Source organism: Paractinoplanes tereljensis (assembly GCF_016862435.1).
GTDB classification, from domain to species: domain Bacteria; phylum Actinomycetota; class Actinomycetes; order Mycobacteriales; family Micromonosporaceae; genus Actinoplanes; species Actinoplanes tereljensis.
The window spans coordinates 169,137-218,785 of the sequence record NZ_BOMY01000031.1 but is presented as its reverse complement, the minus strand read 5'-3'; the positions used below and the strand labels follow the sequence as shown (position 1 = coordinate 218,785).

The window sequence follows — 49,649 nt, the reverse complement described above, 5'->3', positions numbered from 1 at the left end:
CCTGCCGTAACGGCGGGGCGGAGGACGGCGGGGCATCGGTGGACATGAGCACCTCATGGGGATGAGCCGGCAACTGTGACGTTGGTCGCCCGAGCCCCGCTATTGGTTCCCGCGCACCCGAACGAGCGCCGCGCATGTCATCCCTAGGAGCAGACCCCACGCCACGGTGAAGCCACCGGTGGCGTCGCGAAGCAGTCCCAGCAGCGGCGGGACGAGCACGATCGCGACCTGGTTGCCCATCATGGCCAGGCCGAGCGCGAACCCGGTCCGCCCCGGGGCGACCTCGGCGACCATCGCCACCCAGGGCCCGTACCACCCGATGCCGAAGAACCCGAGCCAGACGAACGCGATACTCGCCGCCACCGCCGACCCACCCAGCGGCGTCATCACCACCAGCAGCCCGGCGGCAACGGCAAGCATGCTGACCCGCACGACGTCATGGCGCCGGGCCGGAGCCCGGTCGCTCCAGGCGGCGAGCAGAATCCGCCCGGCGACCCCGGCACCCTGGGCAGCCACCAAAATCGCGGTGGCCCGCCCGGCCGACATGCCGGCGGCGTCATGCAGATGAAGAACAGTCAAAAGCCCAATCCCACACTGTACGGAGATCAGCCCCACGCCATACCGCAACGCCCGCCGCATCCCTGGCTCCCGCAGCAGCGCCCGCCGCGACCCGACCGCCCGCTCAGCCCCAGCACCCGAGCCGGCAGCCAGGGCAGCCCCGCCGCCCGATTCGGCAACCGAGACGGCGTCAGCGCCCGGCCCGGCACCGACGCGCAGGGCAGAGGTCCAGGTGGCGCCGGCGCGCGAGCCGGTGGCCGACGCAGCGCCGGTGGGCAACGCGGGCGGGCGACGATAAAGGGTCAGGAAGGCGGCTGCGCCGAGCAGTGCGATGAGCCCGCCGGTGAGCGGCGTGGCGCGCCAGCCGAACGCGGTGGCGATCGCAGGCAGCGTCGCGGAGGCCAGCGCGGCACCCAGCGGCAGACCGGCCTGGCGGATGCCCATCGCGGTGCCGCGCCGCGAGGCGTCGAACCAGGACGCCACCGATTTGCTGCCGCCCGGCTGCACGGTGCTGTAGCCGGCGCCGACGACCAGCAGGACGGCGAGCAACGCCGCGTACCCGGGTGCGAACGCCCCGGCGACCAGCGCCCCGCCCACCACGGCCGCGCCCGCGGTGACCACCCAGCGCTCATCGAAGCGGTCGAGCAACTCCCCCGCGACCAGCAATCCGATCAACGGCACGAATTGTCCGGCCGAGACGAGAAGGCCAAGCTGGGCGGCAGAAATTCCAAGATCAGACCGCAGCTGTACGCCGAGAGCACCGACCCCCTGCACGAAGAACCCAGCCGCCGCCTGGGTAAAGGTGGCCACGGCCAGGATGACCCAGCGATATTTCATTGAGCCAAGCCTGCTGTAATGGTCTTATGCATCTCAACCCTTACGGCGAGGATGCCGTGAACCTGGCCGCCGACCTGGTGAACCGACCCCCGGCCGACCCCGCCGAGCTGGCCGCACGATGCCGCGAGGCCGGCCTGATCCTGGAAACCCCGGTCACCGAGACAGACCTCACCCGAACCAGGAGCGTCCTAGGCAACTGGGAAACAATCGTCGACGCCCGCGACGACCACGAGCGAGCCACGCTGCTCAACCGGATGCTCGCCGAGGCCGCCGCCTACCCCCGGCTGACCGACCACACCGGCGGCTGGCACCTGCACTACCGCGACCCCGACCAGTCCCCGAGCGCGGTGCTGACGTCGCTGATCGCGGTAGGCACCGCACTGCACCTGGCCGGCCGAGGCATGCACCGCCTGCGCCGCTGCGCAGTCCCCGAGTGCGGCCTGGTAGTCGCCGACACGTCCCGCACCGGCCGCCGGCGCTACTGCTCAACCCGCTGCGCCAACCGAGACGCCGTCCGCCGCCACCGCGCCCGCCAGCCCGCTCGTCTGGCTGTCTGACCGCCTGGCCGGCATCTGACGGAAGCTGCCTGACGGGCACGTCACAAAGCATGCCCATTGAGAAAACTTGCACTGCGAGCAATCATTGGGTCATGGCGAAAGTGTGCACGCGGCATCGGCGGTGGCTTCGGGCTGTCGCGGTGGTGGCGGTGGTGGCGCTGCTGGTCACCGAGCTGGTGCTGGGGTGGTCATCGCTGGCCGGCGCCCTTCGCCAGCTGCGCACGCCGCATCTGGGCTGGCTTGCCCTCGCGGTCTTCGCCGAGGTCGCCTCGATGAGTGCCTACGCCCGCATGCAGCGGCGGCTTCTGCGGTCGGCCGGGGTTCGGGCCCCCTACCTCGAGAACATGCGCCTGGCGCTCGCGGCCCATTCACTCAACGAGACCCTGCCCGGCGGACCGGCGTTCTCCACCCGGCTCAACTATCAGCAGATGCGCCGGTTCGGGGCCAGCCCGGCCATCGCGTCCTGGGTGATCGCGCTCAGCGGGATTCTCTCCGGCGTCGCGCTCGCGGTGGTCACCGTGGGCAGCGCGATCGCGGCGGGCGGGGCCACCCACTGGCAGAACCTGGTCGCCCTGGTGGTCGCGGCCGTGCTGCTCACCCTCGGCGTACGCCGGATCGCCCAACGCCCGGAGATGGCCGAGCAGCTGGCCCGGCTCCCGCTGGCCTGGTTCAACCGGCTGCGCCGCCGGCCGGCCCATCACGGCCACGACCGGGTCCGCGGCTTCCTCGAACAGCTGCGCGCCGCCCGGCTCAGCCCCGGCCACGGTGTCGCGGCCGCCGCCTTCGCCCTGCTCAACTGGCTGCTCGACGCGGTCTGCCTGTGGCTGTGCTTCCGAGCGATCGGCGAGCCCCCGGCCGGACTGACCGCCGTGTTGCTGGCGTTCTGCGCCGCCATGGCGGCCGGCACCATCACGATCGTCCCGGGCGGCCTGGGCATCATCGACAGCGCCCTGATCCTCGGACTGATGGCAGGCGGAGTGAGCGGCGCAGCCGCCCTGGCCACGGTGGTGCTCTACCGGTTGATCAGCTTCGGCTTCATCATCGGCGTCGGCTGGCTCTCCTGGCTGCGAATCCGCCGCTCGGCGGCCCTGACCCCAGAGGCGCCGGCCGCCCTGACCACGAAGGCATCGGTCACGGCCGGTCCGGCTGCGGCAACGCCGCGGCCGACCAGGGTTCGCATCGCGGATGCCGAACCCCGCACGGAAGCCGAGCCCCGCGCGCACGAGATCGCGAACGCCTAACGTGCAGAAACACCAACGTTAGGCAGACGAACGTTAGGCAGACGAACGTTAGGCAGACGAACGTTAGAAACACCAACGTTAGAAGCTTCAACGTTAGGCAGGCGAACGTTGGACCGTTATCTCGTCGTGTCGTGATCGGGGTTAGTCGCGGATGGCATCGGGAAACAGGGGTTAGTTGATCTAGGCCCTGGGGAGGACCGATGACCGCGGTGGTCGAGAACGATGACCTGCAACAGCGACGAATTCGGGTTCGGCAGCGGGAGCTGCTGCTGGCGCTGGAGCAGTGGGGGCCGGCCTACCGGAACGTGGCGGGTGACTCGCTGCGCTACGTCTTTGAGATCGCGGCCGCCACCGAGGAGGAGCAGGCGTGGCTCCGGCAGCAGAAAGTGCCGGCCGGCGCGCGCAGCTCCGACGACGTGCGTGAGCTGGGCCGGCAGGCCAACGCCGACGCCAGCGCGGCCTTCCTCGCCGGCGACTACGCGCGGGCCCGCGACCTGATCGATGACGCCCGGGTCTACGGCGCGCTCCCGGACGGCGAGTGGGCGCGGCTGCACCAGTTCATCGACTCCAAGGTCTGAATCAAGGGGGATCAATTGCCTGCTGCTCGTCGGTTCGCGGTGTTGTCGTCGTCCACCACACCGGCAAACCCGCGGGTGCTGTTCCGGCAGGCGGTCGTGCTGGGTGGCAGCGTCGCGGGGCTGATGGCCGCCCGGGTGCTCAGCGACCACGCCGAGCAGGTGCTGATCATCGAGCGGGACGACCTTGCCGCGCTCGACCTGCCGGACGAGCGGGCGGCGGCCGAGGCCGCGCCCCGGCCGGGCGTTCCGCAGGGCAGCCAGGTGCACGCGCTGCTCCCGTCCGGTATCAATCAGCTGCAACGCTGGTTCCCGGGTTCCTCGCGGAGGCCCACGCGGCCGGCGCGATCAACCCGCCGCCCGGCACGAACCGGTTCTATCTCGACGGCGAGCTCCGCGACGAACCTCCGGCCGACCCGGACGAAAAAGCGCTGATCTCCAGCCGGCCGTTCCTGGAGGCGCTGATCCGCCGCCGTGTGATGGGCCGGGCCAATGTCCGTACGATCCAGGGCCGGGCCGAAGGCCTTGTCCTCAACAGCAAAGAAGTCGTCGGGGTGCGGCACGACGGCGTCGAGGCCACCACCGCTGAGCAGGTCGGCGAGGTCGCCACCTATCACCAGGCGGACAGCCGGCGTCGCGATGGCCGACCTGGCCCTCCCGCACGTCGACGGCCCCTACCCGGCGGGGTACCGGGCGATCCGGTGGGCCAGCGGCCTGATCTTCAAGGCGTCGATGCGCGACCACCGCGTCAATCACCGGGTCGGCCAGGTCACCACCCTGCTCGCGCATCCGAGCGCGCTGGCCGAACCCCGGTTCCTGATGCGGGCCCTGGCTATCGGCGCGCGAGCCGCCTGAACACCGGCATGGTGTCCAGCGTCGTGGTGACCTGCGCGGTGCTGCCCCCGGCATAGGTAACCCCGGTGAAGTAGTCCTGCCAGGTGTTGCCGGGCGGGAACCACACCGTGGTGGTGGCGGTCGTGCCCGGCGTGGTGACCGGGGCGACCAGGAAGTCGGGGCCGTAGAGGTATTCGGCGCCGGCCGTCGCGTACGCCTCCTGCTCGCCGGGGTAGGCCAGATACAACGGCCGGACGATCGGCGTACCCGTGCGGGTGGCCTCGGTGGCAGCGGCGTAGGTGTAGGTCTGCAGCTGTTGGCGCAGCTGCAGGAATTTGGTGGCGGAGGCCTTGGCCGCCGCGCCGTACTGCCAGGGCAGCCGGTCGCTGTGGTTGGAGTGCAGCCGGTCGATCGGCTGGAACGTGCCGAGCTGCACCCACCGGGCGTAGAGGTCGTCCGGCAGCTTGGTGCTGCCCGGCTCGGTGCCGGGTTCCTGCAGGCCGCCGGTGTGCCCGCCGATGTCGTGGCTGATCGCGGCCAGCCCGGTGGCGACCGATTCGCCGCCGGTGTAACCGACCTCGAACTGCAGCGTCGCCCAGTTGGAGATGGTGTCGCCGGTGAAGTGAAGCGTGCTTCGCTTGTCGGCCCACGGGCCGGTGGGCACGGCGGTCGGCCCGCTGTAGCCGCCGGCCTGCAGCGATCCGTACGCCCGGGAGAAGGCGAAACCGGTCTCCTCGGCGTACTTCTGGTTGATCAGGGAATCCGGGGTGACGTCGGCCCTGGACGAGCGGGAGCCGTCGCAGCACCAGTCCAGCCACCAGAAGTCCAGACCCTTCGGGGCCATCGACCGGTGCAGCTGGAGGTAGGCGGCGAGCTGATCGGGATCGGACCAGTCGAAGACGTAGCAGTCCGGGCCGCCGTTGCAGCCGACCCGCTGCAGCTTGCCCTTGGCGGTCGCCTGAGCCTGCGCGAACTTGGGGTCGGAACCGAGGATGCTCGGGTGGATGTTAAGCCCGGTTCGCACTCCCTGCGCGTGCAGCCAATCGACGAAGCCCTGTGGGTCGGGGATTCGCGACGGGTCGATCGACCAGCCGTTCCACCGGTCCGGGGCCTTGAAGTCGGTGTCCACCACCAGCACGTCCATCGGCACGCCCTCGGCCTTGGCCCGGGTCACGATCGCCTGGAACTCGGCGGCGGTGCGGTCGTAGTACTCGGAGTACCAGACGCCGTACGCCCATTTCGGCAGCAGCTTGGTCGGGCCGGTCAGGGTGGAGAGATCCTGCAGGGCACGGGGGTAGTTCTGGCCGTACCCGAAGACGTACGCGTCCTGATGCCCGGCCGCGACCGAGTCGTCGAGCAGCGACCACCCATCCTGGTACAGCAGGCCGGGCGCGGTCAGCGCGCCGCCGTCGACCCCGTCCAGGCCACGGCGATAGCCGCCGAGCGGCGCGTGCGGGGCCAGCAGCGGGGAGTTCGCCGCGGTGACCGCGATCGTGTCGACGTTGACGTGGCAGCTGTCGGCGGCCGGGCAGCCCAGCGTCACCGTGTTGCTGCCGGCCGCCAGGGTGACCGGCACCGAGACCGTGCGCCAGTAGTCCCAGCCGCTCGTCGGCGTAAGGGTCGCGGCGACCCCGTTGACCGTGATCGACCGGGACTGGATCGGCTGCGCCCCGGCCTTGCCGTTGGCGTAGCGCAGCTGCACCCGGTAACTGCCGGCCCGCGGCACCCCGGTGACGGTGTAGGAAGCCCCGGCCGCGGTCTGCTCGAGGCCGGCGAGGAAACCGCTGCCGGCATAGCCGTTGTGGTCGTGGGCGCTCTTCGCGCCGCCGGTCAGGGCGCCGGTGTCCGCCTCGCAGATGGTGCCGAACGGGCACGGCTGCGGCGCCGGCGGCACCGGCACGGGGTAGGCGTCGCCGGTCCGGCCGACGGCCAGGCTGTCGATGTTCACGTTGCCGGAGTCGGTCGCGCCGCGACCGACGCTGATCAGATGTTTGCCCGCGGCAAGATCCAACCCGGCGTTTGCCACGGCCCAGGTGTCCCAGCTTCCGGTCGGAGGCAGGCTGAGGGTACGGGCGGGAGCACCGTCCACCGAGACGGTGAGGGTGCGGGTGACGTTCTGGCCGTCGCCCCCGGTGCTGTTGGCGTAGCGCACGCCCAGCTGATAGGCCCCGGCGGCGGGGGCGGTGACCGTGAAGCCAAGTGAATCGCCGGTCGCCTGGAACCCGGCCGCGAACCCGGCCCCGGTGTAGCCGCTGTGATCGGACGCGATGCCGGGCCCGCTGACGGCGAGCGACTCGGCCTCGCACAGGACACCGATCGCGCAGTCCGGAACGGTGTGCCCGGTCCACGGCGCGGCCTGCACGACTTGCTGGCCGGTCTTCAGCCGTACGGTCAGATTGTCGGTGGAGAAAGACCCCGAACCCACCCGGTAGCGAAGCGTCAGCGAGCCGGTATCGATGGTCAGCCAGCCCTGCGCGGTGCTGGTGGTGTAGGGCGTGGCGGCGAATTTGTCCCGGCCGACCACGTTGAAGGTGGCGGCGTCGGTGAAGGTGCCGCCCGGCGCGTACTCGGTGCGGATCAGCATCGGCGAGAGCACCTGGAAGCGGGCGTCCCCGGAGATGACGGCCGCGCTCTTCCGATGGCTGTGGGCCTGGGCGGACGGCGACGGCGCGATGATCAGAATGACACTCGCCACACCAGCGGCGGCCCGGCGGTACCAACTGTGTTCGCGCATGGTGCACCCCTCGCCCGGATGAATCCCGACATCCGCTGGTGACAACGCTGTCGTCCGACCGAAACAAATGTCAATGCATCGATCAAGGACATGCCCGAACGCGCATGCCCTGGTGGGGTGCTCCCGCCGGTCCGACGGGCGCGACGCGAGCGGGCCGTTTATCCTGCAACCCGCAGGCACGGCGTTCTTTGAAGGAGAGCTCGGGCAATGGGTGAGGGCGAACGTCGGCCGGCCGAGGTGTTCGCGGGCGGCGGTGACGTCGGGCTCGACCTCGCCGCCGTGAGCTGGGACGAGACGCCGCTGGGCGCGCCGGACGGCTGGCCGCAGAGCCTCCGGACCGCGGTCAGCATCCTGCTGTCGTCACGTTTCCCGATGTGGATGGCGTGGGGGCCGGATCTCACGTTCTTCTGCAACGACGCCTACCGGCGCGACACGCTCGGCGAGAAGTACCCGTGGGCGCTGGGCCGGCCGGCCAGCGACGTGTGGGCCGAGATCTGGGGCGACATCGGCCCGCGGATCGCGACGGTGCTGTCCAGCGGGGCCGCGACCTGGGACGAAGCGCTGCTGCTGTTCGTCGAGCGGTCCGGCTACCGGGAGGAGAGTTACCACACGTTCTCCTACAGCCCGCTGCGCGACGACGACGGCGCGCTGGTCGGGATGCTGTGCGTGGTCAGCGAGGAGACCGAGCGGATCATCGGCGAACGCCGGATGGCGACGCTGCGCGACCTCGGCTCCGACCCCAGCGCGGTCCGCGCCGAGCAGGAGATGCTGACCTTCGCCAGCGCCCAGCTCGCCCGCAACCGGCGCGACCTGCCGTTCACGCTGACCTACCTGTTCGACGGCCCCGACGTGCGGCTGGCCGCATCCACCGGCTTCGAGGGCGGGCCTCCCCCGTTGCCGGCGTGGCCGGTCGCCGACCTCGCCGACAGCCCGGTGGTGCCGCTCGACGGGGACCTGCCCGCCGGGGACTGGGACGAGCCGCCCACCCAGGCGCTGCTGGTGCCGCTGCTGCAACAGGGCGGCACGCCGTACGGGTTCATAGTGGCCGGCCTCAACCGGTACCGCGTGCTCGACGAGGGCTACCGCGGTTTCGTCGAACTGGCCGCCGGGCACCTCGCGGCCGGCATCACGAGCGCCCGCAACTACGAGGCGCTGACCGAGCTCGACCGGGCCAAGACGGCGTTCTTCTCCAACATCAGCCACGAGTTCCGTACGCCGCTGACCCTGATCATGGGTCCGGTCGAGGATCTGCTCGCCCGGACCCCGGACGAGACGGTCCGCGCCGAGCTGGACGTCATCCACCGCAACGGGCTGCGGCTGGGCAAGCTGGTCAACACCCTGCTCGACTTCTCCCGGATCGAAGCCGGCCGGATGCAGGCCCACTACGAGCCGGTCGACCTGCCCGCCGCCACCAGCGACCTGGCCAGCGTGTTCCGCTCCGCCGTCGAGCGGGCCGGCCTCACCTTCGAGGTCGACTGCCCGCCCATGGACCAGCCGGTCTACCTGGACCGCGGCATGTGGGAGAAGGTGATCCTCAACCTGCTCAGCAACGCGCTGAAGTTCACCTTCGCCGGTGGCGTGCGGATCGCCGTGCACCCGGCCGGCGACCGGGCGGTGGTCACCGTGGCCGACACCGGCATCGGGGTGGCCGCCGACGAGATGCCCCGCCTGTTCGAACGGTTCCACCGGATCGAGAACGCCCGGTCCCGTTCCAACGAGGGCAGCGGCATCGGCCTGGCCCTGGTCAAGGAACTCGTCGAGCTGCACGGCGGCACCATCGAGGCGACCAGCGCGATCGGCACCGGCACCACCTTCACCATCCGGCTGCCGTTCGGCGCCGAGCACCTGCCGGCCGACGCGGTGGCCACCGCGGGCAGCGCCGTCACGGTCTCGGACACTGCCTCGCCGTACGTCCAGGAGGCCTTGCGCTGGCTCCCTTCTTCTGTTGATGTGGCGCCCACCCAGCAGGGCGGCGCCCGGGTTCTGGTCGCCGACGACAACGCGGACATGCGGGACTACCTCGTCCGGCTGCTGCAATCGGCCGGGCACGAGGTGCAGGCGGTCGCCGACGGGCAGGAAGCCCTGGACGAGGCCCGCAGGCAGCTCCCCGACCTGATCGTCAGCGACGTCATGATGCCCCGGATGGACGGCCTCGAGCTGGTCGCGGCGCTGCGCGGCGACCCGCGCACGGCCGGCACGCCGGTGCTGCTGCTCTCGGCCCGGGCCGGCCAGGAGGCCTCCATCGAAGGCCTGGAAGCCGGCGCCGACGACTACCTGGTCAAGCCGTTCTCCTCGGCCGAGCTGCTGGCCCGGGTGCGGGCCAACGTGGCCCTCGCGCGGCTGCGCAACCACCACGCGCGGTGGCGCACCGCGCTTGTCGACTCGCTGCAGGAGGCGTTCTTCGTCTGCGACGACGACGGCGCGGTCATCGAGATCAACTCGACCTTCACCGACATCCTGGGGTACGGGCCGGAAGGTCTCCCGTACGCTCCGGTGCATCCCTGGTGGCCGGACCGGGACGGTGACCCTGAGGGATATCAGCAGGTCAACGCGGCGTTCGCGATGATTCTCGACAAGGCTCGCGGCTCCTACACGATCCCGGTGGCGCACCGCGACGGGCACCGGCTGTGGGTGGCTGCCGCGTTCAGCCGGGTCGAGGACCCGGAAACCGGGCGGCGGGTCATCGTCGGCACGTTCCGCGACGTCACCGCCGAGCACTACGCCGTGCAGCGGGACAGCGCCCTGGCCGCGCTGAGTGTGCGGCTCTCCCAGGCCGACAGCCAGGCCGCCGCCCTGGACGGGGTGCTGTCCTCACTGAGGGGGCTGTGGCAGGCCACCGAGGTGTACGCGGCCGTGTTCACCGAGGCCGGCCCGCCCGCGCTGACCACCACCGACCCGCGCGTCCGCTGGGAGAACCTGGCCGAACCGAGCCGCCAGGCCATCGCCAAGCTGCGCACCGAGCCCCTGCTCACCCCGGTCGCCGAGCAGTCCGGCGGGGCCGGCATCGCGCTGGAACACCCCGACGGCACCATGGTGCTGCGGGTCGAGCTGGCCGAGAACCGGCCGTTCACCGAGCAGGACCAGACCCTGCTGGCGCTGCTGGCCGGGCACCTCGGCCAGGGTCTGCACCGCATTCACCAGATCGACCAGCAGCGGGAGACCGCACTGGCGCTGCAACGCGCCATCCTCGGCCCGGCTCAGCTGCCGACCGGCTTCGCGGTCCGCTACGCCCCCGCCACCCGGCCGTTGAAGGTCGGCGGCGACTGGTACGACACGGTCCCGCTGGACGACGGCCGGATCGGCATCGTCGTCGGCGACTGCGTCGGGCACGGCCTGCAGGCGGCCACCGTGATGGGCCAGCTCCGCAGCGCCTGCCGGGCCCTGCTGCTGCAGAACACCGACCCGGCGCAGACCCTCACCGCCCTGGACCGCTTCGCGGCGCAGCTGCCCGGCGCCATGTGCGCCACCGTCTTCGTCGGCGTCCTCGACCCGGCCGGCGGCGGGCTCGCCTACTCCAGCGCCGGGCATCCGCCCGCCGTGGTCATCCACCCCGACGGCACCAGCGACCTGCTCGACCAGGGCCGGTCCCGCCCGCTCGGGGTCCCGCTGGCCGGTGAGCGCCCCGAGGCGCACTACCTGGTGCCGGCCCGGGCCACGCTGCTGCTCTACACCGACGGCCTGGTCGAACGCCGCAAGCATCCACTGACCGACGGCATCGACCGGGTCACCGCCACGGTCCAGGAGGGACGCGCGGCCGCGATCGAGGACCTGGCCGCCGAACTGATGGCGAGCATGGCCCCCTCCGGCGGATACGACGACGACGTGGCCCTGCTGCTGTACCGCCATCCCGGCCCGCTGGAACTCGACTTTCCCGCCGAACCCGGCCGGCTCTCCCCGGTGCGGTCGGCTCTGCGCGGCTGGCTGGCCCGCTGCGGCATCGACCCCACCACGACCCAGAACATCCTGGTGGCCGCGGGCGAGGCCTGCGCCAACGCCATCGAGCACGGGCACCGGCACACGGCCGGCGAGCAGATCCGCCTGCGCGCCGCCGCCACCGCCGACGAGCTGCACCTGACCATCACCGACCGCGGCCGCTGGAAGACACCACAGCCGGCCGCCAACCCACATCGGGGACGAGGCCTCAAGCTGATGAGAGCCTTGATGACCGAGGTAACCGTGACCACCGGCACGGCCGGCACCGTCGTCGCCCTGCAGGCAAGGATCCCGCGATGAGCACCGCACTGACCTTCACCACCGGCCGCCACACGGACGGCGCGGTAGTCCTGGCCGCCACCGGCGAAATCGACATGAGCAACGCCGACGCCTTCGCCGCCGCCCTGACCGGCGCCCGCAAGCAGGCCGCCCAGGCCCCCATCATCGTCGACCTGACCGCCGTGGAGTACCTGGACAGCGCCGGCCTGGCCGCCCTGTTCCCGCACATCGAACAGGTGACCCTGCTGGCCTCCCCCTTGCTGGCCCCGGTCCTGACGGTGGCCGGCTTAGCCGACCTGACCACCGTCCGCGACGCGCAGTAGCGCCTCGGATTTGGTGGTTCAACTCCTCAAAATTTGGTAATCGCGGTCCGGAACCGACTGCTTCCCTTCGAATTGCACCGTGGGAATGGACTTCCTACGGAGACTTCGGCGCCCTGCCTCGGTCCAGCTCTGCAAGCGACCGGCGCAAGGCTTCCGCGTTAGCCGGGCTGCGAAGGAGGTACTCGGTCTCCTTCATCGACTCGTACTCGGCCAATGGCACGATGACGACCGGGTGGCGTCCCGAGCGAGTCACTACCAGTTCCTCGGCGTCGTCGATCACGCTGTCGAGCTCGGCGGCAAGATTCTGCCGCAACTGAGTCAAGCTCACCGTCCGCATGCCTACCCCCAGAGACGTCCAGAAAAGCTGTACCTCATCGAATCGGCTCTGCGCTACCTGAGGCTCGGGCAATTGCGGCGGTTCTTCCGGCCGTGCATCGGGCGGGTGAGCGCGCGGAGTCCCTGGATGGTCTCCACGCGCTACGTCCCGGGGCGACGCCGATCAAACGTGAGGAAGGTAGGTTCGGCTACTGGCCCAGTAGTTCCAGGGTGTCTATTACTCGGTTGGAGAAGCCCCACTCGTTGTCGTACCAGGCGACTACCTTGATGTGGCGGCCGTCCACCCGGGTCAGGGCCGAGTCGAAGATTGACGACGCCGGGTTTCCGACTATGTCGGCGGAGACCAGGGCATCTTCCGAATATTCGAGGATGCCGGACAGGGGGCCGTCGGCGGCCACTCGGTACGCCGTGAGGACCTCGTCTCGGGTTACCTCTCGGGTGACCGTGGTGTTCAGCTCCACGATCGAGCCCACCGGGACCGGGACCCGGATCGAGTCGCCGGTCAGTTTGCCGTCCAGGCGCGGGAGGACCTTGCCGATCGCCTTGGCCGCGCCGGTCGTGGTCGGGACGATGTTCACCGCGGCCGCACGGGCCCGGCGGGGGTCTCGGTGCGGGCCGTCCTGGAGGTTCTGCTCCTGGGTGTACGCGTGCACCGTGGTCATGAAGCCGTGTTCGATGCCGGCCAGCTCGTCCAGGACCGCGGCCAGCGGGGCCAGGGCGTTCGTCGTACAGGACGCGTTCGAGATGATCGTGTGGGTGGCCGGGTCGTACGCGTCGTTGTTCACGCCGTACGCGATGGTCACGTCGGCGCCGTCGGAAGGCGCGCCCACCAGGACCTTCTTCGCGCCCGCCGTCAGGTGGGCGCGGGCCGCGGTGGCGGCCGTGAAACGGCCGGTGGCCTCCAGCACCACGTCGACGCCCAGCTCCGCCCAGGGCAGCTGGGCCGGATCCCGTTCGGCCAGCACCTTGATCCGGCGGCCGTCGACGACCAGCTCGTCGCCGTCTACCGTGACCGGGCGGCCCAGTCGGCCGGAGGTGGAGTCGAAGGCGAGCAGCCGGGCCAGGGCCGTGGGCTCGGTGAGGTCGTTGACGGCGACGACGTCGAGTTTGCTGTCCCGCTCCAGCAGAGCGCGCAGCACGTTGCGGCCGATGCGGCCGAATCCGTTGATGGCGATGCGTGTCATGTCTTCAGCCTCACGAAAACCAGCCGTAACAGACAGCGGCGGGCGCGCCATGGTTCGCAAGGATCACGCCAGGCGGAACGTACGCCGGTATTCGCTCGGGGTGGTGCCCAGCACCCGGCGGAAGTGCATCCGCAGGTTGGCGCCGGTGCCCAGGCCGACGTCGGCGGCGATCTGCTCGATCCCGCGGCCGGAGAGTTCGAGCAGCTCGCGGGCCATGTCGATGCGGGCCCGCAGCACCCATTCCATCGGGGTGTCGCCGGTGTCCTCGGCGAAGCGCCGGGAGAACGTGCGCGGGGACACCGCCGCGTGCCGGGCCAGCATCTCCAGGGTGAGCGGCTTGCCGAGGCGGTGCAGGGCCCACTCGCGGGTGGCGGCGAACCGTTCGCCGAGCGGTTCGGGGACGCTGTGCGGAACGTACTGGGCCTGGCCGCCGCTGCGGAACGGCGCCGCGACCAGCCGCCGGGCCGCGTGGTTGGCGCCGGCCACGCCGAGGTCGCCGCGCAGGATATGCAGGCACAGGTCGAGGCCGGAGGCAGCGCCGGCCGAGGTGAGCACGCTGCCCTCGTCGACGAACAGGACGTTCTCGTCGACCCGCACCGACGGGTGTTTCGCGGCCAGGGCCCGGGTGTAGTGCCAGTGCGTGGTCGCCCGGCGTCCGTCGAGCAGCCCGGTGGCGGCCAGCGCGAACGCGCCGGTGGAGATGGCGGCCAGCCGCGCGCCGCGGGCGTGCGCGGCCAGCAGCGCGTCGACCACGGCTGGAGGCGGGTCGTCCCGGTCGGGGAACCGGTAGCCGGGGATGAAGACGATGTCGGCCCAGGCGAGCACGTCGAGGCCGTCGGCGACGTGGTACGACAGGCCGTCGCCGCCGGTCACCAGGCCGGGCGCGGGACCGCACACCCGTACCTCGTAGGGCATGCTCGCCCGGGTGGTGAAAACCTGCGCGGGGATGCCGACGTCGAGCGGTTTCGCCCCTTCCAGGACGAGTACGGCGATGCGGTGCAGTCGATCGGCGGCCACGCCTCCATCATGTCCGAGGGATCAACCAGCCGGCGTGCCGCAGCCGGTGCAGAACATCGCCGTACGTGGTGCCCTGGGTCCAGTCGACCTGCCGGGTGCGGTCGTTGAGCTGCACCGGATGCCGACTCGGTTGCCGGGCGGTTGCCGGCCGGTGCGGCGATGATGGCGGGGTGTGGACCCTCTCCGGCTTCTCCGACGAGATCTCCCCCGACTTCACCGAACAGTGCGCGGTCGCTTCCGGCCTCGGCCTGAAGTTCATCGAGGTGCGCAGCGCCTGGGACGTCAACATCCTCGATCTCTCCCCGGCCCAACTGAACCAGATCAAAAAGACCCTCTCCGCGTACGCCGTGCAGGTCTCGTCGATCGGCTCGCCGATCGGGAAGATCGGCATCGGCGACGACTTCCCGCCGCACCTGGACCGGATGAAGCACGCCGCCGAGGTCGCCCACCGGCTCGGCGCCCGGTACATCCGGATCTTCTCGTTCTTCCTCCCCCGCGGCGACGACCCGGCCCACCATCGCGCCGCGGTGCTCGACCGGATGCGGGCGCTCGTGCGGGTGGCCGAGGAGGCCGGCCTGATCCTGCTGCATGAGAACGAGAAACAGATCTACGGCGACGTTCCCGGCCGCTGTCTCGACCTGGTCCGCTCGATCGGCTCGCCCGCGCTGCGGCTGGCCTGGGATCCGGCCAACTTCGTGCAGGTCGGCGTGCGGCCGTTCACCGACGGCTACGCGATGCTGCGCCCGCACCTGGAATACGTGCAGATCAAGGACGCGCTCGCCGCCGACGGCACGGTGGTGCCGGCCGGGCAGGGCGACGGTGAGGTCGCCGAGACCGTCCGGGCCCTGCGCCGCGACGGCTTCGACGGCTTCTTCTCCCTCGAACCCCATCTGGCCGCCGGGCACGCCACCGGCGGCTTCTCCGGGCCGGCGCTGTTCCGAACCGCCTGGCAGGCCTTCACCGGCCTGCTCGAGACCGAGGGGATCGAGTACGCGTGACCAGCTTCGCCATCGTCGGCGCCGGCGTGATCGGCGCGCACCACGCCGCGATTCTGAGCCGGTTGGCCTCGCTGACCGCGATCGTCGACGTCGACACCGCCCGGGCCGAGCAGCTGGCGTCGGCCCACGGCGCCCGGCCGTACCCCACGCTCGCCGCGGCTCTCGGCGCCGCGCCGATCGACGCGGTGGTGGTCTGCACCCCGACCGGCCGGCACGGCCCGGTGGCCATCGAGGCCCTGCGGGCCGGGAAGCACGTCGTCCTGGAGAAGCCGGCCGAGATCACCGTCGAGCGCACCGACGAGATCATCCGGGCCCAGCGGGACGCCGGCACCCTCGTCACGGTGATCTCCCAGCACCGGTTCGACCCGGCCACCGAGCGGGTCCTCGAGGCGATCGGCCGGGGCGAGTTCGGGCGGGTCACCTCGGGCATCGCGTCGGTCGACTGGTGGCGCGCGCAGAGCTACTACGACTCGGGGGACTGGCGTGGCACCTGGGCCCTGGACGGCGGCGGCGCGCTGATGAACCAGGGCGTGCACACCGTCGACCTGCTGATCGCCGCGCTCGGCCGGCCGGTCGAGGTGTTCGCCTGGACCGGCACCCTCGCGCACGAGCGGATCGAGGTGGAGGACGTGGCCGCCGGGCTGGTCCGGTTCGACTCCGGTGCCCTCGGCGTCCTGCACGCCACCACCTCGGCCTATCCGGGCCTGAGCGCCCGGTTGCAGGTGCACGGCGACCGGGGCTCGGCGGTGATCGACAACGACGAGCTGACCTACTTCGGCGACGCGGCGGTGACCGCCACCGGTGCGAACACCGCGAGCCAGGACCCGGGCCGGCTGTCCGGCGCGCACCACCGGCAGTACCTGAATTTTCTCGGCGCCCTGGCCGGCACCGAGCCGCTGCGGGTCGACCTCGCGACGAACCGGCTGGCGATCTCGGTGATCACCGGCGCCTACCGGTCGGCCCGCACCGGCCGCCCGGTCTCCCTGGCAGGATCGGCGGCATGAGCAGCAGGCTTGGTGGTCCCGACCGCGTCCTCTCCCCCGCCGAGGTCACCGAGTTCGTCGTCGACCAGCTCGGGCGGATCGACTTCGACGGGCGCAGCGTCTGCGTGCTGGTCCCGGACGCCACCCGGGTGTGCCCGCTGCCGCTGCTGGTCGGCGCCGTGCACCGGGCGCTGCACGGCCGGGTGTCGAAGCTGACCGTGCTGATCGCGCTCGGCACGCACGGCGCGATGAGCGACGCGGCCCTCGCCGAGCACGTCGGTGTCTTTCCCGGCGTCGAGGTGCGCAACCACGAGTGGTGGGAACCGTCGACGTTCGCCAACCTCGGCACGATCCCCAGCTCCCGGATCGAGGAACTCTCCGGCGGGCGGATGACCGGCGACGTCGAGGTGCTGCTCAACCGGGCGGTCGTCGAGCACGACATCGCGCTGGTGGTCGGGCCGGTGCTGCCGCACGAGGTGGTCGGCATGTCCGGCGGCAACAAGTACTTCTTCCCCGGGGTGGCCGGCCAGAAGATCATCGACGTGTCGCACTGGCTCGGCGCCCTGATCACCTCGGCCGAGATCATCGGCACCACCTCACTGACGCCGGTGCGGGCCCTGATCAACGACGGCGCCGCGCTGATACCGGCCGACACGTACGCCCTCTGCGTGGTCACCGCCGAGGGCACCGACGGCGACCTGCACTCGGTGTCGTTCGGCGACTGCATCTCGTCCTGGGCGAGCGCCGCCGAGGTCAGCGCGGCCACCCACGTCACCTACCTGGACGCACCGGTCCGCCGGGTGCTGTCGCTGGTGCCGGCGATGTACGACGAGATCTGGACCGGCGCCAAGGGCTTCTACAAGGTCGAACCGATCGTGGCCGACGGCGGCGAGGTGATCCTGTACGCCCCGCACATCACCGAGATCGCCACCAGCCACCCGCAGATCCACGAGATCGGCTACCACTGCCGCGACTACTTCGTGAAGCAGTGGGACACCTTCTCGCACGTGCACTGGGGCGTGCTGGCCCACTCCACCCACCTGCGCGGTGCCGGCACCTACGACCCGTCGACGGGCGAGGAACGACTGCGGGTCGAGGTCACCCTGGCCACCGGCATCCCCGAGGAGGTCTGCCGGGCGGTGAACCTGGGCTATCGCGACCCGGCGACGATCGACGTGGCCGCCTTCGAGGCCGACCCGGACACCATGGTGGTCCCCCGCGCCGGCGAGGTGCTCTTCCGCCTGCGGAGCTAGTTGCTGTAGACGCGGGAGGGGGCGATCAGGACGACCGTGCGGCGCTGGTCGGCCATCACCCGGTCGTACTCGTTCCAGTCGTCGTGGGTGCCGCCGGCCGCGGTGAAGACCTCGCGTAACAGCAGTCGCAGCCGTTCGGCGTCGACGCCGCCGGCCGGGTCGTCCGGGCCGATCAGCCGGGCCGTGCCCTCGGCGGTGGCCCACTGCCAGCCGGACCGCACGCTCACCGTGAGCTGGGGCCGGGCCCGCAGGTTGGCCAGCTTCACCTTCCCGTAGGTGACGAACGCCAGCGCCGGGACGCCGGTGGCCGGGTCGGGCAGCACGCCCGCGTTGACCAGCGAGGCCTGGATCGTGCCGTCGGCCCGCAGGGTCGAGACGATCACCAGGCCCTGCTCCTTGCCCGCGAGCGCGGCGAAGTCGTCGAGCGTCGTCATGGCACGAAGCTACACCGCCGCGGTCTGCGGTTCCGGTACCGCGGCGGGGGTGGCGGCGAGGGCCCGCGAGCGCTGGGAGTGCCACTGCACCCGCCAGCCGGGACGCAGGACCGCGACCAGGTAGGCGGCGCTGCAGCACCACAGCGACGCGGTGAGCCCGGCGGCGGACAGCATGGCGGCGCCGGCCAGCCCACCGAACGGGATGCCGGACCAGGCCCACGCGGTGATCAGGGTGTTCACCCGGCCGTGCAGGGCCACCGGGATGCGTTCGTAGGTGTAGGCGCTGATGATCGGGTTGACCAGGCCGGAGCCCAGGCCGGCCACCGCGAACACCGACAGGACCACCGCGGCGGGCGCGCCGCAGGCCAGCACGACCAGGCGGGAGACCCCGCTGATGGTGAAACCGATCAGGTACGTGTACCGGCGCGGGAGCCGGTTGCCGATCCACGCGGTGAGCAGCGCGGTGCCGACCGACGCGGTCGCGAACGCGCTGATGGCCAGGCCGACCAGCTCGGCGCCGAGGCCGTGGTCGCGGGCCCACACCGGCAGGAGCACGGTGAGGAACGCCTGATCGATGAAGTTGCTGGCGACGATCATCGCGACGATCGCGCGCAGCGAGAGATCGCCGTGCAGGAAGGTGGCGCCCTCGCGCAGTTCCCGCAGGTAGCCGGTGGGGGCGGCGGCCCGCCGGCGGCGGCCGGGGATGAACACCGCGGTGAGCGCGGCCAGGGCCATCAGCGTCGCGGCCAGCCGCAGCGTGGCCTGCACGCCCTCGGTGGAGATCAGCAGGCCGGCCAGCGCCGGACCGGCCGCGGTGGCGGCCCGTTCCACCGCGGTGGTCAGGCCGGTGCCGCGTTCCAGCGGCTGCCCGGTGGCCGCCGTCGCCGCCGGCACCAGCACGGCCTTGGCCGCGGTGGCCGGGCCGTCGGCGGTTCCGATCACGACCGCGATCAGGCACAGCATCCACATCGGAGGGGTGCCGGGCACGGTCAGGATCACGATCGCGGCCGCCGACGCGAGGTCGCCGGCCGCGCTGACCGCCCGGGCGTTGACCCGGTCGAGCAGTGGGCCGCTCAGCGCCTGCACGATGACGAACGGGACAACCTGGCAGGTCGCGATCAGTCCGGTTTGGGTCGGACTTCCGGTCGACGTGAGAACCAGCCAGGGCAGGGCGACCAGCAGAATCCGGTTGGCGGTAAGGGCACTGCCCTGGGCCAGCAGCAGCCCGGTCAGCGGCCGCCACATCCGGGCGGGAGACATCGCGGTCACCGAACCTCCTCATGACACGGGTCTGTCGAGGATTCGTGGCCGATCGCATTCCCTCAACGCTCGTTAGACAGGTTGACCCAAATCACTGAATAGATTGGCTGCGTGTAGCCAATTGAATGCGCTCCGCAGTTTCTTTGACGACTCAGCGTGTCCTTCATATCGGCAGCGAGTAACGGTGCCGAACGGTTGCCGAAGGGGTCCGAAAAGTTGCCCTCAGTCGATGCCTGCGCCCGCCGAATTGTTGTTCGTGGCCGGCACACGGCCGACGGGAACCAGAGGGGGACGTGCACATGCATCCGGTGTCGTGGTGGGCCGAGTTCGAGCAGAACTGCGAGCGGTTCGACGCCGCGTCGGTGACCGAGGCGCTCGCCGACGTGATCGTCCCGGCCATCCCGTCGCTGCTGCTGCGCCGCGAGGCCGACCACTCCGCCGACATGGTGCTGCGCCACCTGAACCGGCCGGCCAGCGAGGAGCGGGCCGAGCGGGCCACCCTGGCGACCGTGCGGCTCGCCGCCACCGTCGCGCGGATCGACGAGCGGTCCATCGGTGAGGACACCGGCACCGCCGCGGCACACGCGCTGTGCCTGATCCTGACCGGTGACTGGGCGCGAGCCGCGGCCGCGATGGAGTCGGTCATCGGCACCGGGCCGCTGCTCAAGGCGTTCGTCTCGGCGCTGCACCTGGAGAGCTTCGGGGCCGAGATCGCGCTGCGGCTGCTCAACGCCGATCACTCCCCCGCCGTCGCGGTGCGGTCGAGCCAGGCTCTCGGCCGGTACAGCTGGTGGCCGAAGTGGCTGCAGGAGATCGTGAGCGAGCGGGTGCTGGCCGGCACCCTGGACAACGAGACGGTCGCCGCGCTGAAGCAGTGCGCGTTCGCCGGGCTCACCCCGACTCAGGCCCGGATGGCCAAGCGCCTGCTCAACGCCGACCAGCAGCTGGTCGAGGCGACCGCGTCGCGCCTGGAGAACCTGGGCGAGCACCCGGCCGCCGCCCGGTTGCGCGACGGTTGCGTGGCCACGGTCGCCTTCGCGGCCCGGCTCATTCCGGTCTAGAGGACGGCCCGGCCAGGGCCATCACCAGGGGCAGGAAGACGGTGTCGAGGATGTCGGCGACGACCTTCTCGGCATCGGCTTCGGTGATCTCCGCCCACCGCACGACGCTGCGCATGCCCTCGTAACGGACCAGGTCGAGCGGCAGCATGGCCACCCGTTCGGGCAGGTCGGCGTGGGTGATCTCGCCGCGGGCGGCCGCGTTGCGCAGGATCTCGGCGATGACGCCGGGCAGGGCCGAGGAGATCTCCCCGGCCAGGCCCCAGACCTCGGGCATCAGGCCGTGCAGCAGCTCGGGCGTGTAGTGCCGGGCCCGGCCGGCCATCAGCCGCAGCACGGTGAGGTAGTCCTCGCGCAGCGATCCGGTGTCGGGCGCCTCGGTGACCAGCGGGCCCAGGGTGTGCCGGATCGCGGCCACGGCCAATTGCGCCCGGTTGGGCCAGCGGCGGTAGAGCACCTGCTTGCCGGTCTGCGCGCGGGCGGCCACGCCCTCGACGGTCAGCCGGTTGTAGCCGTGCTCCTGGATCTCGGCCCACGCCGCCTCCAGGATCGTGGCCTCCAGCTCCTCACCCCGGCGCCTGGTCGGCACATCACACCTCCGTAAGAGACGTTGCGTCTCTTCGTCGAGAAGCCTAGCATTCCCGATTAGAGACGCACCGTCTCTTACGGGAGGAGCTTCCGATGACCGTCAAAACCCGCGAGCCCAGCCTTCTGGTGCTCGCCCTCGTGGTCGTGCTCGGCCTGGTCGCGCCGCTGCTGGACACCACGATCGTCACCGTGGCGATCCCCTCGCTGCGCGCCGACCTGCACACCTCGGTCTCCACCATCCAGTGGATCAGCACCGCCTATCTGCTGGCCATGGCCGTGTCGATCCCGGTGACCGGGTGGGCGACCCGCCGGTTCGGCGCCCGCCGCGTGTGGCTGGCCGGCCTCTGGCTGTTCCTGGCCGGGTCGGTGCTCTCCGGGATGGCGTGGAACGTCGGATCGCTCATCGGCTTCCGGGCCCTGCAGGGCGCCGCGGCCGGCCTGCTCATCCCGATCATGCAGACCCTGCTGTTCGGCGCGGCCGGCGGCAAAACCGTCAGCGGCAACACGGTCGCGCTGGTCAGTCTGCCCGCGCTGCTCGGGCCGGTGCTCGGCCCGGTGATCGGCGGCCTGCTGCTCAACCACCTGGACTGGCGCTGGATCTTCTACGTCAACCCGCCGATCTGCCTGGCCGCCATCGTGCTTGCCCTGCGCTACCTGCCGCGCGAGACCGGCGAACGCACCCACCCGCTCGACCTGACCGGCCTGCTCCTGCTCTCCCCCGGCCTGGCCGCCCTGGTGTACGGCCTGAGCGAGGCCGGCGACGGCGGCGGCCTGACCGTCGGCCTGCCGGTCGTCGCCGGTGCCGTGCTGATCGCCGCGTTCGCCTGGCACGCCCTGCGGGCCACCGAGCCGCTTGTCGACCTGCGGCTGTTCCGGAGCCGGTCGTTCACCGCGGCCGGGCTGCTGATGTTCCTGTCCGGCATGGCGTCGTTCGGGGCGATGCTGCTGCTGCCGCTCTACTACCAGCAGCTGCGCGGCGAGAGCGTGGTCACGGCCGGTCTGCTGATGGTGCCGCAGGGCCTCGGCGTCGCACTGTCCCGGCTGGTGGGCGGGATCCTGGAGCGCTGGGGCAGCCGTACCGTCGTCCTTGTCTCGGTCCTGCTCCTGATCTTCGGCACTTTGCCGTTCGCCTTCGCCGGAACGCAGACCAGCACCATCGTGTTGTCGATCGCCCTGGTCCTGCGCGGCGCCGGCCTCGGCATGATCCTGATGTCGGTGATGCTGGGTGCCTACGACGGCCTGACCAAGCCGGAGATCCCGCACGCCAGCACCGCCACCCGGATCCTGCAGCAGGTCGGTGGTTCGTTCGGCACGGCGATCCTCGCGGTGGTCCTGCAGCGCGGCCTGGCCGCCCACCCGGCCGAGCCGGCCACCGCCTTCGACCACGCCTTCCTCTGGGCCGTCGTGCTCACCCTGCCGGCCCTGGTCGCCGCCCTGTTCCTCCCCGTTGCCGCCAAGGCGAAAGCCGAAGAACTAAGCCCGAGCGCCACCGTCGACGCGTAGGACGACCCCGGTGACGAACGAGGCACGGTCACTGAGCAGCCAGGCGGCGGCCTGGGCGATCTCGCCCGGGTCGGCCTGGCGGCCCAGCGGCGTCTGCGCCACCAGCCGTTGCACCAGACCGGGTGAATCGGCCTCCCAGGCGTCGATCATCTCGGTGCGGGTGTTGCCCGGCGCGATCGCGTTGATCCGGATGTCCTCCGGGCCGTAGGTGATCGCGGCCGACTCAGTGAGGCTGTTGACCGCCCGCTTCATCGCGCCGTAGGCGGGCAGCGCCGGGTTGCCGGTCAGGCTGCCCACGCTGGAGTTGTTGACGATCGCCCCGGAGCCGGCGGTGGCCCGGATCGCCGCGACCTGGGCGACCATCGCCAGCCACACGCCTCGCAGGTTGACCTCGTAGAGCCGGTCGAAGTCGGCCTGGCTGACCTGATCGAGCGGACCGGGCGGCGAGATCGTCGCGCCGTTGTTGAAGGCCACGTCGAGCCGGCCGAACCGGTCGACCGTGCGGTCGACGGCGGCCCGCACGCTGTCGGGGTCGGCCAGATCGCACACCACGAACTCGGCGGTGCCGCCGGCCGCCCGGATCTCCTCGGTCACGGATTTGAGCTGTTCCTCGGTGCGGGCGGCGAGCAGGACCCGGGCGCCCTCGCGGGCGAACAGGCGGGCCGCGGCCGCACCGATCCCCCGGCCGGCGCCGCTGACGAAGGCGACCTTGTCGTCGAGAAGAGATGTCATGCGGCAAGCCTCCGCCGGCTCGCGGGCGTTAGGCAGGGATCGGCGGTACCTGGCTGAGCGCGGAACCGGCGAGCAGAATCGCAGGCATGAATCGAGCGGAGCAGGCATGAATCGAGCGGAGCAGGCATGAATCGAGCGGAGCTGGCCGGCTTCCTGCGCAGCCGGCGCGAGCGGATAGCACCCGGCGACGTGGGCCTGCCGACCGGCCGGCGCCGCCGCACTCCGGGTTTACGCCGGGAGGAGGTGGCCCAGCTGGCGTTCATCTCCACGGATTACTACACCCGCCTCGAACAGGCCCGCTCCCCGCACCCGTCGCGCGAGGTGCTGTCCGGCCTGGCCCGGGCGCTGCGCCTGTCCGACGCCGAGCGCGATCACCTGCACCACCTGGCCGGCGAACCACCGGCGCCACCGGCCGGCCCGTCGCGCGAGGTGCGGCAGAGCATCCTCGACCTGATCGCCCGGCTCCCCCAGTCGGCCGCGACGGTGATCTCGGCCAGCTTCGAGGTGATCGCCTGGAACGATCTGGCGGCCGCGCTGATGGAGGATTTCTCGGTGCTGCCCCGCCGCGACCGCAACCTGGCCCGCATGGTCTTCCTGGGCGGCCCCGGCCGGCTCTACCAGGTTTCCGACGCCGATCGGTTCGCCCAGCACGCGGCGCATCGGCTGCGGGCCACCGCCGCCCGCTACCCCGGCGACCCGGAGGTCGCCGAGTTGGTCCGCGACCTGCGCGCGGGCAGCGAGCGGTTCCGTGAGCTGTGGGCGTCGCACGACGTGACCGACGAGCCGACTCTGGTCAAGACGTTCCAGCACACCGAGGTCGGGCCGGTCACGGTCAACTGCGACGTCCTCGACATCGCCGACCGCGACCAGCGCCTCGTCATCTACACCGCCACGCCCGGCTCGCCCTCCGAGGAGGCCCTGGCCCTGCTCTCGGTGATCGGCGGGACCGGCTCTAGCCCAGCAACGTCGGACGCTGCCACTCCTCACCGCGCACATGGTGGGCCAGGAAGGCGAGAACCGTCTCGTACCAGACCTTCGCGTTTCCGGGTTTGAGGATCCAGTGGTTCTCGTCCGGGAAATAGAGGAATTTGTGCGGGCTGGTCCCGTCGTCGGCCTTCGAGCGGGACAGCAGGTCCCACCACAGCCGCAGCGCCTCGCCGATCGGCACGCGGTAATCGCGGTCGCCGTGGATCACCAGCATCGGGGTGGTGATGGCGTCGGCGAAGCGGTTCGGCGAGTTGTCGGCCAGGCGCTCGGTGGTCAGCTCGCGCAGCCAGTAGAACGGGGCGTCGGTGGTGGTCATCATCTGGCCGAGGTCCCACAGCGAGGCGTGCGTGACGATCGCCGCGAACCGGTCGGTGTGCCCGGCCACCCAGTTGGCCATGTAACCGCCGAACGAGCCGCCCATCGCCGCGGTGCGCGAGGCGTCGATCTCCGGGCGCTGCTCGGCGGCGTCGGTGAGCGCCATCAGGTCGGTGTAGGGCGCGTCGCCCCACGACCCCCAGCCGCGCTTGACGAACTCGTATCCGTAGCCGACCGAGAGGGCCGGGTCGGGCAGCAGCACCGCATAGCCCTGCGCCACCATGATCCACGGGTTCCAGCGCCACATCCAGGCGTTCCACGAGCCGAGCGGTCCACCGTGGATCCACAGCAGCAGCGGGGAAGGCGTCTCCCCGTGCGGCAACGCGAGCCAGGCGCGCAGCGGGGTTCCGTCGGCGGCGGTCGCGGTGACCTCGACCAGCTTTCCGGGCACGGTCACGGCCTCGGCCGGCCCCGACAATCCCGAAACCCCGCCGGACCCGTCCGCCGCCACCCGCACCGGGCTGGGCGGGCTGTCGACGGCACTGCGCAGCGCGTAGACCCACCGCCCGTCCGGCGAGACCCGCACGTCGGAGTAGGCGCCGTCGTCCGGGGTGAGCCGGGTGACCTCCCCGCTCGCGACGTCGACCCGCCACAGCGGTGACCGCCCCTCGTGGTCGGCCTGCACGATCAGCGCGGCACCGTCCGGCGTCCAGCGGGCGCCGCCCGGCCACCGGTCCCAGCCGACGGTCAGATCCCGGACCGGGCCACCGTCGACCGGCACCACCGCCAGCCACACGTCGCCGGGATCGTCCGCCGAGGAGCGCCGCTGGACCACGATCGCCACGGACCGGCCGTCCGGCGACACCTGCGGCTCGCCGTAGTCGTTGGCCGGGTCGCCGGCCAGCGTCCGCCGCTCCCCGGTCGCCAGGTCGACGGCCGCCACGATCGTCCGCTGCGACCCGAAGCGCTCGGCCTCGGCCCAGGTGACGACCAGGGTGCGGCCGTCGGGGGTGAGGTCCCAGGAGGCGTCCTCGGTCTCCACCGCCCGCCCGGCGTGCCCGGTGAGGTCACGCAGCTCCAACTCGCCGCCGCCGGCCAGGTCACCGGTGAGCAGGCGCGGCCGGTCCGGCCCGAGGTCGTGGTCCCAGCGGCGCACCGGGTATTCCTCGTGCAGGATCGCCGAGACGCCGGCCTCCTTGCGTCGCTTGCGGGCCTCGGTGTCGGCGTCGAGGCCGTCCGAGGAGGGCAGCAGCCCCGAGCCGGCCACCACCGTGCCACTCGCGCTGACCACCACCCCGTGCAGGCCACCGGCCGGTTTCGCGAGCACCCGGGCGTCGCCGCCGGCGGCCGGCTGCAACCACAGGGCGGCCGAGGGTTCGTCGTCGTCCTCGCCGTCCGGACCGGGCCGGGCCGAGGTGAACAGCAGGTCACCCTCGGGTGTGAAGGCGGCCGCCGCCTCGCCCTTGACGCTGCGGGTCAGCTGCCGGGCCGGCCGTTCCCCGTCCGGGTCGACCTCCCACAGCGCGGTGGCGTAGCGAGCGTTCTTCTTGTCCGGCGTCCCGACCCCCACGACGAGCCGGCGGCCGTCGGGCGACAGCCACAGCCCGGCGAGCCGGGGCAGACGGACATAGGCATCGAGGTCGCCGAACGAATCGATCATCTCGATGTTCTATCACTGTTCAGCCAAGCCGACAGCCCGGCCGCGACTTCCACCGGCCGGCCCTCGGGCAGAAAGTGACCGGCGTCGCCGACATCGACGACGGTGCCGGAGAACCGCTGCCGGCCTCGACGTAGTGCAGGTGGGTGCCGAGCAACGCGGCGTCCCGATGAAGCATGTCCCCGTCCTTACTGGTCGGTAAAGGTCTGACCGCATCAGGTCAGATCTTGGATAGATATCCATCGAATCACGTGATTGGCTGCGGGCCGGATCTTCACGGGGGAGGTACCGAAATCATGGCGTTCGCCCATGCTCTCGCGCGTGCCCGATGGCTCGCCGTCTTCTGCTCCGTTCTTCTCGTCGCTACCCTGACCGCCCAGCCCGCCACCATCGCGCGGGCCGCCGAACCGGGTGCGACTCCGCAGCTCACCGCCGGTGCCGCACCGCAGCAGCGGCCGGTCCCGGCCAACGCCGCACCGGAGAAAGCCCTCGCCGACGCGGACCGGCCACCGGTCGTGCCGCTCGGCGTACGCTCCGGCGGCGAAGCTCAAAAGATCTCCGGCGCCGAGCTGAAGCGGGTCGCCAAGCTCGCCCCCGGCGATCCCGCCTTTACCGACATCCAGCTGCAGCCGGGCTACGTGCTCGGCGACACCTCGCTGGTGGCCAACTTCAACACCGCCGACGAGTCGTTCCAGCAGTGGCGGGTCGACCTGTTCGACGCGGCCGACAACACCAAGCAGGAATCGACCACCCTGTCCAAAGAGGACCTCGCGCTCAGCGAGTGCGGTGGCTCGCCGCGGGAGTACTGCCGGTCGTTCGGTGCCGCCGACGGCTGGCACGTACAGACCGGCCGCGATTACTTCATCACCATCACCGCGCTGTTCGAGGGCGGCGAGGAGACACCGTCGGCGCCGTCCGACCGGGCCCAGGCCCGTGACGTGGTCAACCCGCCGGACATCCCGAACCGGCAGGCGGCCGGCTGCGGGTGCAGCGACGCGCTCGGGATGACCGACGCCAGCCAGGCGATCCGGGCGATCGGCGTGAACACCGGCACCGGCGCGTTCCTGCGCAACGAGACCGACCTGGCGATGGAGTCGTTCGGCGTGCAGTTCACGTCGGCCCGCGCCTACTCGTCGCTGAACACCGGGCAGTCCGCGTTCGGGCCGGGCTGGGCCTGGGTCTACGACATGAAGGTCACTGCCTCCGAGGGCGGCGCCGTCGTGCGGGCCGAGGACGGCTCCGAGGTGCTGTACACACTGGACGGCGAGACCTTCAAGAAGCCGGCCGGGGTGCGGTCCACGCTGCGTCGTGCCGGTGACGGCTGGGAACTCGTTACTCCCAACAACATCGTGTACGCCTTCGACGCGCTCGGCCGGCTCGTGTCGATCCTGAACCCGCGTCTCGTCGGCCTGAGATTCACCTACACCGACAAGGGCATCACGGTCCGGGACGCGTCCGGGCACGAGGCCACCGTCAAGGTCGAGGGTGCGCTGATCCGCTCGGTCGCCCTGCCGGACGGTCGCAAGGTCACCTTCGAGTACACGTCCGGGCTGCTCACCAAGGTCAAGGACGCCACCGGCGAGACCTGGAAATACAGGTATGACGCGGCCGGCCGGCTCACCCAGGTCATCGACCCCTACCAGGTCGTCACGCTGACCAATGAATACGACGCCACCACCAGCCGGGCCATCAAGCAGACCGACGCGCTCGGCGCCGCCACCACGTTCCTCTGGCGGCCGGAACGGCAGGAGTCGGAGACCACCGACGCCGACGCCGTGAAGGTGTGGGACGGCTACAAGGGCAACGTGCTTCTCTACTCGCAGCGCGGCAACGGCGACTCCAGCGTGCACCGCTACGACGGGTCGCTAAACCGCAACCTGGTGGTCAACGCCAACCGCAACCAGCACGAGTCGCAGTACGACGCGGCCGGCAACCTGATCGAGCAGTTCGCGCCGCAGAAGCGGTTCAGCGCCAAGACCGAGTACGACGCCCGCAACAACCCGACGACCCACACCGACGAGGACGGCAACAAGTGGGTCGACAAATACAACGAGTTCGACGAGCTGATCGAGAGCGCCGACGCCAAGAAGCACACCGTCACGTACGAGTACGACACCCGCGGCGTGCTGACCACCGTCACCGACCAGCGCGGCAAGGTCACCCACTCGGAGACCATCCCGGACGGCAAGCTCAACGCCGGCCTGGAGAGCGCGAGCGTCTCGGCCGAGGGGCGGCGCACGAAGTTCGGTTACGACAAGACCGGCCGGCAGGTCTCGGTCACCGACCCGCGCAACTTCACCACCCTGTCGTACTACGACGAGCAGGACCGGGTCGTCGCGACGCTGCAGCCGGGCAAGAAGAGCCCGTCCCGCAACGAGTTCGACAAGGCCGGACGGTTGCTCAAGCAGAGCTCGCCGGAGGGCGTCACCACCTCCTACGCCTACTACGACAACAGCGCCCTCAAGGCGACCTTCGCCGAGAACGTCACCAGCCGGTTCACGTACACCCCGGCCGGGCGTAAGTCGACCGCGGCGATCGACATGCGGCACTCGCCCGACCTGATCACCAGCTGGGCGTACAACCCGAAGGGCCTGGTCGAGTCGACCACCTCGCCGCGCGGCAACCTGCCCGGGGCCAACAAGGCCGACTTCACCACCACCTACAAGTACGACCGGGACGACAACCCGATCCAGATCCGCCGGCCGTACCCGAACGGCCAGGTGGTCATCACCGACATCGCGGTCGACGACCTGGACCGCACCACGTCGACCACCGACGAGTACGGCAAGACCACGTCGTACGAGCGCGGCAACCGCGGTGACGTGGCGTCGGCGACCGACACCCTGGGCCGCAAGACGTCGCTGGAGTACGACGCCAACGGCCAGCAGACCGGGATCAAGGACGCCAAGGGCGCCCAGACCAAGACCGAGTACGACGAGGCCGGCAACAAGACCAAGGAGATCTCGCCGACCGGCGGCATCACGAGTTACACCTACACCGACGACGGCCTGCTCGCCACGGTCGTCGACCCGCGCGGCAACGTCGACGGCGCCGACCCGGCCCGCTTCACCACCCGCTACGAGTACGACCTCGCCGGCAACATGGTGAAGAGCATCGACCCGCTCGGCAACGTCTCGACCTCGAAGTACGACGAGGTCAGCCGGGTGTCCAGCAGCACCGACGCACGCGGCAACGTCACCCGCTACAGCTACACCGACGACGACCAGACCCAGACCGTCGTCGACCCGGAGGACAACGCCACCACCCTGTACGAGTACGGCAAGGACGGTGAGGTCGCCGGGGTCCGCGACGCCAAGGGCCACTGGACCAGGTACTTCTACGACGAGGCCGGCCGCCTCGTGCGCAACACCGACCCGCTGGGCCGCAGCACCTACCTGGGCTACGACGCCGAGGGCAACCAGACCCAGTCGCTGACCCTGAACCTGTTCGAGGACCCGTCCCGGCTCTCCGACGCCGAGGCGGCCAAGCGCACGGTTCTCGACTCGTACGACATCGTCGGCCGCCGCGACAAGCGGGTGGTCGGCAACGGCCCGGTCTACACCTGGGCCTACGACGCCAAGGACCGGATCACCTCGTACGGCGACCCGGCCGGCGTGCGCGACGTCGCCTACGACGAGGAAGACCAGATCACCTCGGTCACCCGCCGCGAGGCGGACCGCGCCGACGAGACCTTCACCTACAAGTACGACGAGCGCGGCAACGTCGCCTCCTCGCAGTACCCGGACGGCACCAGCCTGGCGTTCGACTACGACGCGGGCAGCCGGCTCACCTCGATGACCGCGGCCGGCAACACCTGGGGCTTCGGCTACGACGCGGCCGGGCGGCGCACCAGCACCACCCTGCCGGGCGCCACCGGGCTCAAGGAGAGCCGCGCCTACGACGACGCCGGCCGGCTGGTCGGCATCGGCACCGAACGGGTCGGTGACCCGGTCGAGGGCGTGCAGGACCCGGTGTCCAAGTTCGACCTGACGCTCGACCAGGTCGGCAACCCGACCAAGGTGGTCACCACCCGCGGCGGCATCGCCGAGAAGGTGGCCTACTCCTACGACGACACCGACCGGGTGACGTCGGCCTGCTACGCGGCCGACTCCTGCGATCCCAAGGCGAAACCGGCCGGGCGGATCGACTACACGTACGACGCGGTCGGCAACCGCACCAGCCAGAAGCGCACCGGCTCGGCCGGCGCCGACCTGACCACCTACGCCTACGACGACGCCGACCAGCTGCAGCTGGAGACACTGCTCGGGCACAACAGCCGGCTCACCACCTACGACTACGACGTGCTCGGCAACCAGACCCGGGCCGGCGGCGACAAGTTCGTCTACAACCTCGACAACTCCATCGCCAAGGCGACGATCAACGGCGACAAGGCCACCACGACGTACGGGTACGACGCGGCCGGCCTGCGCATCGCGTCGACCAGTTCGGCGCCGAACGTGGCCACCACGACCCAGCGCTGGTCGTGGGACGTGGCCGGCACTCTGCCGCAGATCGCCCAGGACACCGTGTCCGACCAGGCCGGCACGGTCATCGAGAAGCGCGGCTTCGTCTACGGCCCGGACGACGAGCCGCTCGCCCTGCTCGACGAGCAGACCGGCGCCCACTCCTACACGCACGACTGGCTCGGCGGCGTGGCCAACATGCTGACCCCGGCCGGCACGCTGGAGAAGGGCTACGACTACGACCCGTTCGGCAACCCGCGGATCGGCGAATCGCTCGCCGCCCAGCCGCTTCCCGGCGAAGGCCTGGAAAACCCGATGCAGTTCCACGGGGCCTACCAGGACTCCAGCACCGGCAGCGGCAACTACTTCATGCGGGCCCGCAACTACAACCCGTCCACCGGGCGGTTCCCGTCCCGCGACCCGCTGCCGACCGGCACCGAGGCGACCTCCTCCTACGTGTACGCGGCGAACAACCCGCTCGCCTACTCGGACCCGACCGGCGCCCTGCTCGACGGGGGCGGCACCACCGGCGGGGCGGCCCCGACCGACGCCACCACGGTCGTCGACCCGGGACCGTCGCCGGAGGACCTGGCCAAGGCCAACCAGCTGCAGTCCAAGAGCACGCTCGACGTGATCCTGGAGGCCGGTGGCCAGATCCTGATGGAGTTCCTCGGGATCAACGACATCATCAACTGCCTCAAGGGTGACCTGGGCGCCTGCGCCATGATGATCATCGGCGCACTGCCCTGGGGCAAGATCTTCAAGGCCAAGAAGATCGCCGAGGCCATCTACCGGGCCGGCAAGGCCGTCATCACGTTCTTCTCGGAACTGAAGTGGGCCAAGGCGATCATCTCCGGTGCGGAGAAGGCGGCCGAGGCAGCCAAGGCGGCAGCAGCGGCAGCGGCCAAGGCTGCGGCCGAGAAGGCGGCCAGAGCGAAGGCGCTGGCCGAGGCGGCGGCGAAGAAGGCCGCGGCCGAGGCCCAGGAACGCGCTAGAGCCCTGGCCGCGAGGGCCAAGGCCAAGACGAAGCGTGGTGCGGCGTCGGACGACATTCCGCGCGGCAAGGCCGAGCCGACCGGCTGCCACAGCTTCGTGGCCGGCACCCGGGTGCTGCTCGGTGACACCGACGCCGACGGCAACAATGCCGGTAAGAGCAAGGCGATCGACGAGGTCCAGCCGGGCGACACCGTGCTGGCCACCGACCCGATCACCGGCGAGACGGTGGCCAAGCAGGTCACCCACACCATCCGCACCGACCACGACAAGGTGTTCGTCGACCTGTCGATCGGCACCGACCAGATCACCACCACCGACACCCACCCGTTCTGGGTCGCGAGCAAGGGCGAATGGGTCCAGGCCGGCGATCTTCATCAAGGCGACCTGCTGCGTACGGCGGCCGGCACGTTCGTGCAGCTCGGTGCGGTCAAGGTCTACCAGGGTCACCAGCCCACCTACGACCTGACGGTCGACGAGATCCACACCTACTACGCGCTGGCCGGCGACCAGTCGGTCCTGGTCCACAACTGTCCGCCCGGCAGTGGCCGCACCTGTACCTGCGCTAACCTGTCGTCCGGCAACAGCCCGGCGGCGGCGCTCGGTCAGGCCACCCACACCAGCCCGGCCGTGGTGTCCGCGTTCCAGGCCCTCGGTTACCGCCGGGGCCCGGGCTGGGGCCGCAAGGGAAGCGGCCTGCCCGACTTCCTGGCCCCTAACGGTGACCCGGTCGAGCTCAAGCCCTACACCAAGTCGGGCGCCCGCAAGGGAACCCGCCAGCTGGGCAAGTACCTCCGAAGAAGCGGCAAGTCCAACGGCGAGCTGTGGGGTTACAACTACGAGTCGAACGGTCTGCTGACCCTGCGGCTCATGGCCACCCCGCCCAAGCCCGGCACCCGCTTCTGGAACTGGCTCGACAAGCCTTAACCCCAGGAAGGTCATGGCCAAACCAACCAAACGACAACTGCTCGAGGCCGTCGCCGAACTTCTCGGCGACGGCCCCGGGCCGGTCGAAACCCGCAAACAAACGCTTGTGTACGGGCATGGCCCGATCCGCCACGAGCTGAGCATCGGCAGCGGCGGCGGCGGCGGCATGCTCGGCTGGAGCGTCGACGCCGTCGACCAGGAGTTCGACCCGCTGCTGGCCGAGCTGGGCGGGGTGCGGGTGGAGATCTGGCGGCCCGACCGCACCACCGTGCGGGCCGGCATCCCGGGCGTCCCGGCGCTCTACGAATATCCGTGGCCGGCCACCCGGGCCGAGCTGCCGGCCAGCGTGTTCATGGCCGACGTCCGGCAGTACGCGCCCGGCTCGGTGCGGTTCGTCGTCGACCGGGCCGACCTGGGCCGCCTGCTGCTGGCCGGCGACCACATCCACCGCGGCGAACTCTGGGCCAGCCTCTGGCCGAACGGCCTGCCCGGCCGCACCGCCAAGGCCCTGACCTACGCCCGGCTGACCGGTGACACCGCCCTGGAACGCCGCGCCCTCGACGTGCTCGACCGCGAGGGCGACCCGTTCCGCGAAGCGGTGAGCCACTTCGCCAAGGATTACGCCAAGGTCTCCGGGGTGGACCTCGGCGACGTGATCATCGGACGATGAGCACCGGGCAGTCGGCCCGGCGCAGCAGCCGGGTGCCGACCGCACCGAGCAGCGCACCCGGGTAGCCCTGCCGGTGCGGGCCGACGACCGCGAGCCGGGCCTGCCGGCAACTGTCCACCATCACCCGGTCGGGGCGGCCGTTCACGTACGCCCGCTGGGCCGGCACGCTGCGGAACTTCGCCCGCCACGGGTCGAGGCGGCTGTCCATCTCGGTGCCCAGCACCTCGGCCGCCACGCCCCGCCGGTCAGGGCCGGCCGTGACCGCCAGCACCTCGGTGCCGTGCAGGGCGGCCTCCTCGAAGGCCCGGCCGATCACCGCGTCGCTGCCCGGCTCGTCGGCGACCTCGACCACCACCGGCCCGGAGTCGCAGTCGGGCCGGCCGCGCACCACCGCGACCGAACAGCGCGCCTGGGTGGCCACCTGGTTGCCGACCGAGTCGTCCGGCGCGCCCAGCATCCGGCCGCCACTGTGCTCCCCCACCACCAGCAGCACCGCGTCCTCGGCCGCGTGCAGCAGGACCGGAACCGCGTAGCCCGGCATCGCCACCCCGCGGACCTCCAGGCCGGGCGCGACCGCCCGGGCCGCACCGACCGCCTTGTGCAGGACCTCGGCGGTTTCCGCGTGGCCGGACGGCCGGCGCGGGTGGGCGATCACCACCCGCAGCTCGCTGCCGCGCAATTGGGCCTCGACCGCGGCCCAGCGCACCGCCGCGGTTGAGCCGGAAGATCCGTTGGCCCCGACCACTATCCGAGTGACGTTCATGGCCGCCTCCTCGGGTCCAGAGTCGTCCCGTCCCGGAAAGATCACAAGGGCGTACTTTCGATGGCCTTGACGGTATTCGCCAGAGCCTTGCCCAGCGCGCCCTTGGCGACCGTGCCGAGCAGCAGACCGGTCACCCGGCCCTTGAAGTTCTTGCCGTCGCGCACCACCACCGCGTCCAGCCGGGTGACGCCGCCACCCTGCGGGGTCAGCGTGTAGGTGTGCCCCGACCGGCCACCCCAGATGTTCGAGTCGGTGGTGGTCATCACGATCTTGCGCGGGTCCGACCAGTCGTAGTGCAGCCGCTCCCAGACGCCGCCCGACCCCTCGGTGACGTCGGCCCAGTCCGGCCCCTGGGCGTGCACCTTCAGGTAGGCGGCGGCGCTGTTGCCGAACAGCTTCTCCCGCCCCGGCCCGAAGTCGGTGAGACCGGCGAGGAACTGCTCCGGGGTGGCGGTGGTGGTCTCGGTGAAATGGATCGTCGTCATGCCCACTACTTCACCGCCACCGGCCCGGGCCTCGCCCCAGGGTGCGTCCCTGGGGCGAGGGGGCCAGGGTGCGGAGGACGCCTCGGTAGGCTCCGGCCCGTGGCCAAGGATCATCAGTTGCGCGGGCGGCGGCGCGAACTCGAGACGCTCGACCGCCTGCTGCGCGACATCCAGGACGGCCGCAGCCGGGTCCTGGTGCTGCGCGGCGAGGCCGGCGCCGGCAAGACCGCGCTGCTCGACTACCTGGTGGATCAGGCCCGGACCGGCCGGGTGGTCACCGCCGCCGGCGTCGAGCCGGAGACCGAGCTGGCCTATTCCGCACTCCAGCAGGTGTGCGCCCCGCTGCTGGGCCACCTCGACCGGCTGCCCGACCCGCAGCGCGACGCCCTGGCCACCGCGTTCGGCCTGAGCGCCGGCCGCCCACCGGACGCCCTGATCGTCGGCCTGGCCGTGCTCGGCCTGCTGGCCGAGGCCGCCGCCGACCGCCCGTTGCTCTGCGTGGTCGACGACGCCCAGTGGCTCGACCGCATGTCCGAGGTAGTCCTGACCTTCGTAGCCCGCCGCCTCGACGCCGAGTCGGTAGCCCTGGTCTTCGCCGCCCGGGAGGCCTTCAACGGCCTGCCGGAGCTTCCGGTAGCCGGGTTGCCGGACGCGGACGCCCGCGCCCTGCTCGACTCGGTGCTGCCCGGTCTGGTCGACGCCCGGGTCCGCGACCGGATCCTGGCCGAGACCCGCGGCAACCCCCTGGCCCTGCTCGAACTCCCCCGCGACCGCACTCCGGCCGAGCTGGCGTTCGGGTTCGGCACGCCCACCGCGACCCCGCTGCAGGACCGGGTCGAGGAGGGCTTCCAGCGGCGCATCGCGGCCCTGCCCGCCGACACCCGGAGGCTGCTGCTGGCCGCCGCGGTCGAGCCGACCGGCGACGTGCCGCTGCTCTGGCGGGCGGCCGCGGTGCTCGGCATCGCCCCGGAGGCGGCGGTACCGGCCGAAACCGCCGGCCTGGTCGAGCTGGGTGCCCGAGTACGGTTCCGGCACCCGCTGGTCCGCGCGGCCGCCTGGCACGCGGCCGACCCGGCCGAGCTGCGCGCCGTGCACGCCGCGCTGGCTGAGGTCACCGACGCCGACCAGGACCCCGACCGGCGGGCCTGGCACCGCGCGCACGCCGCCGTCGGCCCGAACGAGGAGGTCGCCGCCGAACTGGAACGCTCGGCCGACCGGGCCCTCGCCCGCGGCGGCCGGGCGGCAGCCGCGGCCTTCCTGGAACGCGCCGCCGAACTCACCCTCGACTCCGGCACCCGCTCCGCCCGCACCCTGGCCGCCGCCCAAGCCCGCTTCGCCTCCGGCGCCTTCGCCCAGGTCCCCGCCCTGCTCGCCGCCGCCGAACTGGGCCCGCTCGACCCGGCCGGGCAGGCCGCGGTCGAACGGCTGCGCGCCCGGGTCGCGTTCGCGGTCAACACCGGCCGGGCCGCGGTCCCGCCGCTGCTGGCGACCGCCGCCCGGCTGGCGGAACTGGACCCGGCGGCAGCCCGCGAGACGTTCGTGTCCGCGATCGGCGCGGCCCTGAACGCCGGCCGCTTCGCCGGCGACGACCTACGCCTGGCCATCGACGCCGCCACCACCGCAACCTCAGGCGACAACCTGCGCCAGGCTGCCGGCGCGGCAGCGGCCGGTGACGATCCGGCCGGGCGGGTGCTGGCCGCGCTGATCGCGTGGCACGGGTGTGGGCAGGCGGCCGCCGTGCCGCTGTTTCGGGCGGCGCTCGACGCGATCACGCCGGATCAGGACCTCGACCTGCTCTGGATGGCCGGGCTGTTCGTCCACGAGGTGTGGGACGACGAGCGGTTCCTCGACCTCACCGAACGGGCCGTTGCCTTCGCCCGGGCCGGCCGCACGCTGTCGCTGCTGCCGACCGCGCTGACCTTCCGCGGCAGTGCACTGATCTACGCGGGCCGGTTCGCCGACTCGTCGGACCTGCTCGACGAGGCCGAGGCGCTCGCCCGCGCCACCGGCCCGTCGCCGCACCCGGCCGCCGCGGCCATCCTCGCCGCCTATCGGGGCCGTCGCGAACCGGCGCTGGAGCTGATCGACGCGCTCACCGCCGACGCCGGGGCCGGCGGGATGGGCTGGCTGCTCGGCGTCGCCGGCTACAGCCGGGCGGTGCTGTTCAACGGGCTCGGCGACTACCAGGCCGCGCTGGCGGCGGCTACTGCCGCCACCGAGCACGAGGATCTCGCCGTGGTCCAGTGGGGACTCGCCGAGCTGGTCGAGGCCGCCGCCCGCTCCGGCGATCTGGCCGCGGCGGCCAAGGCCCGCGATCGGCTCGCCGAACGAACCGCCCCGGCCGACACCCCCTGGGCGCGCGGCACCCAGGCCCTCGCCGACGCACTCGCCGGCCCGGCAGCCACGACCGCGACTTCCACGGTGAACCCGGCCGACGCCGCAAGCCCGGCCGACGCCGCAAGCCCGGCCGACGCGGCAAGCCCGGCGGCGGCGACGGTTGAGGACAGCTACCGCCGGGCGGTCGCCGAGTTTGCCGCCACCCGGCTCGATCTGCCGCTGGCCCGGGCCCGGCTGCTCTATGGGGAATGGCTGCGCCGGCACGACCGCCGGGCCGACGCCCGGGAGCAGCTTCGGCCGGCGCACGACGCGCTCGCCACGATGGGGGCCGAGGGCTTCGCCGATCGGGCCGGGCGGGAGCTGCTGGCTACCGGGGAGACCGTGCGGAAGCGGAGCTCCCCCGGCGTACGCGTGGAATTGACCCCGCAGGAAGGGCAGATCGCGCGGCTCGCGGCAGCGGGCCGGACCAACCCGGAGATCGGCGCGGTTTTGTTTCTCAGCCCGCGGACCGTCGAGTGGCACCTGCGCAAGGTCTTCGGGAAGCTCGGCGTCACCTCCCGCCGCGAGCTGCAGTCGACGCCGATCTGACCGCCTCGCACAGGTCGATCAGGGACTGGGCGCGGGAGACCTCGGTCGGGGTGAAGGCCGGTGCCGGGCGGGCCAGGAACTGCGGCCGGCCGTCGGTGCCGTGCAGCGCGGCCACGTGCCCGGCGCCGGGCGGCGGCGCGCTGGTCAGATCGGCGTCGAGCAGGCGGTGGATCGCCTCGTCGGGAGTGGTGGTGCCGGCCACCGCCTGCCGGGCGACGCTCAGCGCCCGAGTGGCCGGGTCGACCAGGTCGTGGGCGTCGGCGTGGCTGACCTCGGTGTGCCGGCCGCCGCCGGCCGCGACCGCGGCGACCAGGTCGTCGGCCGTCATCTGCCGGGGCACCGCGACCAGCAACTCGTCCACGGCCCCGTCCTCGGCGGGGTGTATCTGGATGGCCAGGATGTTGACGCCGCGTCCGGCCAGCCCGGCGCTGAGCCGGGCCAGCGTGCCGGGGCGGTCCGGCAGGGTGGTGCGCAGCCGCATCAGCGCGCACTCGCCGGCCGGCATGGTGGCCAGCATGTCGGGCAGGGTGGCGTGCCGGGAACGGCCGGTGGGTTGCCGCCGCCGGCTCCATCGCCGGCGCAGCAGCGCCCCGGCGACCAGGATGGCCCCGCTGGCGACGAGCATCGCCGCGCCGTGGGTGCGCTCGCCGAGCAGGGTGACGAACAGGTGCGCGGTGCCGACCGCGAAGAACACTGCGGCCACGTCGATCAGGTCGGCGGCCCAGTGGGTCGCCCGGGAGCGGTCGAAGGTCTTCATGACGACGATCCTGGGCGGCCCGCGTGTCCCGGCCGATTACTCGCTGTATCGGGGAGGGAAACTGTCCGGCCTTTTGTGAAATCGCCATTAATCATTCCGGAAGGCGTCTAACTACCGGTCTGTGTGCCTCATCATGCGGCGCGCGGCGCAGTGATGCCGGTCATGCCGGCGGCCCTCCAAGATCGACATAGAGTCGGTCCATGACCAGAGCGGTGGTGATCAGCGGCTACGGGCCGCCAGAAGTCCTGCAGATCGGCGAGACCGAGGTCGGTCCGCCCGGCCCGGGCCAGATCCGGGTCGCGGTGCGTTTCGCCGGCGTCGGCCCCACCGACCTGGCGATCCGGGCCGGGCACCTGGCGGCGGTATTCCCGGCCGGCCCCGGCGCGGTCCTGGGCTTCGAGGCGGCCGGTGTCGTCGAGAGCGCCGGCCCGGACGTGACCGACGTGACCACCGGCGACGAGGTGGCGGTCTTCCTGCCCGGTCTCGGCGGCTACGCGGAGCTGGCCGTCGCCGACTTCTGGGTCCGCAAGCCGGCCTCGGTGACCTGGACCGACGCGGCCGCGCTGCCCGCGTCCGGCGAGGCCGCCGCGCGGGTGCTGGACCAGCTCGCGGTCGGCGCCGGAGAGACGTTGCTACTGCTAGGTGCGGCCGGCTCGGTCGGCCGGATCGCCACCCAGCTCGCGGTGGCCCGCGGGGTCACCGTGATCGCGGCGGTCCGGCCGGGCGACTTCGCCGCCGCCCGGGAGCTGGGCGCCACCCCGGTCGACTACGCCACCCTCGGCGCCACCCCGGCCGACGCCGCGCTCGGCGACCGGAAGGTCGACGCGGTGTTCGACGCGTCCGGCCGCAGCGACCTGCCGGCCGCGATCGCCCTGGCCGGCGGCCCGCAACGGGTCATCACGCTGGCCGATCACCGAGCCCACGACCTGGGCGTAACGCTGTCCAACGTGGTCCCCGAGGGCGTGCCCGCCGCCCTGAACCTGGTGATGTCCGAACTCGCGGCGGGCCGGCTGACCCTGCAGCCGCAAACGGTGGCCCCGCTGGCCGACGCCGCCGCGGTGCACGCCCGCCTGGAGAGCGGCGACCTGCGCACGAAGGTCGTACTCAAGATCTAGACCGGACCTTTCCGGTACGGCCGACGCCGTCGACAACCGCAACTACCCCCGGCCGCCGCCACCGCGCGACCGGCGTGCGACACCGGCACGTGCCGCGACGCTCGCGCAACCGCACACCCACCCCGAGCGCTTTGCTCTGCTCACCCATACGCGCTGCTCTGCTCACCTACGGTAAGCGCGCGATCTTCAGGCTGGTGTTTGTCCTGGTCTGCGGGGCGGACCGCCGCCTGCCGGCGGGTTGGGTCGGGGTCTTGGGCCGAAACCGCCCGTGGCGGGCGCGCGGAGGGTGAGTCGCGCCTGCCGGGACCGAGCGCCACGGGACCGGGGTGGCGCGTACGGAATATGGATTTGCTCTTTCCGGAAGCCCGCCCCTCGCGAAGCTCTAGCGCGGGATCGCTTGCAGGGCGATGTCGACCGTGGCGTGCAGGCTGGCTCGGTCTACGCCGGCCGCCGCGTGTACGGCGTTGCCCTCGCTCACCACCATGACGTAGCGGGCCAGCGCCACCGGGTCGGTGCCGGCCGGGAGATCGGGGGCCTGGGCCAGGCGGTCGGCCAGCGCGGCCTCGCCGGCCAGCCGGCTCGCGGCCAGGAATTCGGCCGCGGTGCCGCCGGCCAAGCCGCCCTGGATCGACAAACACCCGGCTGGGCGGTCGGTCCGGGTCAGCGCGTCGGCGTTGGACCGCAGGAATTTCTCAATCACCGTGTACGCCGTGGGCTCGGCCAGCGCCTCCCGGGCGTACGCCATGTCGGCCTCGGCGTAGCGGGCCACCGCGCGGTGGAAGAGCTCCTCCTTGTTGCCGTACGCGGCGTACAGGCTCGGGCGGTTGATGCCCATCGCGTCGGTCAGGTCGCTCAGCGAGGCGCCGTCGTAGCCCAGCCGCCAGAACACCTCCACGGCCCGGTCGAGTGTCGCCTCCGCATCGAATCCGCGTGGTCTTCCCTGTGGCATAGCTCATCCTAACCGATCGGTACAGAAGTGCTACGGTCACTTCCATACCAAGCGGTACAGAACTAAGGATGGAAGATCATGGGACAGCTCACCGGCAAGACCGCCCTCGTCACCGGCGCCACCTCGGGCATCGGCCTGGCCGCCGCCCACCGGCTGGCCGCCGAGGGTGCGCACGTCTTCCTGACCGGCCGGCGTCAGGACGCCCTCGACGCGGCCGTCGCCGCGATCGGGGAGAACGCCACCGGCGTGCGCGCCGACGTGGCCAACCTCGAGGACCTCGACCGGGTCTTCGCAGCGATCCGGGAGCGCGGTCAGGGGCTCGACGTGCTGTTCGCGAACGCCGGTGGCGGCGAGTTCGCCGCGCTCGCCGACGTCACCTGGCAGCACTACGCCGACACGTTCAACACCAACGTCGGCGGCACCGTGTTCACCGTGCAGAAGGCGCTGCCGCTGCTCAACCCCGGCTCCTCGGTGATCCTGACCAGCTCCAACATCGACACCAAGGGCGCCGCGTCGTTCAGCGTCTACGCCGCCACCAAGGCCGCGCTGCGCTCGTTCACCCGCAGCTGGGCGGCGGAGCTGGTGGAGAAGGGCATCCGGGTCAACAGCATCGCCCCGGGCCCGATCGCCACCCCGGGCCTCAGCGGCCTGGCGCCCGACCCGGAGTCGGCCGAGCAGCTGTTCAAGGGCCTTGCCTCGGGCGTACCGATGAACCGCCTGGGCCGGCCCGAGGAGATCGCCGACGCGGTGCTCTTCCTGGCTTCCGGCAACAGCAGTTACATGACCGGCGCCGAGATCTACGTCGACGGCGGCGCCAGCCAGGTCTGACCCCGGAACGACATCGGCAGCGCCACCGCGAACGGGTGGCGCTGCCGATCGGTCGTGAGCCCGGGTCAGACCAGCGGGCTGCCGTTCGTCACCGGTGTGGTGACGCTCACCGGCTCGGTCTTCGGCGGGCGGGGGCGGGGGGTCGCCTCGACCACGGGCACGGTGGTGCTGGTGCTCGTACCCGTACCCAGCAGGGTCTTGGCCTTTTCCTGCGCCTGAATCACCGTCGGGCTCTCCCGCACCTTGCGCGCGGTCGCCGCGATCTGCTCGAACTTCTCCCGGCCGGCGCGGGAACCCAGCACGTAACCCACCGCGAACCCGGTGGCCAGCTTAAGCACCTTCATCAGATATCCACTCCGTGTTCTCTCGATCGGCCGAAAATGGGATGCCCGAGGGGGAAAAGCTCAAACCCGCCTGCACGTCATCGTTCGTGCGACCGGACACCACCGAGCGCGGATGGTCCTCGGGGTTCCAGCCCTCGACCGCGTGCTCATCCCGTTTGTGCAGCAGCAGCCAGTCCTTGCCGCGGGTGTGGATCAGGACGAATCGGCCGTGCAGCTTCACGCCGTACAGATCGAAATGAAGCTCGCCGGCGGCCAGAGCCGCCGCCGGATCGTCCGCCTCGCGTGGCACCCAGCTGCCGTTGTCCCAGACGATCACGTCGCCGGTGCCGAGTTTGCCCTCGAAATCGGCGTGCGAAAGCGCGTGGTCCTCGACGTGGTAGGCGCCGCGGCGGACCGCCGGATCGAGCGTCGGACCCTTCGGCACCGCCCAGCTGACCAGCACACCATCGAGCTCGAGCCGCAGATCGTAGTGCAGCCGGCTGGCCCGGTGCCGCTGGACGACAAAGCCACGCTTCATACCGCCTGGAATACCCCGTTCCGAGCGGACAACCAAGTGAACCTATGGTTGTCACCATGGAAAATGATCCGTTCGAGTCCGTGGCGGGCTTCGCCGGGCTGGGTTTGCGGGCGGAACTGCTCCGTGCACTGACCAGCCTCGGCTACGAAGAACCGACCCCGATCCAGCAGGAAGCGATCCCGCCGCTGGTGGCCGGCAACGACCTGGTCGGCCAGGCCGCGACCGGCACCGGCAAGACCGCCGCGTTCGCGCTGCCGGTGCTGCAGGCGCTGGCCGCCGGCCGGCGCGACGCCGGGCCGGGCGCGCTCGTCCTGGTGCCGACCCGCGAGCTGGCCGAGCAGGTGTCCCAGGCCGTCCACCGGTACGGCCGGGAGCTGGGCGTCCGGGTGCTGCCGGTGTACGGCGGACAGCCGATCGGCCGGCAGCTGCAGGCGCTGGCCCGTGGCGTGGACGTCGTCGTCGGCACGCCGGGCCGGGTGCTCGACCACATCGAACGGGGCACGCTGAAGCTCGGCGACGTGCGCACCGTCGTGCTCGACGAGGCCGACGAGATGCTCGACATGGGCTTCGCCGAGGACATCGAGGCGATCCTGGCCGAGACGCCGGAGACCCGGCAGACCGTGCTCTTCTCGGCCACCATGCCGCCCCGGATCGACGGCATCGCCCGGCGCCACCTGCGCAACCCGGTGCGGATCACGATGGGCCGCAAGGGTGTCGAGCCGGGCGAGCTCCCGCTGGTGCGGCAGAGCGCCTACATCGTCGCCCGCGCGCACAAGACGGCCGCCCTCGGCCGGATCCTGGACGTGGAGGCGCCGACCTCGGCGATCGTCTTCTGCCGCACCCGGGAAGAGGTCGACCAGGTCACCGAGACGCTGAACGGCCGCGGGTATCGGGCCGAGGCACTGCACGGCGGGATGAGCCAGGACCAGCGCGACCGGGTGATGAACCGGCTGCGCGCCGGGAGCACCGAGCTGCTTGTCGCGACCGACGTGGCGGCCCGCGGCCTGGACGTGGAACAGCTGACCCACGTGATCAACTTCAATGTGCCGGCCGCCCCCGAGGCGTACGTGCACCGGATCGGCCGGGTCGGCCGGGCCGGCCGCGAGGGCTCGGCGATCACCCTGGCCGAGCCGCGCGAGCAGCGGATGCTCAAGGCCATCGAGCGGCTCACCGGCCAGCGGATCACCCTGGAAAAACTGCCGACGGTCACCGACCTGCGGGCCCGGCGGCTGGAACTTACGCGTACGGCGTTGCAGGCCAGCCTGGAGACCGACGACCTCGAGCGGTTCCGGGTCGTCCTCGACTCGCTGACCGACGAGTTCGACGTGGAGAACATCGCGCTGGCCGCGGTGAAGCTGCTGCACGAGGCGGCCGGCGGTGACGTCGAGGAGGAAGAGATCCCCTCGCCGTCGCCCGCGGCCGGCGACCGTGCTCCGAGCGGCCGGGACCGTGCGGGCGGTGGCCGGCGGGACCGGCCGTCCGACTCGAGCGTGGCCCGGTTGTTCTTCGGCATCGGGCGGCGGGCCGGGCTGCGCCCGCAGGACCTGGTGGGCGCGATCGCCGGCGAGTCGGGGCTGAGTGCCCGGGACATCGGCGCGATCCAGATCACCGACCGGTTCTCGCTGGTCGAGGTGCCGGAGCCGGCCGCCGACATGGTCATCGCCGCGATGCAGCGCAGCACCATCCGGGGCCGCCGCCCGACGGTGCGCCGGGAGCGCTTCGTCCGCTAGTTTTTCGATACGCTCCCGCAACAACCGGTGGTCTTCACTGGGCGGATGAATCTGCGCAGGATCGCCTTCGCCGGCCTGGCTGTCCTCGGCCTGGCCGGCGCGCTGTTCGCGGTGCGGCGGCCGCTCACGATGGCCGCTCCGCGGTGCCTGACCGGGCACTGGCACGGCTGCTACGACACCGAGAACGGCGTGGTTCTGATGACGCTGGTCGGGCTGCCGGTGGCCGTACTCGTGGCCTGGGCTTTGATCTTCTTCCGGCGGGACACCGGCGGCGCGGCGCTGGTGGGCCTGGTCTACGGGACCGTGCCGTGGCTGTGGCTGACCCTGATGCCCGGGCCGGGAGCCGGTGTCGTGCCCGGGCGGGTGAGCCTGATCCCGCTGCGCGACCTGGTCTCGATGGGTGCGTTCGGGATCGGCGGGAACCTGCTGGTCTTCGCGGCGCTGGGGTTCTTCGGGCCGATCCGGTTCGCGGCGCTGGCGTCGCTGCCGCGGATCCTGGTGCTCGGGGCCGGCTGCTCGATCCTGATCGAGACCGCCCAGTACGTCTTCCAGCTGGACCGGGTGTCGTCGGTGGACGACGTGCTGGTCAACGCGGTCGGCGCGATGCTGGCCGGGCTGGCGTCGCGCCGCTGGTGGCGGACCGCCGATCATAGGGTTCAGGCATGCGCGTACTGATCGTGGAGGACGAGCCGTACCTGGCCGAGGCCGTCCGGGACGGTCTGCGGCTGGAGGCGATCGCGGCCGACATCGCCGGTGACGGCGACACCGCCCTGGAGCTGCTGAGCGTCAACTCGTACGACCTGGCGGTGCTCGACCGGGACATTCCCGGGCCGTCCGGCGACGAGGTGGCCCGCCGGATCGTCGCGTCCGGCGACGGGATCCCGATCCTGATGCTCACCGCGGCCGACCGGATCGACGACAAGGCGTCCGGGTTCGAGCTGGGCGCCGACGACTACCTCACCAAGCCGTTCGAGCTGCGGGAACTCGTGCTGCGGCTGCGGGCGCTGGACCGCCGGCGCGGGTACACCCGGCCGCCGGTGCTCCAGATCGCCGGGCTGCGGCTCGACCCGTTCCGCCGGGAGGTCTTCCGGGACGACCGGTACGTCGCGCTGACCCGCAAGCAGTTCGCCGTGCTGGAGGTGCTGGTCGCCGCCGAGGGTGGCCTGGTCAGCGCCGAGGAGCTGCTGGAACGGGCCTGGGACGAGAACGCCGACCCGCTCACCAACGCCGTCCGGATCACGGTCTCGGCCCTGCGTAAACGCCTCGGCGAGCCGTGGATCATCGCGACCGTGCCCGGCGTCGGCTACCGGATCGACCGTGGATAGAGCCTCCGGCCTGAGCGTCCGCCTCAAGCTCACCCTCAGCTACGCCGGGTTCCTGATGGTCGCCGGTGCCCTGCTGCTCACCGCGGTCTGGCTGTTCCTCCTGCGGTACGTCCCCGACCAGGCCACGCTCATCGTGCCCGGCAACAACGAGATGACCGGGATCTTCCCGGTCCGGTCCAGCCTGCTGCGGTTCTTCGCGCCGCGGGCCGCCGTGGTGCTGGCACTCCTGCTGGTCCTGGGTCTGGCGGGCGGGTGGCTGCTGGCCGGCCGGATGCTCGCCCCGCTGGCCCGGATCACCGACGCCACCCGCACCGCCACGGCCGGCGCGCTCGCCCACCGGATCCGGCTGCCCGGCCGCCGGGACGAGTTCCGCGAGCTCGCGGACGCGTTCGACGCCATGCTCGCCCGGCTCGAGGCGCACGTGGCCGAGCAGCAGCGGTTCGCCGCCAACGCCTCGCACGAACTGCGCACGCCGCTGGCCATCTCGCGGGCGCTGCTCGACCTCGCCCGCAAGGACCCGGCCCGGGGCCCGGACGAGCTCATCGACCGCCTGCACACGGTCAACCAGCGGGCGATCGACCTCACCGAGGCCCTGTTGCTGCTCAGCCGGGGCAACGTCGGCACCGAGAGCGTCGACCTCTCGCTGGTCGCCGAGGAGGCCGCGGAAACCCTGCTCCCGCTGGCCGAGCAGCGCCGGATCACCCTGGAGGTGACCGGTGGCGCGGCCCGGGCCAGGGGTTCCGCCGAGCTCCTGGCCCGGATGGTGACGAACCTCGTGCAGAACGCCGTCGTCCACAACCTCCCCGGCGGCGGCACGGTGACCGTCCACACCGAGTCGGACGGCGACATCAGCGTGCTGCGGGTCGAGAACACCGGTCGCCGGCTCCCGCTCGACCTGGTGCCGACCCTGACCGAGCCGTTCCAGCGCGGCACCGAACGGGTGCGCACCGGCGAGCACGCGGGTGCCGGGCTCGGCCTGGCCATCGTGCACAGCATCGTCCGCGCCCACCACGGCACCCTTGACCTGGTCCCCCGTCCCGACGGTGGCCTGCTGGTCACGGTCCGGTTCCCCCGGACCGCCGTCAGGGTCTGGTGAACTGGACGTACGGCTTGTCGCGCATGTAGTCGGCGACCGTGTTCCAGACCGCCGGGTTCACCGTGCCGTGGTCCATGTGCTGGGTGGTCTGCGGCCAGTCGGTGTCGGCCAGGTAGCCGGCCACCACGATCGACGTGGTGCCCAGGATCAGGGCGGCGGTCTTGGAGCTGTCGGTGGTGCCGGTCTTGCCGAAGACCGGGTGCCCGACCACGCCGCGGGCCTGGGGCGCGGTGCCGGAACCGCCGCAGCTGCCGGTCTGGGCCGAGTCGCCGACCGGGCAGCGGGCCGCGTCGACCGCCTGCCGGGCCACCTCGGCGGTGACCACCTGCCGGCAGCTGGGCGCGCCGACGTCGATCTTCCCGCCGTCCCGGTCGAGGATCTGGGTGACCGGCGTCGGGGTGCAGTAGTTGCCGTCGGCGGCCAGGGTGGCGTACGCGTTGGCCAGGTCGAGCGGGGTGGACTCGGAGACGCCCAGGGTGAACGCGCCCCACTGCTCGGCGTTCTCCGGCTGGGCCAGCGTCGCGTCGTTGGAGGCGCGGAACTGGATGCCGAAGTCCTGCGCGGTCGCGACCACGTTCTGCGCCCCGACCTCCTCTTCGAGGGGCACGAAGTAGGTGTTCACCGAGTGCCCGAACGCCGACCACATGTTGTAGGTGCCGGCCTCGCTCTCGCCCGCGTTGCCGGGGCAGTAGAAGTGCGTGCCGGGGCAGGCGGCCGGGCTGCCCGACTGGACGATGTAGTGGGTCTTCGCGACCTTCTCCGCCTTGATCGTCTTGGTCAGCGGGAGGCCCTGCTTCAGGGCGGTCACCATGGTGAACATCTTGAAGGTCGAGCCGGCCTGGTAACCGTCGACGTCGCCGCCACCGCTGATGATCGGGTTGGTGGTGTTGGGGTAGGTGCCCTTGAGGTTCTGGGCGGCCTTCTTCGGGTTCGAGGAGAGGTGGTTCTTCGACTCGTCCAGGCTGTAGGTGCGGTTGGCCGCGAGGGCCAGCACCTGGCCGGTGCCGGGTTGCACCGCCGCCAGCATCAGGGCGTCCTTGCTCTTCTTGGAGATCTGCTGGCCGATCCGCTTGTACGCGGCCGCGGTGGCGTCCAGGTCCATGCTGGTGACGATGCGGTAGCCGCCGTCGTTGAGCCGCCGCTGCCGGTCGTACGTCGTCGAGCCGAACGCCTCCTGCTGCAGCCACCAGCGGGTGAAGTAGTCGCAGAAGAAGCCCCACTGGTTCTTGCTGACCGAGACGCAGCCGTTGCCGACCTTCTTGACCGTCTGCGGGACCTTCTCCTTGAGCGCCGCCTTCTCCTGCACCGCGGTGATCGCGCCGGTGGTGACCATGCCGTCCAGCACGTACGTCCGGCGGGCGACCGCCTGCGGGTAACCGCTGGTGGTGGCCGGGTTGAAGCTGGTCGGCGCCTTCACCAGGCCGGCCAGCAGAGCCGCCTGCGCGACGTCCAGGTCTTTCGGGCTCTTGTTGAAGTAGATCTGGCTGGCCGCGTAGATCCCGTACGCGCCGTTACCGAACGGGGCGATGTTCAGGTAACGCTCGAGGATCTCCTTCTTGCTGAGCTCCTTCTCGAGCTGCAACGCGTACTTCATCTCGGTGATCTTGCGTTTCGGGGTGTCCTGGGACGCGGCGACGACGTCCTTCGGGTCGGTCGCCGAGTATTCCAGCGACAGCCGTACATATTGCATGGTGAGCGTGGAGGCGCCCTGTTTGCTGCCGCCGCTCGAATCGCTCACCAGGGCCCGCAGGGTGCCTTTGAGATCGACGCCGTTGTGGTGGTAGAAATCGCGGTCCTCGGCGGCGACGATCGCGTTCTGCACGTTTACCGAAATCTGCGACAACGGTACGTCGCTGCGGAACTCGTCATACATGACCGCAATCTGCGTCTTGCCGTCGGACGCGTAGATCCGGGTGATCTGCGGCGAGCTGAAGTCGGTCAACTCGCTGGGCAGGGCCTCGTACGCACTCTGGCCCGCCTTGACGGTGAGCCCGGACAACGCGGCGGCCGGAAAGGCCGCGGCCGCCGCCACCACGCCGGTCAGCAGCCCGCACAGCAGCAGGCTTCCCGCATTAGCAAAAACGTTGTGGTCGCGCCGCCGGAACCTGGAATTCACCCCGGCAGGTTACGGGACCAATTCGTGAAACTTCCTGTGAAGTTCCTTGGTTCGAAATGCATCACCGTAAGCCGTCGACGAGCAATTGCAACATACGAGTGGCCTGGGCGACATCGGCGGCGGCCAGCATGATGCCGGCCATGCTGGCCGAGACGTCGGCCGGTTGGACGTCGGCCCGAAGGCTGCCGTCGGCCCGGCCGGCCTCGAGGATGGTGGCGATCGCGCCGTCGAGGTGCGCGCGGGTCTGGCCGGAGCTGATCGCGCCGCTGGCGATCACCGCGCGCAGGGCCTCGGCCATCCCGTGCTTGGTGGCCACGAAGTCCTGATAGCGGTGCATCCACTCGCGCAGGGCGTCGGCCGGCGACCGGTCGGCCAGCAGCTGCCCGGCCAGCGCGCACAGCCGGGTCAGCTCGCTGCGGTAGACCTCCTCGACCAGGGCCTCGCGGGACGGGAAGTTGCGGTACAGCGTGCCGACGCCGACCCCCGCCTCGCGCGCGATGTCCTCGATCTTGACCGGGTCGGGGCCGGCCGCGGTGAGGACCCGGGTGGCCGCGTCGATGATGCGCTGCCGGTTGCGCTGGGCGTCCTTACGGGCGCCGGGGCGCCGCTCCGAATCGGAAAACGGAATCGCCTCCACTTCTGCTAGCCTCGGACGAAGTCAAGCGGAATCGTATCGGGAGGGCCTACCCCATGACCACGTACGGGAAGCTCGGCGAACACGACGTCCTCCGGGTCGGCTTCGGCGCCATGCAGCTGGAACACGGCGACCCCGCCGACGCCGTCAAGGTCCTGCAGCGAGCCGTCGAACTCGGCGTCGACCACCTCGACACCGCCCAGTTCTACGGTCCGGGCACGGTCAACAGCCTGATCAAAACCGCCCTCCATCCGTACGCCGATAGCCTTCGGCTGGTCACCAAGGTCGGCGCCGTCACCCACCCGACCGAGCGCCTCGTCGCCGCCCAGAAGCCGGCCGAGTTGCGGGCCCAGGTCGAGGAAAATCTGCGGGCCCTCGGCACCGACCACCTCGCGGTGGTCAACCTGCGCCGGGCCGACATGACACCGGGCATCGTCGCCACCGGCGAGCAGGCCGTCGACCTGGACAGCCAGCTGGCCGAGCTGATCACCCTGCGCGACGCCGGCAAGATCGGCGGCATCGGCCTGAGCCACGTCAGCCTCGCCCAGCTGCGGCAGGCTCTTCCGGCCGGCATCGTCTGCGTGCAGAACCTCTACAACGTGCTCACCCGCGGCCACGAGGACGTGCTGGCCGAGTGCGCGGCGCACGGCATCGCCTGGGTGCCGTTCTTCCCGCTCGGCTCGGCCTTCGACGGCTTCCCCAGCGTCGGCGGCCACCCGGTGGTCGCCGACCAGGCCGAGCGCCTCGGCATCACCCCCGCCCAGGCCGGGCTGGCCTGGCTGCTCGGGCACAGCCCGCACACGCTGCTGATCCCCGGCACCCGCGACCTCGGCCAC

42 protein-coding genes (1 of these 42 only partly in view) are annotated in these 49,649 nt (G+C 71.5%); 23 read left to right on the top strand and 19 right to left on the bottom strand.

What is annotated here, in order from left to right; all coding sequences use genetic code 11:
• Positions 1–99: 99 nt before the first annotated feature.
• Complete coding sequence (locus tag Ate02nite_RS22595) at positions 100–1,395, bottom strand: MFS transporter (RefSeq protein WP_203808680.1); 1,296 nt, start codon at positions 1,393–1,395, stop codon at positions 100–102.
• A 26-nt stretch (positions 1,396–1,421) separates the two neighbouring features.
• On the opposite strand from Ate02nite_RS22595, the gene Ate02nite_RS22590 reads away from it, so the two are divergent.
• From Ate02nite_RS22590 to Ate02nite_RS22570, 5 genes are all read left to right on the top strand, one after another.
• Complete coding sequence (locus Ate02nite_RS22590) at positions 1,422–1,952, top strand: CGNR zinc finger domain-containing protein (RefSeq protein WP_203808678.1); 531 nt, start codon at positions 1,422–1,424, stop codon at positions 1,950–1,952.
• A gap of 92 nt (positions 1,953–2,044) precedes the next feature.
• On the top strand, positions 2,045–3,193 hold the full coding sequence (locus Ate02nite_RS22585) for a lysylphosphatidylglycerol synthase transmembrane domain-containing protein (RefSeq protein ID WP_203808676.1): 1,149 nt from the start codon (positions 2,045–2,047) through the stop codon (positions 3,191–3,193).
• A 200-nt stretch (positions 3,194–3,393) separates the two neighbouring features.
• A complete protein-coding gene (locus tag Ate02nite_RS22580) occupies positions 3,394–3,771 on the top strand; it encodes a hypothetical protein (RefSeq protein ID WP_203808674.1) in 378 nt (125 codons plus the stop codon).
• A 15-nt stretch (positions 3,772–3,786) separates the two neighbouring features.
• On the top strand, positions 3,787–4,203 hold the full coding sequence (locus Ate02nite_RS22575) for a hypothetical protein (protein WP_203808672.1): 417 nt from the start codon (positions 3,787–3,789) through the stop codon (positions 4,201–4,203).
• Positions 4,204–4,407: 204 nt separating this feature from the next.
• On the top strand, positions 4,408–4,623 hold the full coding sequence (locus tag Ate02nite_RS22570) for a hypothetical protein (protein WP_203808670.1): 216 nt from the start codon (positions 4,408–4,410) through the stop codon (positions 4,621–4,623).
• On the opposite strand, the gene Ate02nite_RS22565 is transcribed toward Ate02nite_RS22570, so the two are convergent.
• The gene (locus Ate02nite_RS22565) at positions 4,601–7,336 is read right to left on the bottom strand and encodes a TIM-barrel domain-containing protein (protein WP_203808668.1); all 2,736 of its coding nucleotides are present in this window, start codon (positions 7,334–7,336) and stop codon (positions 4,601–4,603) included. The two genes, Ate02nite_RS22570 and Ate02nite_RS22565, sit on opposite strands and share 23 nt — an antisense overlap.
• Before the next feature lie 207 nt (positions 7,337–7,543).
• Here Ate02nite_RS22565 and Ate02nite_RS22560 point away from each other — a divergent pair, with 207 nt between their 5' ends.
• Both Ate02nite_RS22560 and Ate02nite_RS22555 read left to right on the top strand, forming a co-directional pair.
• The gene (locus tag Ate02nite_RS22560; RefSeq protein WP_203808666.1) at positions 7,544–11,569 is read left to right on the top strand and encodes a SpoIIE family protein phosphatase; all 4,026 of its coding nucleotides are present in this window, start codon (positions 7,544–7,546) and stop codon (positions 11,567–11,569) included.
• Positions 11,566–11,871: an STAS domain-containing protein gene (locus Ate02nite_RS22555; RefSeq protein ID WP_203808664.1), complete on the top strand. Its 306-nt coding sequence runs from the start codon at positions 11,566–11,568 to the stop codon at positions 11,869–11,871. Before Ate02nite_RS22560 ends, Ate02nite_RS22555 begins: the two co-directional genes overlap by 4 nt.
• Before the next feature lie 94 nt (positions 11,872–11,965).
• Here Ate02nite_RS22555 and Ate02nite_RS22550 read toward each other — a convergent pair whose 3' ends face one another.
• From Ate02nite_RS22550 to Ate02nite_RS22540, 3 genes are all read right to left on the bottom strand, one after another.
• On the bottom strand, positions 11,966–12,208 hold the full coding sequence (locus tag Ate02nite_RS22550; RefSeq protein WP_203808662.1) for a type II toxin-antitoxin system Phd/YefM family antitoxin: 243 nt from the start codon (positions 12,206–12,208) through the stop codon (positions 11,966–11,968).
• Between the two features lie 187 nt (positions 12,209–12,395).
• Positions 12,396–13,391 carry a type I glyceraldehyde-3-phosphate dehydrogenase gene (gene gap / locus Ate02nite_RS22545; RefSeq protein ID WP_203808660.1) on the bottom strand — a complete coding sequence of 332 codons (996 nt, stop codon included), beginning with the start codon at positions 13,389–13,391 and terminating at the stop codon, positions 12,396–12,398.
• 63 nt (positions 13,392–13,454) lie between these two features.
• Positions 13,455–14,408 carry a GlxA family transcriptional regulator gene (locus Ate02nite_RS22540; RefSeq protein ID WP_203808658.1) on the bottom strand — a complete coding sequence of 318 codons (954 nt, stop codon included), beginning with the start codon at positions 14,406–14,408 and terminating at the stop codon, positions 13,455–13,457.
• Positions 14,409–14,578: 170 nt separating this feature from the next.
• Between Ate02nite_RS22540 and Ate02nite_RS22535 the strand changes: the two genes are divergently transcribed.
• From Ate02nite_RS22535 to Ate02nite_RS22525, 3 genes are read left to right on the top strand one after another with little or no spacing between them, the layout of a single operon-like run.
• Positions 14,579–15,406, top strand: coding sequence for a sugar phosphate isomerase/epimerase family protein (locus Ate02nite_RS22535; protein WP_203808656.1), 828 nt, complete (start codon positions 14,579–14,581; stop codon positions 15,404–15,406).
• Entirely contained in the window at positions 15,403–16,410 is a 1,008-nt protein-coding gene (locus Ate02nite_RS22530) for a Gfo/Idh/MocA family protein (RefSeq protein ID WP_203808654.1), read from the top strand. Before Ate02nite_RS22535 ends, Ate02nite_RS22530 begins: the two co-directional genes overlap by 4 nt.
• A complete protein-coding gene (locus Ate02nite_RS22525; RefSeq protein ID WP_203808652.1) occupies positions 16,407–17,642 on the top strand; it encodes a lactate racemase domain-containing protein in 1,236 nt (411 codons plus the stop codon). The genes Ate02nite_RS22530 and Ate02nite_RS22525 overlap by 4 nt, the downstream gene beginning before the upstream one ends.
• On the opposite strand, the gene Ate02nite_RS22520 is transcribed toward Ate02nite_RS22525, so the two are convergent.
• Both Ate02nite_RS22520 and Ate02nite_RS22515 read right to left on the bottom strand, forming a co-directional pair.
• The gene (locus Ate02nite_RS22520; RefSeq protein ID WP_203808651.1) at positions 17,639–18,076 is read right to left on the bottom strand and encodes a TIGR03618 family F420-dependent PPOX class oxidoreductase; all 438 of its coding nucleotides are present in this window, start codon (positions 18,074–18,076) and stop codon (positions 17,639–17,641) included. The two genes, Ate02nite_RS22525 and Ate02nite_RS22520, sit on opposite strands and share 4 nt — an antisense overlap.
• Positions 18,077–18,085: 9 nt before the next feature.
• On the bottom strand, positions 18,086–19,336 hold the full coding sequence (locus Ate02nite_RS22515; protein WP_239147603.1) for an MFS transporter: 1,251 nt from the start codon (positions 19,334–19,336) through the stop codon (positions 18,086–18,088).
• Between the two features lie 299 nt (positions 19,337–19,635).
• Between Ate02nite_RS22515 and Ate02nite_RS22510 the strand changes: the two genes are divergently transcribed.
• On the top strand, positions 19,636–20,397 hold the full coding sequence (locus Ate02nite_RS22510; RefSeq protein WP_203808649.1) for a hypothetical protein: 762 nt from the start codon (positions 19,636–19,638) through the stop codon (positions 20,395–20,397).
• Here Ate02nite_RS22510 and Ate02nite_RS22505 read toward each other — a convergent pair.
• Complete coding sequence (locus Ate02nite_RS22505) at positions 20,384–20,983, bottom strand: TetR/AcrR family transcriptional regulator (RefSeq protein WP_203808647.1); 600 nt, start codon at positions 20,981–20,983, stop codon at positions 20,384–20,386. The genes Ate02nite_RS22510 and Ate02nite_RS22505 overlap by 14 nt on opposite strands.
• Before the next feature lie 92 nt (positions 20,984–21,075).
• Between Ate02nite_RS22505 and Ate02nite_RS22500 the strand changes: the two genes are divergently transcribed.
• Positions 21,076–22,485, top strand: coding sequence for an MDR family MFS transporter (locus tag Ate02nite_RS22500; protein ID WP_203808645.1), 1,410 nt, complete (start codon positions 21,076–21,078; stop codon positions 22,483–22,485).
• Here the strand turns inward: Ate02nite_RS22500 and Ate02nite_RS22495 are convergent.
• Positions 22,456–23,217, bottom strand: coding sequence for an SDR family NAD(P)-dependent oxidoreductase (locus Ate02nite_RS22495; RefSeq protein ID WP_203808643.1), 762 nt, complete (start codon positions 23,215–23,217; stop codon positions 22,456–22,458). The genes Ate02nite_RS22500 and Ate02nite_RS22495 overlap by 30 nt on opposite strands.
• A gap of 126 nt (positions 23,218–23,343) precedes the next feature.
• On the opposite strand from Ate02nite_RS22495, the gene Ate02nite_RS22490 reads away from it, so the two are divergent.
• Positions 23,344–24,270 carry a helix-turn-helix transcriptional regulator gene (locus Ate02nite_RS22490; RefSeq protein ID WP_203808641.1) on the top strand — a complete coding sequence of 309 codons (927 nt, stop codon included), beginning with the start codon at positions 23,344–23,346 and terminating at the stop codon, positions 24,268–24,270.
• Here the strand turns inward: Ate02nite_RS22490 and Ate02nite_RS22485 are convergent.
• Both Ate02nite_RS22485 and Ate02nite_RS22480 read right to left on the bottom strand, forming a co-directional pair.
• Positions 24,170–26,179: a S9 family peptidase gene (locus tag Ate02nite_RS22485; protein WP_203808639.1), complete on the bottom strand. Its 2,010-nt coding sequence runs from the start codon at positions 26,177–26,179 to the stop codon at positions 24,170–24,172. The genes Ate02nite_RS22490 and Ate02nite_RS22485 overlap by 101 nt on opposite strands.
• A 19-nt stretch (positions 26,180–26,198) precedes the next feature.
• Positions 26,199–26,354: a hypothetical protein gene (locus tag Ate02nite_RS22480; protein WP_203808637.1), complete on the bottom strand. Its 156-nt coding sequence runs from the start codon at positions 26,352–26,354 to the stop codon at positions 26,199–26,201.
• A gap of 118 nt (positions 26,355–26,472) precedes the next feature.
• Between Ate02nite_RS22480 and Ate02nite_RS22475 the strand changes: the two genes are divergently transcribed.
• Both Ate02nite_RS22475 and Ate02nite_RS22470 read left to right on the top strand, forming a co-directional pair.
• On the top strand, positions 26,473–32,559 hold the full coding sequence (locus Ate02nite_RS22475) for a polymorphic toxin-type HINT domain-containing protein (protein WP_203808635.1): 6,087 nt from the start codon (positions 26,473–26,475) through the stop codon (positions 32,557–32,559).
• Positions 32,560–32,572: 13 nt separating this feature from the next.
• The gene (locus Ate02nite_RS22470; protein WP_203808633.1) at positions 32,573–33,229 is read left to right on the top strand and encodes a hypothetical protein; all 657 of its coding nucleotides are present in this window, start codon (positions 32,573–32,575) and stop codon (positions 33,227–33,229) included.
• Here the strand turns inward: Ate02nite_RS22470 and Ate02nite_RS22465 are convergent.
• Both Ate02nite_RS22465 and Ate02nite_RS22460 read right to left on the bottom strand, forming a co-directional pair.
• Positions 33,216–33,992, bottom strand: coding sequence for a universal stress protein (locus tag Ate02nite_RS22465; RefSeq protein WP_203808631.1), 777 nt, complete (start codon positions 33,990–33,992; stop codon positions 33,216–33,218). The two genes, Ate02nite_RS22470 and Ate02nite_RS22465, sit on opposite strands and share 14 nt — an antisense overlap.
• 41 nt (positions 33,993–34,033) lie before the next feature.
• Positions 34,034–34,477 carry an SRPBCC family protein gene (locus Ate02nite_RS22460; protein WP_203808629.1) on the bottom strand — a complete coding sequence of 148 codons (444 nt, stop codon included), beginning with the start codon at positions 34,475–34,477 and terminating at the stop codon, positions 34,034–34,036.
• Between the two features lie 99 nt (positions 34,478–34,576).
• Between Ate02nite_RS22460 and Ate02nite_RS22455 the strand changes: the two genes are divergently transcribed.
• Positions 34,577–37,402 (top strand): BREX system ATP-binding domain-containing protein, encoded by a 2,826-nt coding sequence (locus Ate02nite_RS22455; RefSeq protein WP_239147601.1) that lies wholly within the window; start codon positions 34,577–34,579, stop codon positions 37,400–37,402.
• Here Ate02nite_RS22455 and Ate02nite_RS22450 read toward each other — a convergent pair.
• Positions 37,365–38,159: an ACT domain-containing protein gene (locus Ate02nite_RS22450; protein WP_203808625.1), complete on the bottom strand. Its 795-nt coding sequence runs from the start codon at positions 38,157–38,159 to the stop codon at positions 37,365–37,367. The genes Ate02nite_RS22455 and Ate02nite_RS22450 overlap by 38 nt on opposite strands.
• Positions 38,160–38,359: 200 nt before the next feature.
• On the opposite strand from Ate02nite_RS22450, the gene Ate02nite_RS22445 reads away from it, so the two are divergent.
• Entirely contained in the window at positions 38,360–39,274 is a 915-nt protein-coding gene (locus Ate02nite_RS22445) for an NADP-dependent oxidoreductase (protein ID WP_203808623.1), read from the top strand.
• Between the two features lie 382 nt (positions 39,275–39,656).
• On the opposite strand, the gene Ate02nite_RS22440 is transcribed toward Ate02nite_RS22445, so the two are convergent.
• The gene (locus Ate02nite_RS22440; protein ID WP_203808621.1) at positions 39,657–40,223 is read right to left on the bottom strand and encodes a TetR/AcrR family transcriptional regulator; all 567 of its coding nucleotides are present in this window, start codon (positions 40,221–40,223) and stop codon (positions 39,657–39,659) included.
• Between the two features lie 78 nt (positions 40,224–40,301).
• Between Ate02nite_RS22440 and Ate02nite_RS22435 the strand changes: the two genes are divergently transcribed.
• The gene (locus Ate02nite_RS22435) at positions 40,302–41,051 is read left to right on the top strand and encodes an SDR family NAD(P)-dependent oxidoreductase (RefSeq protein WP_203808619.1); all 750 of its coding nucleotides are present in this window, start codon (positions 40,302–40,304) and stop codon (positions 41,049–41,051) included.
• 65 nt (positions 41,052–41,116) lie between these two features.
• Here the strand turns inward: Ate02nite_RS22435 and Ate02nite_RS22430 are convergent, their stop codons facing one another.
• Together Ate02nite_RS22430 and Ate02nite_RS22425 are read right to left on the bottom strand one after the other, a co-directional pair.
• Entirely contained in the window at positions 41,117–41,395 is a 279-nt protein-coding gene (locus Ate02nite_RS22430; protein ID WP_203808737.1) for a hypothetical protein, read from the bottom strand.
• Positions 41,382–41,912 carry a DNA polymerase ligase N-terminal domain-containing protein gene (locus tag Ate02nite_RS22425; RefSeq protein ID WP_203808617.1) on the bottom strand — a complete coding sequence of 177 codons (531 nt, stop codon included), beginning with the start codon at positions 41,910–41,912 and terminating at the stop codon, positions 41,382–41,384. Before Ate02nite_RS22425 ends, Ate02nite_RS22430 begins: the two co-directional genes overlap by 14 nt.
• Before the next feature lie 56 nt (positions 41,913–41,968).
• Here Ate02nite_RS22425 and Ate02nite_RS22420 point away from each other — a divergent pair, with 56 nt between their 5' ends.
• Genes Ate02nite_RS22420 through Ate02nite_RS22405 form a run of 4 tightly spaced genes read left to right on the top strand, consistent with a single transcriptional unit; the run spans position 41,969 to position 46,063 of the window.
• Positions 41,969–43,642, top strand: a complete 1,674-nt coding sequence (locus Ate02nite_RS22420; protein ID WP_203808615.1) for a DEAD/DEAH box helicase — start codon at positions 41,969–41,971, stop codon at positions 43,640–43,642.
• 45 nt (positions 43,643–43,687) lie between these two features.
• Positions 43,688–44,317, top strand: coding sequence for a VanZ family protein (locus tag Ate02nite_RS22415; RefSeq protein ID WP_203808613.1), 630 nt, complete (start codon positions 43,688–43,690; stop codon positions 44,315–44,317).
• Positions 44,305–44,967, top strand: a complete 663-nt coding sequence (locus Ate02nite_RS22410) for a response regulator transcription factor (protein WP_203808612.1) — start codon at positions 44,305–44,307, stop codon at positions 44,965–44,967. The genes Ate02nite_RS22415 and Ate02nite_RS22410 overlap by 13 nt, the downstream gene beginning before the upstream one ends.
• Positions 44,960–46,063, top strand: coding sequence for a sensor histidine kinase (locus tag Ate02nite_RS22405; RefSeq protein WP_203808610.1), 1,104 nt, complete (start codon positions 44,960–44,962; stop codon positions 46,061–46,063). Before Ate02nite_RS22410 ends, Ate02nite_RS22405 begins: the two co-directional genes overlap by 8 nt.
• Here Ate02nite_RS22405 and Ate02nite_RS22400 read toward each other — a convergent pair.
• Complete coding sequence (locus Ate02nite_RS22400; protein ID WP_239147600.1) at positions 46,050–48,179, bottom strand: transglycosylase domain-containing protein; 2,130 nt, start codon at positions 48,177–48,179, stop codon at positions 46,050–46,052. The two genes, Ate02nite_RS22405 and Ate02nite_RS22400, sit on opposite strands and share 14 nt — an antisense overlap.
• A gap of 61 nt (positions 48,180–48,240) precedes the next feature.
• Positions 48,241–48,816 carry a TetR/AcrR family transcriptional regulator gene (locus Ate02nite_RS22395; protein WP_239147599.1) on the bottom strand — a complete coding sequence of 192 codons (576 nt, stop codon included), beginning with the start codon at positions 48,814–48,816 and terminating at the stop codon, positions 48,241–48,243.
• 53 nt (positions 48,817–48,869) lie between these two features.
• On the opposite strand from Ate02nite_RS22395, the gene Ate02nite_RS22390 reads away from it, so the two are divergent.
• Positions 48,870–49,649 carry the 5' portion of an aldo/keto reductase gene (locus tag Ate02nite_RS22390; protein WP_203808608.1) on the top strand. Its footprint extends 75 nt past the window's final position, so the window shows 780 of its 855 coding nt (coding positions 1–780); the start codon lies at positions 48,870–48,872; the stop codon falls past the right edge of the window.

Excerpts from the sequence above, each read along its gene's own strand:
- Ate02nite_RS22595 (WP_203808680.1), bottom strand. The coding sequence starts at position 1,395 with ATGAAATATCGCTGGGTCATCCTGGCCGTGGCCACCTTTACCCAGGCG.
- Ate02nite_RS22590 (WP_203808678.1), top strand. The coding sequence starts at position 1,422 with ATGCATCTCAACCCTTACGGCGAGGATGCCGTGAACCTGGCCGCCGAC.
- Ate02nite_RS22585 (WP_203808676.1), top strand. The coding sequence starts at position 2,045 with ATGGCGAAAGTGTGCACGCGGCATCGGCGGTGGCTTCGGGCTGTCGCG.
- Ate02nite_RS22580 (WP_203808674.1), top strand. The coding sequence starts at position 3,394 with ATGACCGCGGTGGTCGAGAACGATGACCTGCAACAGCGACGAATTCGG.
- Ate02nite_RS22570 (WP_203808670.1), top strand. The coding sequence starts at position 4,408 with ATGGCCGACCTGGCCCTCCCGCACGTCGACGGCCCCTACCCGGCGGGG.
- Ate02nite_RS22565 (WP_203808668.1), bottom strand. The coding sequence starts at position 7,336 with ATGCGCGAACACAGTTGGTACCGCCGGGCCGCCGCTGGTGTGGCGAGT.
- Ate02nite_RS22560 (WP_203808666.1), top strand. The coding sequence starts at position 7,544 with ATGGGTGAGGGCGAACGTCGGCCGGCCGAGGTGTTCGCGGGCGGCGGT.
- Ate02nite_RS22555 (WP_203808664.1), top strand. The coding sequence starts at position 11,566 with ATGAGCACCGCACTGACCTTCACCACCGGCCGCCACACGGACGGCGCG.
- Ate02nite_RS22550 (WP_203808662.1), bottom strand. The coding sequence starts at position 12,208 with ATGCGGACGGTGAGCTTGACTCAGTTGCGGCAGAATCTTGCCGCCGAG.
- gap (WP_203808660.1), bottom strand. The coding sequence starts at position 13,391 with ATGACACGCATCGCCATCAACGGATTCGGCCGCATCGGCCGCAACGTG.
- Ate02nite_RS22525 (WP_203808652.1), top strand. The coding sequence starts at position 16,407 with ATGAGCAGCAGGCTTGGTGGTCCCGACCGCGTCCTCTCCCCCGCCGAG.
- Ate02nite_RS22520 (WP_203808651.1), bottom strand. The coding sequence starts at position 18,076 with ATGACGACGCTCGACGACTTCGCCGCGCTCGCGGGCAAGGAGCAGGGC.
- Ate02nite_RS22515 (WP_239147603.1), bottom strand. The coding sequence starts at position 19,336 with ATGTCTCCCGCCCGGATGTGGCGGCCGCTGACCGGGCTGCTGCTGGCC.
- Ate02nite_RS22510 (WP_203808649.1), top strand. The coding sequence starts at position 19,636 with ATGCATCCGGTGTCGTGGTGGGCCGAGTTCGAGCAGAACTGCGAGCGG.
- Ate02nite_RS22500 (WP_203808645.1), top strand. The coding sequence starts at position 21,076 with ATGACCGTCAAAACCCGCGAGCCCAGCCTTCTGGTGCTCGCCCTCGTG.
- Ate02nite_RS22495 (WP_203808643.1), bottom strand. The coding sequence starts at position 23,217 with ATGACATCTCTTCTCGACGACAAGGTCGCCTTCGTCAGCGGCGCCGGC.
- Ate02nite_RS22490 (WP_203808641.1), top strand. The coding sequence starts at position 23,344 with ATGAATCGAGCGGAGCTGGCCGGCTTCCTGCGCAGCCGGCGCGAGCGG.
- Ate02nite_RS22485 (WP_203808639.1), bottom strand. The coding sequence starts at position 26,179 with ATGATCGATTCGTTCGGCGACCTCGATGCCTATGTCCGTCTGCCCCGG.
- Ate02nite_RS22480 (WP_203808637.1), bottom strand. The coding sequence starts at position 26,354 with ATGCTTCATCGGGACGCCGCGTTGCTCGGCACCCACCTGCACTACGTC.
- Ate02nite_RS22475 (WP_203808635.1), top strand. The coding sequence starts at position 26,473 with ATGGCGTTCGCCCATGCTCTCGCGCGTGCCCGATGGCTCGCCGTCTTC.
- Ate02nite_RS22470 (WP_203808633.1), top strand. The coding sequence starts at position 32,573 with ATGGCCAAACCAACCAAACGACAACTGCTCGAGGCCGTCGCCGAACTT.
- Ate02nite_RS22465 (WP_203808631.1), bottom strand. The coding sequence starts at position 33,992 with ATGAACGTCACTCGGATAGTGGTCGGGGCCAACGGATCTTCCGGCTCA.
- Ate02nite_RS22460 (WP_203808629.1), bottom strand. The coding sequence starts at position 34,477 with ATGACGACGATCCATTTCACCGAGACCACCACCGCCACCCCGGAGCAG.
- Ate02nite_RS22450 (WP_203808625.1), bottom strand. The coding sequence starts at position 38,159 with ATGAAGACCTTCGACCGCTCCCGGGCGACCCACTGGGCCGCCGACCTG.
- Ate02nite_RS22445 (WP_203808623.1), top strand. The coding sequence starts at position 38,360 with ATGACCAGAGCGGTGGTGATCAGCGGCTACGGGCCGCCAGAAGTCCTG.
- Ate02nite_RS22440 (WP_203808621.1), bottom strand. The coding sequence starts at position 40,223 with ATGCCACAGGGAAGACCACGCGGATTCGATGCGGAGGCGACACTCGAC.
- Ate02nite_RS22435 (WP_203808619.1), top strand. The coding sequence starts at position 40,302 with ATGGGACAGCTCACCGGCAAGACCGCCCTCGTCACCGGCGCCACCTCG.
- Ate02nite_RS22430 (WP_203808737.1), bottom strand. The coding sequence starts at position 41,395 with ATGAAGGTGCTTAAGCTGGCCACCGGGTTCGCGGTGGGTTACGTGCTG.
- Ate02nite_RS22425 (WP_203808617.1), bottom strand. The coding sequence starts at position 41,912 with ATGAAGCGTGGCTTTGTCGTCCAGCGGCACCGGGCCAGCCGGCTGCAC.
- Ate02nite_RS22420 (WP_203808615.1), top strand. The coding sequence starts at position 41,969 with ATGGAAAATGATCCGTTCGAGTCCGTGGCGGGCTTCGCCGGGCTGGGT.
- Ate02nite_RS22415 (WP_203808613.1), top strand. The coding sequence starts at position 43,688 with ATGAATCTGCGCAGGATCGCCTTCGCCGGCCTGGCTGTCCTCGGCCTG.
- Ate02nite_RS22410 (WP_203808612.1), top strand. The coding sequence starts at position 44,305 with ATGCGCGTACTGATCGTGGAGGACGAGCCGTACCTGGCCGAGGCCGTC.